Source organism: Arthrobacter nitrophenolicus, from assembly GCF_045833485.1.
Taxonomy (GTDB): domain Bacteria; phylum Actinomycetota; class Actinomycetes; order Actinomycetales; family Micrococcaceae; genus Arthrobacter; species Arthrobacter nitrophenolicus.
In genome coordinates this window covers 229,314-285,018 of record NZ_CP174504.1, presented here as the reverse complement: position 1 = coordinate 285,018, position 55,705 = coordinate 229,314, and the positions used below count along the sequence as shown (strand labels likewise).

Sequence of the window (55,705 nt, the reverse complement as noted above, 5' to 3'; positions counted from 1 at the left end):
GGGCAGTCCCGCCGCAGCCAGCAGGCTGCGGCCGATCTCACAGACCCCGTAGCCACGGAGCCTGTTGTCCAAGGAGGTAAACCATGAAACAAAGCCGTCACCCACGCCTGGGCAGGCGGACATTTGGCGGGCTGGCCGCAGGACTCGGCCTGGCAATGGCGCTGTCCGCATGCGGCGGTTCGTCAGACCCCCTGAGCGAGGCTCCGGAAACCACAGGCGGAGCATCCGGCGAAGCAACCTCCCTGGTGGTCGGCTCCGCTGACTTCCCGGAGAGCCAGATCATCGCCGAACTGTACGCGGGGGCACTGAACGCCGCCGGCGTTACCGCCACAACCAAGCCGAACATCGGCTCCCGCGAGGTCTACTTCAAGGCCGTCCAGGACGGTTCCGTTGACGTTGTCCCGGACTACACCGGCAACCTGCTGCTGCACGTCGACAAGGCAGCCACGGAGGAGTCGGCCGAGGACATCGCCAAGGCCCTTCCGGACAAGCTGCCGGACGGCCTGGCCGTGCTGGACGCGTCCAAGGCGGAAAACAAGGACGCCATGGTGGTCACCAAGGCAACGGCCGAGAAGTACCAGCTGAAGTCCATCGAGGACCTCGCAAAGGTCTGCAGCGAGATCACTGTCGGCGCCCCTGCCACCTTCGCCGAGCGTGCCTACGGGCTGCCCGGCCTGAAGGAGAACTACAACTGCGAGCCGAAGAAGCTGGAACCCTTCAGCGACGGCGGCGGGCCGCTGACCCTGAAGGCGCTGCTGGAGGACCAGGTCCAGGTGGCCGACATCTACACCACCACCCCGTCCATCGCCGACAACGACCTGGTGGTCCTGGAGGACCCGAAGAACAACTTCATCGCCCAGCAGGTCATCCCGCTGTACAACGAGGCCAAAATGACGGACAAGGCCAAGGAAGCGCTGAACAACGTGTCCAGCCAGCTGACCACCGAGGACCTGATCAACCTCAACCGTGCTGTCAGCGGCAGCCAGAAGCAGGGTGCCAAGGAAGCAGCCGAAGCCTGGCTGAAGGATAAGGGCATTCTCAAGTAGGGGCCTTTCACGCGCCCGCCGGGCCTTCCGCACTGTGATGACGACGGCGGCTGCCGGACTTTCCGAAGTCCGGCAGCCGCCGTCGTGCGTGTGGGCGAGGTCTCAACAGCCGTGCATCCTTCCTGTGGCATATTTGAGGGATGGCAGAATTCAGGCAGTCCACGAAGCTCAACAACGTCCTTTACGACATCCGTGGACCGATCCTGCAAGCCGCCCAGCAGATGGAAGCGGAGGGCCACCGGATCCTCAAGCTGAACATCGGCAACCCCGCACCGTTCGGCTTCGAGGCCCCCGACGCCATCCTGGTGGACATGATCCGCCACCTGCCCCACGCCCAGGGCTACAGCGACTCCCGCGGCATCTTCTCCGCACGGACGGCCGTCTCGCAGTACTACCAGACCCGCGGCATCCAGAACATCCACGTGGACGACATCTACCTGGGCAACGGCGTCAGCGAACTCATCACCATGTCCCTGATGGCGCTGCTGGACGACGGCGACGAAGTCCTCATCCCCACCCCGGACTACCCGCTCTGGACCGCCTCCGTCGCGCTGGCCAGCGGAAAACCCGTGCACTACCTCTGCGACGAGGAATCCGGCTGGCAGCCCGACCTGGAGGACCTGGAAGCCAAGATCACGCCCCGGACCAAGGGCATCGTGGTGATCAACCCGAACAACCCCACCGGCGCCGTGTACCCGGAGGAGACGCTCAAGCGCATCGTTGCCCTGGCAGAGAAGCACGGGCTGGTGATCTTCGCCGACGAGATCTACGAAAAGATCCTGTACGAGGACGCCGTCCACATCAACCTCGCCGGCCTCACCGGCGACCACGTCCTGTGCCTGACCTTCAGCGGGCTGTCCAAGGCGTACCGGGTGTGCGGCTACCGCGCGGGCTGGATGGCCATCTCCGGCCCCAAGAAGGACGCCGCCGACTACCTTGAAGGCATCAGCCTGCTGGCCAACATGCGGCTGTGCGCCAACGTCCCGGCGCAGCACGCCATCCAGACGGCGCTGGGCGGATACCAGAGCATCAACGACCTGATCCTGCCCGGCGGCCGCCTGCTGGAGCAGCGCAACAAGGCCTACGACATGCTGAACGCCATCCCCGGCGTGAGCACGCAGCAGGCACGCGGCGCCCTGTACCTCTTCCCGAAGCTTGACCCCGAGGTCTACCACATCCGGGACGACGAGAAGTTTGTCCTGGACCTCCTCAAGGAGCAGAAGATCCTGGTGTCCCACGGCCGCGCGTTCAACTGGGTGCGTCCGGACCATTTCCGCATGGTCACGCTCCCCAACGTCAAGGACATCGAGGAAGCTGTTGGCCGGATGGGGGACTTCCTGAGCAGGTACCAGGGGAACTAGCCTGTGCACACGGGCTTTGAGTCCCGTGGCACCTCGCGGAAAGGATCCCCCCATGGCCGGCGTCATTCGCTTCGATCAGCATCCTTCTGAAACCCTTCGGGTAGGGGACGGGTTTTCCCTCTCCGACGTCGATCCGGACTCCACTCCCGGCTACAGCGGCACCAAGGAGGACGGCCGGCTCCTGCTGGCAGACATGGACGACGAGCTCACCGAGTTGCAGGAAAAGCTGTTCGCCGAGTCCCGTTTCGGCGGCCGGAAGCGGATCCTGCTGATCCTCCAGGCCATGGACACCGCCGGCAAGGGCGGGATCGTCAAGCACGTCATGGCGGCCATGGATCCCCAGGGTGTCCAGTTCAAGGCCTTCAAGGCACCCACTGACGAGGAGAAGTCCTACGATTTCCTCTGGCGGATCGAGAAGGAAGTGCCGGCCGCCGGCATGGTGGGCGTCTTCGACCGGTCCCACTACGAGGACGTCCTGATCCACCGGGTGCACGGCTGGGCCAGCCCCGACGAGATCAAACGCCGCTACGCGGCGATCAGGGAATTCGAGGACCGGCTGACCGACTCCGGTACCAAGGTGGTGAAGGTGATGCTCCACATCAGCGGCAAGGAGCAGAAAGAGAGGCTGCTGGCCCGGCTGGACAACCCGGAAAAGCACTGGAAATACAACCGGGGGGACCTCGACGAACGCGCGTTCTGGGAGGACTACATGAACGCGTACCAGTCGGCCATCGAGGAGACAAGCACTCCGGACGCTCCCTGGCACGTGGTTCCGGCCAACAAGAAGTGGTACGCCCGGATCGCCGTGCAACAACTGCTCCTGGGCGCCCTGGAAGACCTGCACCTTGAGTGGCCCAAAGCCGAGTTCGACGTTCCCACCGAGCGGGAACTGATCCTCCGCTCCTGAGCGTGCCTGTTAGAGCGGCTGGTCGCGGGCAGCGGCCAGCCGCTTCCTTGCCCCTTCCAGCCATTCCTCGCATCGGGTGGCCAGGGCTTCGCCCCGCTCCCACAGCGCCAGCGACTCTTCGAGGCTGGCGCCTCCGGCCTCGAGCCGGCCCACGACGGCGATGAGCTGCTCGCGTGCCTCCTCGTAGCTCAGGCCCGCGATCCCGGCGTCTGTTGTCTGCTCACTCATGAGCGTCTCCTTCCTGAAGTTCGTCCGTGTCCGCAGCAGGGCTGCCCGTTCCGGTGGAGGTGGCGCCGAAGCGCCCTTCCGCCACCCGGATGGAAAGCGGTGAGCCTGCCGGTGCATCCGCCGGGCGGCGGACCACAGCGTGGCCGGCAACCGCAGTGGGCGCCGCCTGTCCACCTGAGAGTTCGACGACGGCGTACCCGCGGTCGAGTGTCTTCTGCGGCGACAATGCCCGCACCTGCGCCTTGAGGTGTTCCAGCTGGTCCGCAGCCCGGACCACGGTGGAGTTCACGGCCGCCGACGACCGCCTCAGCAGCCGCTCGATCTCCTCCGCCCTGACAGTGACCAGCCCTTCCGGAGACGCCAGGACGGGGCGGGAGCGCAACGAGACAAGCCTGTCCGCTTCCCGGTCCACCAGGCGGTCCATGCAGCGGCGCAGCTGTTCCCGCGCCTGCCGGACGCCGGCCAGTTCCTCGGACACCTCCGGGACAATCCGTTTGGCTGCATCCGTGGGGGTGGACGCCCGCAGGTCGGCGACGTCGTCCAGCAGCGGCCGGTCCGCCTCGTGCCCGATGGCACTCACCACCGGGGTGGCCGCCGCCGCCACGGCCCGGATCAGTTCCTCGCTGTTGAACGGGAGCAGGTCCTCGAGTGCGCCGCCGCCGCGGGCGATCACAATGACGTCCACCACGGGGTGGGCATCGAGTTCGCGGAGGGCCCGGACCACCTGCGACACCGCAGCGTTGCCCTGGACGGCCACTTCCCTGATTTCAAACTCCACCGCTGGCCACCGCAGCGCGGCGTTCCGCAGGACGTCCTTCTTGGCGTCCGAGTCCCGGCCGGTGATCAGGCCGATCCGGTGCGGCAGCAGGGGGAGCGGTTTCTTGCGTGAATCGGCGAAGAGCCCTTCAGCGGAGAGGGCCTGCCGGAGCCGTTCAATCCGCGCCAGCAAATCACCCAGGCCCACCGGCCGGATGTCGCGGACCAGCATATTGAGCCGGCCTGTCTTCATCCAGAATTCGGGTTTCAGCAGGGCCACCACGCGCGATCCGCGTTCAAGGGGCAGGTTCTGCCGCTCCAGTACCTTGGTCCAGACCGAGGCGGGCAGGGAAACTTCGGCATCAACATCCCGCAGCGTCAGGTAGGCGTTGCTTCCGCGCCGGTTCAGCTCGATGACCTGGCCTTCAACCCACGCGGACGGCGTCCTGTCGATGTGGGCCTTGAGCTTCTGCGAGAGCAACTGCAGCGGCCAGGGGTTGTCCGGGGTGGTTTCAGCGGCCGTCGCAGGCAGCGTGGAGGGTGCGGTGCCGGGAAGGGAAGCCTGGTCAGACATGCAAACGCCCTTGCGGGACTGGAGCTGCGGGCATGGGGTCCTTCGTCTGTTGTACGGCGGTCATTCAACCTTATCCATAAGCTGTAGCATGCGGGACTGACAGAATCCCGCCAGGATCCTTTGCCTAGGATGGGTCTACCGCCAACAACGACGAAGGACCTGCTGTGCGCACTTTTGTTTCCGCCGTGGCCACCGTGCTGGGTGTCCTGCTGGCAGCCGTGGCCGTCCCGGCCATCTGGCTCGACCGCAACCTCGTCCAGGAGGACGGTTTCGTGAAACTGGCGGCCCCGCTGGGAAAGAACCCGGAGTTCCAGCAGCAGCTCGCCACGGCGGCTGTAGGAACCATTGACACCAGCGCAGTCCCCGGGTTCCTCGAGGACCTTGTCCAGCCGGTGCTGGAGGACGCCGCCACGTCACTGGCCGGCCTGCCGGGGTATCCGGCGGCCTGGGAGGAGACCCTCCGCAAGAGCCACCGGCTGAGTTTCCCGCAGGCCCCAGCAGACCCGGGCGCCACCGGATCCGTGTCCTCCCTCACCCTGGACGTCGCGCCGCTGGTGGCACTGGGCGTTGAGGAGATCTCGCGCGCAACCAGGCTGCCGCTGGATCCGCCGGGGGAGACGCTGATCAACGTCGGCCAGCCCGAACAGCGGGAGTGGACGGAGCGGCTGGCGACCTATGCACCCATGGGCTACATGCTTGCTGCAGGCTCCGGCATCGCCTTCCTCCTGGCCCTTGTTGCGGCCCGCCGGCGCTGGACGGTACTGGTGGCCACCGGGCTCGGCGGGTTGGCCCTCGCCGGGCTGTGGGCCCTCGGTGCCCAGATAGGTTCGGCGCGGGCACTGGCCACGGACACCGGCAACGAGGTGGCGAACATGTTCCGGAACGAATTCGTGGCCGCGGCCACCGCCGACTTCACGGGCTGGACCGTTGCCGCAGCCATCGCCGGCGGCGTGCTGGTGGTGCTCGGCACTGTGGCCGGGATCGCATCGCGGAGGCGGCCGGGGGCAACCCGGTAGCATGGAGAAATGACCTCCTCTGTTTCCCTTTCGATGCCCACCGTCCCGCGTCGGCGCCGCTCCCCGGAGGAAGTAGCAGCTGCAGCCCCCGTCCTGGGAACCAAGAAGGTGCTGCTGGCTGCGCCCCGCGGTTACTGTGCCGGCGTGGACCGCGCGGTCATCGCCGTCGAAAAGGCCCTGGAACACTACGGCCCGCCGGTCTACGTGCGGAAGCAGATTGTGCATAACGTCCACGTGGTCAGCTCCCTGGAGGAGAAGGGCGCCATATTCGTGGATGAAACCGATGAGGTGCCCGAGGGCGCCCTGGTCATCTTCTCTGCGCACGGTGTTTCACCCGCGGTGGTCGAATCAGCCGAAGAGCGCGGGCTGCGCACCATCGATGCCACCTGCCCCCTGGTGACCAAGGTGCATAAGGAAGCCGTCCGGTTTGCCAAGGACGACTTCGACATCCTCCTGATCGGCCACGACGGCCACGAGGAAGTTGAAGGCACGGCGGGCGAAGCGCCCGAGCACATCCAGATCATCAATGGTCCGCACGAGGTGGACAAGATCACCGTGCGGGATCCGGAAAAAGTCATCTGGCTCTCGCAGACCACCCTCAGTGTCGACGAGACCATGGAAACGGTCCGGCTGCTGAAGGAACGGTTCCCCACGCTCCAGGACCCGCCCAGCGACGACATCTGCTACGCCACCACCAACCGGCAGGTAGCCATCAAGAAGATCTCGCCGCAGGCGGACCTGGTGATCGTGGTCGGCTCGGCCAACTCCTCCAACTCTGTCCGCCTCGTGGAGGTGGCCCTCGAATATGGTGCCAAGGCGTCCTACCGCGTGGATTTCGCCAACGAGGTGGACGAAGCCTGGTTCGAGGGTGTGGCCACCGTGGGCGTGACGTCCGGTGCTTCTGTTCCCGAAGTCCTGGTGCAGGATGTGCTGCGGCTGCTGGCCGAGTACGGCTACGGCACCGTGGAGGAAGTAGTCACCGCTGAAGAGGACCTCCTGTTCTCGCTGCCCAAGGAACTCCGCGCAACGCTCAAGCAGGCCGGCGATGTCAGCCGTGCGCTGGGCGGGCGCAGGCCGCGCAGCTGAAGCAACAGCGCTTCCACAAGCGGGGCGGGACCGCAGCATGCAGCTGCAGTGCCCGCCCCGCTTCTTTTTTCCCTGCCCCGGGCTGCTGGGCCCTTCCTAGGCCGCAGCCTCATCGTGCTGGAGCTCAGGAGCCGAAAGGGCGCGGGGTGTGGCGTCTACTGCCGGTGGCGCAGCCAGGCCCGATTCCTCCAGGGAGTTCAGCTTCCGTGCCGTAGGCAGCACCCGCGCCTCGAGCGTGCCCACCATCGCGTTGTAGCGGTCCACTGACGACTTCAGTGATGAGCCCAGCTTGCTGACGTTTTCGCCGAGTGTTCCCATCCGGTCGTAGAGCTGCCGGGCAAGGTCGAACAGTTCCCGGGCGCTGTCCGTCAGCACATCCTGCCGCCACGTGAAGGCCACTGACTTCAGGACAGCCAGCAAGGTGCTGGGGGAGGCCAGGACCACGTTGCGGGACAAGGCATGGTCCAGGAGTTCCGCGTCCGCCGAGAGGGCAGCTGCCAGGATGGATTCCGCCGGGATAAAGCAGATCACCAGTTCGGGTGAGTTGCCCGGGATGTCCCAGTACTTCTTGTTGCTGAGGGAGTCCACGTGCGCACGGAGGGCCTTCGCGTGGGCGGCCAGCAGCGCCTGCTGCGACCGGCCGTCCGCCTGGACAGTCCGCCCCTGCTGCCCGGGCCGGGAGTCCGCTGCGCCCAGCTGCTGGGCCTCCAGGTAGGACGACAGCGGAACCTTGGCGTCCACCACCAGCTGCTTTTCGCCCGGAAGCTGGACCACCAGGTCAGGGCGGACAGACGAATCACTGCCGGCGCTGTGAAGCTGCTCCACGAAGTCCACATGGCGGAGCATCCCCGAGGCCTCCACCACCCGCCGCAGCTGCACCTCGCCCCACTGTCCGCGGGCGCTGTTTGAGCGCAATGCGGACTCCAGCGCGTGCGTGGACCGGATCAGCTGCTCATCTGAGTGCCGGGCTTCCCGCAGCTGCTGCGCGAGCTGGCCGTACTGTTCCACCCTGTCACGCTCCAGCAGGGCCACCTGCTGCTGCACGGCCGAGAGCTTCTCCGCCACCGGCGCAAGTGCGCGCAGCACGCTGCCGTCCTGCGTCCGTGCCTCGCCAAGCTCCCGGTTCTGTGCCGCCAAAAGCCGCCGCTCGGCGTCGGCCGCTGCGAACTGCGCGCTGACCTCTGAAAGCCGGGACGAGACAGCGTCGAAGTCCGCCTCCAGGGCATGCGAGTTCTTCCGCAGCACAAAATAGGTGGCAGCTGCACCGGCAAGGGCGCCGAGCAGCAGCATGAACAAGGCCAGAATCAACGCAAAAACATCCATGCCCTCACTGTTGCATGGGGGTCGGACAATCGGGGGCAGTGACATCCACGGGTACAGGCGGGGGACGCCCTGCGGGTAGAATCAATGCTCGTGGCTCTTACTATTGGCATCGTCGGACTGCCCAACGTCGGCAAATCAACCCTCTTCAACGCGCTTACCCGCAACCAGGTCCTGGCCGCGAACTATCCGTTCGCCACCATTGAACCGAACGTCGGCGTCGTGAACCTGCCCGACCCCCGCCTCGACAAGCTGGCCGGGATCTTCGGCTCGCAGCGCATCCTGCCCGCAGCGGTCTCCTTCGTGGACATCGCCGGCATCGTCAAGGGCGCGTCCGAAGGCGAAGGGCTGGGGAACCAGTTCCTTGCCAACATCCGTGAAGCCGAAGCCATCGCCGAAGTGGTCCGCGTCTTCGACGATCCCGACGTCGTCCACGTCGACGGCAAGGTGGATCCGCGCTCGGACATGGAAACCATCAACACCGAGCTCATCCTCGCCGACCTGCAGACCATCGAGAAGGCCATCCCCCGGATCGAAAAAGAGGTCAAGATCAAGAAGCGCGAGGCCGCAGAGCTGGCAGCCATCAAGGCAGCGCAGGCGGTCCTTGAACGCGGCGACACCATCTACTCCTCGATCAAGAGCGACAAGCTGGAGATGGAACACCTCAAGGAGCTCGGCCTGCTGACGGCCAAGCCCTTCATCTACGTCTTCAACGCGGACGAGGCAATCCTGGGCAGCCCGGAAAAGCAGGAGGAACTCCGCGCCCTGGTTGCCCCCGCAGACTGCATCTTCCTGGACGCCAAACTTGAGGCCGACCTCGTGGAACTGGACGAGGAAGAAGCCCGCGAGATGCTGGAAATGAACGGCCAGGACGAGTCCGGCCTCGACCAGCTGGCGCGGGTCGGCTTCCACACCCTGGGCCTGCAGACCTACCTCACGGCAGGCCCCAAGGAAGCACGCGCCTGGACCATCAAGCAGGGGGACACCGCGCCACAGGCGGCGGGCGTCATCCATTCGGACTTCCAGCGCGGGTTCATCAAGGCCGAAGTGGTCTCTTTCGACGACCTCGTCGATGCGGGCTCCATGGCCGAAGCCAAGTCCCGCGGCAAGGTGCGGATCGAAGGCAAGGAATATGTCATGGCCGACGGCGATGTGGTGGAGTTCCGCTTCAACGTCTAACCGGTCCAGCGTCTGCCTGCGCGGACACCTTATCCTGACTATGTAGGGCGTGATCCTGGCAGCTCCAGGTCCCCTTTCCCCGAAGGGAAAACACAAGGAGGCGGCATGCCGGTCGGGCGTCTGATGCGTTATGTCACCGCGGCCCTTGCGGCTGTGGTGGTGCTTTCGGGTTGCTCCGGCGGCGGCACCGCGCCTGTGATCGTGGGGGAGGCGAAGCGGGGCGGGACTGCCACGGTCGCCGAAGTCAACGCGTTCTCATCCTTTAATCCGTACAGTGCCGACGGCAACACGGACATCAATTCCAAGATCGGCTACATCACCCACTCCGGGTTCTACTACCTGGACGACAAGGCGGCGGTGGTCCGCAATGACAAGTTCGGCCGGTTCGAGAAGGTGTCCGACGAGCCCCTTAAGGTGAAGTACACCGTCAACGAAGGGGTCAAATGGTCCGACGGCGAGGCCATCGACGCCGGTGACCTCCTCCTCAGCTGGGCGGCAGGATCGGGCTACTTCGACGACGCCGACCCCATGGCGGGAACCGGCACCAGATACTTTTCCACGGCATCGGACACCAGCGGGCTGGCGGGCACGGTCTTTCCCGAAGTGGGGGGAGACGGGCGTTCGATCACCCTTGAATACGCCACTCCGTACGCTGACTGGGAAGTAGCCTTCGACGTCGGCCTCCCGGCCCACGTCGTCGCGGCCAAGGGCGGGCTGAACGATGAAGAGGACCTGGTTGAACTGCTTCGCGACTCACCGCGCGGCGACCCAGAGAAGCCCGCGGTCAACACGGAGCTGAAGGCAGTCAGCGATTTCTGGAACTCGGGCTTCGATACGAAGGCCCTCCCGGACGACCCCGCCCTGTACCTTTCCAGCGGCCCGTACATCGTGGTTGACATCGTTCCCGAAGTCTCGATGAGGCTTGTCCGGAACCGGGATTACGTCTGGGGGTCCGAACCGTGGCTGGATGAAATCAACGTCCGGTTCACGGGGGCCCTTTCGGGGGCCGTCGACGCCCTGCGGAACGGGCAGGCGGACATCATTGCCCCCCAGCCCTCGGCCGGAACCGAGGACGTGTTCGCGGGCCTGGTGGAGCAGGGCAACACCCTCGAACGGTACAACCAGTCCGGCTATGACCACCTGGACCTCAACTTCTCCGGCCCGTTCGCCAGCCGGGATGTCCGCGAGGCATTCCTCAAGACCGTCCCGCGCCAGGCCATCGTCGACGCCGTGGTGGGGGATTTGCAGCCGGACGCAAAACCGCTGGACTCCCACGTCTTCCTGCCGGCACAGCCCAAGTATGCGGACACCGCCAGGAACAATGGCTCCGCGGAATTCGCCGAGGTGGATATCGAAGCTGCAAAAGAGCTCCTGGACGGGGAGACACCCACGGTCAGGATCCTCTACAACCGGGACAACCCCAACCGTGCCGAGGCCTTCGCCCTGATCCGGGACTCGGCGGCACTTGCGGGATTCCGGGTGCAGGACGGCGGGCAAAGCAGCGCCGACTGGGCCAGGTCACTGGGCGAGGAAGGCCACGACGCTGCGCTGCTGGGCTGGATTGGCAGCAGCGCCGGGGTGAGCCGCGTGCCGCAGATTTTCCGGACGGGCGCTGGCAGCAACTTCAACGGCTTCTCGGACACCGACGCGGACAAAGCCATGGAAGAGCTCGCACGGACCACGGACCTGGGAAAACAGGACGAGCTGCTCGCGGAAATCGACAAGCAGATCTGGGACAACGCCTACGGGCTCCCGCTCTACCAGACCATCGGCACCACCGCCTTCGGCCCGCGGATCACCGGCGTGAAATCAAGCTCCGGTCCCCTGGGCGTCTGGTGGAATGTGTGGGACTGGCGCCTGGCCTAACCCTTCGCTTCCAGCGCGACCTCCTTCCAGCCGCGCAGCCTTGTGAGCGCTCACGCATCCGATTAGCGGCGCGGGCTACTCGCGAGTAGCATGTGACTTGCACAACTTCCGTTCACCGGGTATCGCACTGGAGCATCTCGGTCACGGTTTGGCAACGGAGTACCAGTATTTGGACTCCGTGCGGTTAGGCTAATCGTCATATGTAGGCTGCGTCACAGTGTGAAAGCTGCGTCCGGCCTGCGGGGAAGCACAAGAATTCCCTCGATATCTCCCACAACTCATAGGAGGCGGAATGCGTTTCACGCGCACTTCCAAAGCACTGGGCATCGTGGCAATCGCCGCGCTTGCCCTGACCGGGTGCGGCGCTGGAGGCGGCACCACTGAAGGGGGCGGCGAATCAACCGGCGACCCCAACAAGGTCATCAGCGCCTACAGCAACGAACCACAGAACCCGTTGCTGCCGGCAAACACCAACGAAGTGTATGGCGGCCGCGTTGTCGAGCTGCTCTTCGAAGGCCTGCGGACCTACGACGCCGACGGCAAGCCGGTCAATGCCCTCGCGGAATCCATTGAATCCGATGACGCCCAGAACTGGACCATCAAGGTCAAGCAGGGCACGAAGTTCACCAACGGCGAGGAAATCACCGCCACGACGTTCGTGGACTCCTGGAACTACGCCGCCAACTCGAAGAACCTGCAGAACAACGGCTTCTTCTTCGAGTCCATCGAGGGCTACGAGGAAGTTTCCGCCGTCACCCAGGAAACCAGCGCGGACGGCAAGACCAAAACCACCCCGGCTCCCACCGCGGAGACCATGTCCGGGCTGGTGGCCAAGGACGACTCCACCATCACTGTGAAGCTGGCCCAGCCGGAGGCTGACTGGTCGTTGCGGCTTGGTTACTCGGCATTCTTCCCGCTTCCCTCTGCCGCCCTGGCCGACCCGAAGGCCTTCGGTGAAAACCCGGTGGGCAACGGTCCGTACAAGATGGAAAAGGAAGGCGCCTGGGTTCACGACCAGTCCATCTCGCTCGTGAAGAACCCTGACTACAGCGGTCCCCGCGAAGCCAAGAACGGCGGCGTCACCTTCAAGTTCTACACGGATCCGGGCCCGGCTTACACGGACCTGCAGTCCGACAACCTGGATGTCACCGACGTGCTTCCGTCCAACGCGCTGAAGACCTACGTCACCGACTTCCCGGACCGCAACGCCACCAAGCCGGTGGCAACCAACTCCACGCTGAACATCCCGCCGTACAACCCGAACTTCCAGGGTGAAGCCGGCAAGCTCCGCCGCCAGGCACTGTCCTACGCCATCAACCGCGAGGAAATTGCCAAGGTCATCTTCAACGGCACCCGTACCCCGGCCAAGGCCTTTGTTCCGCCGGTGATCGAAGGTTTTGAAGAAGGAATCAAGGGCAGCGAAGTTCTGAAGTTCGACGCCGCCAAGGCCAAGGACCTGTGGGCACAGGCGGAGAAGATCCAGCCGTACGACGATTCCAAGCCGCTCCAGATTGCCTCCAACACCGATGGCGGCAACAAGGAATGGATCGACGCTGTAGCCAACGGCTTCAAGAACAACCTGGGCATCCAGGCTGAAATCCAGCCCTTCGCGAAGTTCGCAGAGGTGCTGAACCTGCGCAAGTCCCAGCAGCTTCCGGGCCTGACCCGCGCCGGCTGGCAGGGCGACTACCCCTCGCTCTACAACTTCCTGGGACCCGTCTGGGCAACGAACGCCTCCTCCAACTACGAGAAGTACACGAACCCCGAGTTCGACAAGCTGCTCAAGGAGGGCCTCGCCGCCAAGACCACGGAAGAGGCAAACGCCAAGTTCAACCAGGCACAGGAGATCCTCTTTGAAGATCTTCCGGGCCTGCCGCTCTGGGACCAGGCACGGCCGATCGTATGGAGTAACAACGTTGTGAAGGCCGAGACAGGCTGGAACGGCGGCATCCGCTACTTCGATATCACGGCTAAGTAGTTCCAGAACTCACTTGCCGCCAGGCAGATGGGGGTCCGGTCACAGCCGGGCCCCCATTGGCTTGCACGGCAGGAAGGCACCCCATGAACCTGTTTACTTCCCTGCCGGAAGGCTGGTGATCCAGTGGTCCGCTTTATCCTGCGCCGACTGCTCCAGGTGATCCCGGTCTTCCTCGGCACCACGCTTCTCGTTTACTACATGGTGTTCGCACTGCCCGGCGACCCCATCGCGGCGCTCTTCGGCGACCGCCAGCCGCCGCAGGCAGTCATTGATACCCTGCGCAGCCAGTACCACCTGGACGAACCGTTCTGGGTCCAGTACGGCCTCTTCCTGAAGAACCTCTTCACGTTCAACCTGGGCAACGACTTCACCGGCCAGCCCATCGCGGCAAGTCTCGCCAGGGTCTTCCCTGTGACGGCGATGCTCGCCATCGAGGCCCTGGCGATCCAGGCGATCTTCGGCGTAGCCTTTGGCGTTTTCGCAGGCCTGCGCCGCGGCGGCTGGTTTGATTCCACGGTCCTTGTGGCGTCCCTGGTGGTCATTGCAGTTCCCACCTTCGTGCTGGGCTTCGTCTTCCAGTTGGTATTCGGCGTCCAGTTGGGCTGGGCCAAACCAACAGTCGGGGCGAATGCGGACTGGGGCAGCCTGCTGCTGCCCGCCGTCGTCCTGGGCCTCGTGTCCTTTGCGTACGTCCTCCGCCTGACCCGCGCCTCCGTCAGCGAAAACATGAACGCGGACTATGTCCGGACCGCGACCGCCAAAGGCCTTTCCCGGCCGCGGGTGGTCATGGCCCACATCCTGCGCAACTCGCTGATCCCTGTCGTCACCTACCTCGGCGCCAACCTCGGCGGCCTGATGGGCGGCGCCATTGTCACCGAAGGCATCTTCAACGTTCCGGGCGTCGGCAACAAGCTGTACCAGGCAGTCCTGCGCAGTGAAGGGCCCACCATCGTCTCCATTGTCAGCGTGCTGGTGCTGGTGTTCGTGGTGGCCAACCTGCTCGTCGACCTCCTGTACGCCTGGCTTGACCCGAGGATCCGCTATGACCAGTAACAACAGCCACTTCGTGGCTCCCATCGATGAAACGCCGCTGCTGGCAACGGACGCCGTCAAGACTGACCAGGCACCGCTCAGCCTATGGTCGGATGCGTGGCGCAAGCTCCGCCGTCGTCCGCTCTTCATCATTTCGGCGCTGCTCATTTTGGCACTGACCGTGGTGGCCCTGTTCCCCGGCCTGTTCACTTCAGTGCCGCCAAACGAGGGCTGCGAGCTGGCCAACTCGGAAGGCGGTCCCACTGCCGGGCACCCGTTCGGATTTACCTTCCAGGGCTGCGACGTCTACTCGCGCGTCATCCACGGAACCCAGGCATCGCTGTCCGTTGGCATCCTCTCGGTGCTGTGCGTGCTGGTCATCGGGGTCACCATCGGTGCGCTGGCCGGCTACTACGGCGGCTGGCTGGATTCTGTCCTTGCCCGCCTGGGTGACATCTTCTTTGCGTTGCCCCTGATTCTGGGCGCGCTGGTGATCACCCAGCTGCCCTTCTTCCGCGAGAACAAGAGCGTCTGGACGGTGGTGTTCGTCATCTCCCTCCTGGCGTGGCCGCAGATGGCCCGCATCACCCGGGGCGCCGTCATCGAGGTGCGCAACGCCGACTTCGTCACGGCCGCCCAGGCCTTGGGGGTCTCCAAGTTCGGGGCGCTGGTGCGGCACGTGCTGCCCAACGCACTCGCTCCCATCATCGTGCTGGCAACGCTTGAGCTGGGTGTCTTTATCGTGGCCGAGGCAACCCTGTCCTTCCTGGGCATCGGCCTGCCGCAGAGCATCATGTCCTGGGGTAATGACATCGCCGGGGCGCAGGCGTCCATCCGGACCAGCCCGGAGATCATGCTGTATCCGGCTGCGGCCCTGTCCATCACGGTACTCAGCTTCATCATGCTCGGTGACGCCGTCCGTGACGCCCTCGATCCCAAGAGCCGCCAGCGATGAGAGATAAAGAGATGACAACTCCAGACGTCCGCATCGAAGAAGCCGGGACCACGGGCACCAGGCCGCTGCTGGAAATCCGCGACCTCGCCATCACGTTCAAGACCAGCGGCGGTGAAGTCCAGGCTGTCCGCGACGCGCACCTGACCATCATGCCGGGCGAGACGGTGGCAATCGTGGGGGAGTCCGGCTCCGGCAAGTCGACCACCGCGCTGGCGGCGATTGGACTGCTGCCCAACAACGGGCGGGTCTCCGGCGGCCAGATCCTGCTCGACGGCGAGGACATTGCCCATGCCAGCGAGCAGCGCATGATCGAGTTGCGCGGCAACACCATCGGCATGGTTCCGCAGGACCCCATGTCCAACCTGAACCCCGTATGGAAGATCGGCTACCAGGTCCGCGAGACGCTCCGTGCGAACGGACGGCCCAGCGGACCTGATGACATCGCCAAGGTGCTGGCCGAGGCCGGCCTGCCGGACGCCAAGCGGCGTGCGAACCAGTACCCGCACGAGTTCTCCGGCGGCATGCGGCAGCGCGCCCTGATTGCCATCGGACTCTCGTGCCAGCCGCGCCTGCTGATCGCCGACGAGCCGACGTCCGCCCTGGACGTCACCGTGCAGCGCCAGATCCTGGACCACCTTGAAACCATGACCAGCGAACTGGGCACCTCGGTGCTGCTCATCACCCATGACCTGGGGTTGGCAGCCGAACGGGCCGACAAGGTCGTGGTGATGTACCAGGGCCGGGTGGTGGAGGCAGGTCCGTCGCTGGAGCTGCTGCGCAACCCGCGGCACCCCTACACCAAGAGGCTGGTGGAGTCCGCTCCGTCGCTGGCCAGCCGCCGCATCCAGGCGGCCAAGGAACAGGGCGTGGAGACGGCGGACCTGCTGGCTCCGGCTGCAGAACCGGCGGCTGCGGACAACGTTCTGGAGATCCAGGACCTGCGGAAGGTCTATAAGCTCCGGCAGGGGCTGGGGAAGTCAACGGACTTCGCGGCCGTTGACGGCGTCAGCTTCAACGTCCAGCGCGGAACCACGACGGCGATCGTGGGGGAGTCCGGGTCGGGGAAGTCCACGGTGGCGAAGATGGTGTTGCAGCTGGAAAAGCCCACGGACGGCCGGATCCTGTTCGACGGCGTGGACACCTCGAAGCTTAAGGCAGCAGAGCTGTTCAAGTTCCGTCGCCGGGTTCAGCCGATCTTCCAGGACCCCTATGGCTCCCTGGACCCGATGTACAACATCTTCCGCACCATCGAGGAGCCGTTGCGGGTCCACAAGATTGGCAACAGTGCGAGCCGGGAGAAGAAGGTCCGGGAGCTGCTGGACCAGGTGGCACTGCCACAGTCCGCCATGCAGCGGTACCCGAACGAGCTCTCTGGCGGGCAGCGGCAGCGTGTTGCCATTGCCCGTGCCCTGGCGCTGGACCCCGAAGTCATCATCTGTGACGAAGCGGTGTCCGCCCTGGACGTGCTGGTCCAGGCGCAGGTCCTGAACCTGCTGGCGGACCTGCAGTCGAACCTGGGGCTGACCTACCTGTTCATCACCCATGACCTCGCCGTGGTCCGCCAGATCGCGGACCACGTGTGCGTCATGGAAAAGGGACGCCTGGTGGAAACCGGCTCCACAGATGAGGTCTTCGAATCGCCGCGGGAGGACTACACCAAGGCCCTCCTCAATGCCATCCCGGGCGCGAAGCTGATGCTGCCGCCTGAAGTGGCGTAGCCGCGGCATCACCTACAACGGTTGGAGCCGGTGCCTTCCAGGCGCCGGCTCCAGCCGTTTTGCATGCCTTGAGCTGTCAGTCCTGTGATTCGCCTGGGGCTCCGGCGGCCAGTACTGCGCCCGTATCCGGGGCCTGCGTCCTTTCGAGCCCCAGGTCGCGCAGCCGCTGCTCCAGCAGGGAGCCCAGCGCCCTGCGCCCGGACGGGTTCATGTGGACGGCGTCCGCGAGGTCCTTGGCCAGGCCGTACCGGGTCAGCCAGTCGCCCACCGACACAAACGGCAGCCCGCGCTCTGCCGCCACCGACCCCAGCAGGGTGTCCACGTCCGTGCGGCGCCCTCCGCCGTCGTCCTTGCTGCGCGCCAGCGTACCGATCATTGCCATCCGGGTGCCGGGATAGCGGGCCTGCAGTTCCCCGATCAGGCTTTCCGCATTGGTGGTGATCTGCCGGTCGGTGGCGCCGCTGGCGGCGTCATTGCCGCCACCTTGGATGACGATCAGGGCAGGTGTCCCGGAAGGAAGCAGCCAGTCACCGTCGCGGAGGGCCTCAATGTAGTTGCCGGTGCTGCCGTTGGCGGAGACGAACCCGGTGCCGCCGCGTCCGCAGAAGTAGACCTTGTACCCGGCTGCCGTCAGAGCCTGGCGGGGCCATCCGTCGAGGGGTTCCGACTGGGAGTCGCCGATCAGGAGTGCCGTCCGGCTGATGTCCGGGACCACCGCCTCGAGCCGGCCGTTGGCAGGATTCCGGACCCTGGAGCCCGTAGCCGGTGCTTCGGCGGCTGCCGCGTGGCCTGGGGCGGCCGCGGCCTGGACGGCAGGCGCTGCCGGGGAAGGGGCCGGCAAGGTGCATCCCGCTAAGGAAACCAAGGCGCACAGTGCAACGACGGCGGCGGCTCCGAAGGTGCCAAGGCTGCCGCCTGCCAAGGCTCTATTCATATGAAGTCTCCGGGCCTGCTCAGTGCGTCGTTGCGTGGTGTCAGAGTAATCATGTGGCATGCCGGAACGGTTGGCCAGTGATTTTGCTCACTTTTTTCCGGCGTGGCGGAGATGCGGCTGCAGGGCAAGCCATCGGAACCCCTGATTTTTAGGCCAATAAATGCCAGTGCCGGTAAGATGGGGGAAGGCGCCCTGTGCAAAGGGCCTGATCCGTCGTGCGTTCCGGTTAGGAATTGGCGCGATACAACAGCTGACTCCACTGAATCGAGCCATTACGCATGTCTGAAACCACCACCAACACCGCGGTAGCCACTGCATCGCGCAGTGACCTGCGCAACGTCGCGATCGTGGCCCACGTTGACCACGGCAAGACCACCCTGGTCGACGCCATGCTCAAGCAGACCAACTCCTTCGCCGAGCACAACCACCTCGAAGACCGCGTGATGGACTCCGGTGACCTTGAGCGCGAAAAGGGCATCACCATCCTGGCTAAGAACACCACGGTGGCCTACAACGGTCCGTCCTCCAACGGCGAGACCATCACCATCAACGTGATCGACACCCCGGGCCACGCCGACTTCGGCGGCGAGGTGGAGCGCGGCCTGTCCATGGTTGACGGCGTGGTGCTGCTGGTGGACTCCTCGGAAGGACCCCTGCCGCAGACCCGCTTCGTGCTGCGCAAGGCACTGGCCGCGCACCTGCCGGTCATCCTGCTGGTCAACAAGACCGACCGGCCCGACGCCCGCATCGACGAAGTGGTCCACGAGTCCATGGACCTGCTCCTGGGCCTCGCCTCCGACCTCGCCGACGAGGTGCCGGACCTGGACCTGGACAAGGTCCTCGAAGTGCCGGTCGTCTACGCCGCCGCAAAGGTTGGCCGGGCTTCCTTGGAGCAGCCCGCCAACGGCTCCGCTCCGGACAACGAGGACCTGGAACCGCTGTTCAAGGCCATCATTGAGCACATTCCTGCACCCACGTACAACCCTGAAGGTGTGCTGCAGGCGCACGTCACCAATCTGGACGCCTCCCCGTTCCTGGGCCGCCTCGCCCTGCTCCGCATTTACAACGGAACGCTCCGCAAGGGCCAGCAGGTTGCCTGGGCCCGCCAGAACGGCGAGCTGAAGACCGTGAAGATCACGGAACTCCTGGCCACCAAGGCCCTGGAGCGCGTTCCTGCCGAATCCGCAGGCCCCGGTGAGATCGTCGCCGTCGCCGGCATCGAGGACATCACCATCGGTGAGACCCTGACCGACGTCGAAAACCCGCAGCCGCTGCCGCTGATCACCGTCGACGATCCCGCGATCTCCATGACCATCGGTATCAACACCTCGCCGCTCGCCGGCAAGGTCAAGGGCGCCAAGGTGACTGCCCGCCAGGTGAAGGACCGCCTGGACAAGGAGCTGATCGGTAACGTCTCCATCAAGGTGCTCCCCACCGAGCGTCCGGATGCCTGGGAAGTGCAGGGCCGTGGTGAGCTCGCCCTCGCCATCCTGGTGGAGCAGATGCGCCGTGAAGGTTTCGAGCTGACTGTCGGCAAGCCGCAGGTTGTCACCAAGACCATCGACGGCAAGATCCACGAGCCGATGGAACACATGACCATCGACGTGCCGGAAGAGTACCTCGGCGCGGTGACGCAGCTGATGGCAGCCCGGAAGGGCCGCATGACCAACATGGCCAACCACGGCACCGGCTGGTGCCGCATGGAGTTCATCGTTCCGGCCCGTGGCCTGATCGGTTTCCGCACCAAGTTCCTCACCGATACCCGCGGTGCCGGAATTGCGGCTTCCATTTCCGAAGGCTACGAGCCGTGGGCCGGCCCCATCGAGTACCGCACCAACGGTTCCATGGTTGCCGACCGCGCAGGTGTTGTGACCCCGTTCGCCATGATCAACCTGCAGGAACGCGGCTCGTTCTTCGTCAAGCCCACCTCCGAGGTGTACGAGGGCATGATTGTTGGCGAGAACTCCCGCGCCGATGACATGGACGTGAACATCACCAAGGAAAAGAAGCTCACCAACATGCGTGCCGCTTCTTCCGATACCTTCGAGAACCTGACGCCGCCGCGCGAGCTCACCCTCGAAGAGTCGCTGGAATTCGCCCGCGAGGACGAGTGCGTGGAGGTGACCCCGGAAGCCATCCGCATCCGCAAGGTCATCCTGGACACCAACGAGCGTGCCAAGGCAAACCGCGCCCGCGCCAAGGCGTAGCAAGACCGCAGTTCCCGAAGAAAGCCACCGGCAACTTGCCGGTGGCTTTCTTCATACCGCTGTGCGGAGTGAAACGGGCCCTTGGGCCGCAGCGGAAGTCCCGGCGCATCGAGCTTCGCCGGCCCTGCGCCCTGCCGCTTTCCACATAGGCGTGGCTCCCGCTGCGTCCGGGAGGCCGGAACCGGCAGCATGCACCCATGAGAACTGTTACCGATGTCTTGGCGGCGATGGGCGGAGTGGGCAGCACCAGCAACCTCAGGCAAGCCGGTGTCCCGCGCGGGAGCATTGAAGCGGGCGTGCTGGATGCTTCCGTTCAGAGGATCGCGCGCGGTGTTTACGCGCTGCCCGATGCCGACCCGCTGCTCGTCCATGCCGCCCGCCATCACGCCGTGCCGGCGTGCGTCACCGCTGCTGCGGCGGCGGGTTTGTGGGTGGTCAGCACGCCCGACGTGCCGCATCTTGCCGCGCGGCACGGACGTAGGATCCCCGGCTGCGTGGTTCATCGGGGCAGTGTTCCGCCTACGTACCTGGACGTTGTGTGCCAGGCGCTGCGCTGCCTGCCGCCGCTGGACGGACTGGTCGTTGCAGAATCCGCCGTCAAGAAGGGGCTGATTCAGCTGCCGGTCCTGCGGGAACGCTTCCCGGCCCTGCGGGAAAAGTCAATCCTCAGCCTGGTGGCCAGAATCAGGCCCCAATCCGGCTCCATTATCGAGACGATGGCCCGCTATCTGTTGGAAGAGGCGGGCCTGACGGTCGAGATGCAGGTAAAGATTCCCGGTATGGGCCACCTGGACCTCCTGGTTGATGGCCTCCTGGGGATCGAAACCGACGGCTTTGACCACCACAGCAGCCGGTCTGCATACCGCGAGGACAGGAGGCGGTGGAACGTCACTGTCGTCCGCGGCGTCCCCACGCTGCGTGTGACCTTTGAGATGCTTGCCGGCAAGCCGCAGGAGTTCGTGCTGATGGTGCAGCGGGCACTTGCCACCTACCGCAGTGCGCAGTGACAGCGGGCATCGGCGCGCAGTGGACGTCCCGGCGCAGTGAGAGATACCCTAGCCGCGCGGCCGGCGGCGTTCGGGCGCCGGGGGAACCTGCTTGGCCGCCACCACAAGGCCAAGGGGAATTACGACGTCGGCCTGCCGGGTTCGGATGGTGCAGGCACCGGCGTCGCAGGAGACCAGGTGGCCCAGGGCGTCCGTGAGGCCGTCCTCGAACCGGTAGCGGACCACCACCCGTGTTCCGGGTTTGGCTGCGGCAAGGAACCCTGCGGGGGTAGGCGGCTGACTCACCAGTTCATACTAGGGGTGCCGGCTAGGTTCGCGGGAACGGGCTGGGAGATAATAGGCTCAGATGTCAAGAGTCCGGCCGCAGCTGCCGGATGCAAGAACCGGCGGGTCGCCGGAACCAACGTGGAGAGGCCAGGGACGTGACGTACGTAATCGCGCAGCCGTGTGTGGATGTCAAGGACAAGGCATGTATCGAAGAATGCCCCGTCGACTGCATCTATGAAGGTGAGCGTTCGCTGTACATCCATCCGGACGAATGCGTCGACTGCGGCGCCTGCGAGCCCGTATGCCCGGTTGAGGCGATCTACTACGAGGATGACACTCCGGACGAGTGGGCAGACTACTACAAGGCCAACGTCGAGTTCTTCGACGACCTCGGTTCACCGGGTGGTGCCGCCAAGATCGGCAACACCGGCAAGGACCACCCGATGATCGCCGCCCTGCCGCCGCAGAACCAAGACCACTGACGCCCGCGGGAAGATGACTGCAGCAGTGAATTCGTTCGGCCTTGACCTGCCCGATTACCCGTGGGAGGCCATGGCGCCGTACCTCGCGAAGGCCTCGGAGCATCCTGGCGGAGTGGTGAACCTGTCCATCGGGACACCGGTGGATCCCACCCCGGCACTGATCCAGGATGCGCTGAAGGCCGCTGCTGACGCACCGGGATACCCCACCGTGCACGGCACACCCGCACTCCGCGAGGCCATCGCGGGCTGGTTCGAGCGCCGACGGGGAGTGGCCGGGCTGGACCCCCGCAACATCATGCCCACGGTCGGTTCCAAGGAACTGGTCGCGTGGCTGCCGCTGCTGCTGGGCCTGAAGCCGGGGGACGTCGTCGTACGCCCCAAGGTGGCGTATCCGACGTACGATATCGGCGCAACGCTGGCAGGGGCCACCTCTGTTGCGACGGACAACCTGGACGAGCTCGACGACGCCACGCGCTCCCGGGTGCGCCTGATCTGGGTCAATTCCCCAGGAAACCCCACCGGCAGCGTCCGCGACGCCGACTCCCTGAAAGCCCTCGTTGTGCAGGCCCGGGAACTGGGTGCGGTGGTGGCGTCCGATGAATGCTACGCCGAACTGGGCTGGGGAACCTGGGACGTCCAGCGCGGCGGCCAGCGCGTCCCCAGTATCCTGGATCCGCGGGTTGCCGGCGGATCGCACCAGGGCCTGCTCGCCGTTTATTCGCTCAGCAAGCAGTCCAACCTCGCAGGCTACCGCGCCGCCTTCGTGGCCGGCGATCAGGACCTGATGCCCAACCTCGTCAACAGCCGCAAGCACGCCGGCATGATCGTTCCCTATCCCGTGCAGGAGGCCATGCGCGTGGCGCTGGGAGACGACACGCACGTCGAGGCGCAGAAGGACCTTTACCGCGGACGCCGGGAGCGACTGGTTCCTGCGCTCCTGGACTTCGGCCTGGAGATCAAGGATTCCGACGCCGGCCTGTACCTCTGGTCCACGGCGGGGGAGAACACCTGGGACACCGTGGCCCGGCTGGCGGAGCGCGGCATCGTGGTGGGCCCCGGGGTCTTCTACGGCGAGGCCGGCAACGGCTATGTCCGGGTTGCCCTGACGGGAACCGACGAGCGGATCGACGCTGCGGTGGACCGCCTCCGCTAAGCCGGAGGCGCACGCACCCCCGTAACAATCGTGTGACTCGCGCCACATCGCGGGCATTTCAGGGGGAATCAGGCTGTCTCGAATTAGTGACACCCGCCAAGGGGCGGTACTTTTTAACTGATCAATGGTGGCTTTCTACAAGAAGGCAGCCCGGGTGTTGGAACCTGTGTCCTCAGGGTCAGTGCGCGGCTCACCTGATATTGGATCAAGCTTTCGACAGAGGCCCAGACGCCTCATGAAGGGGACTCCATGACTGAGACCAACAACGCTGCGACCCTGCTGCACGCAGGTGGGGAGCTCAAGCTCCCGCGCATCCCGGTTATTGAAGGAAACGAAGGCTACGACGTTTCCAAGCTGCTGAAGCAGACGGGCGCAGTCACCTTTGACCCCGGCTTCATGAACACCGCGGCAACCACCTCGGCCATCACCTACATCGATGGCGATGCGGGCATCCTGCGCTACCGCGGGTACCCCATCGAGCAGCTGGCACAGCACTCCAGCTTCCTTGAGGTGTCCTACCTGCTGATCTACGGCAACCTGCCTACGCCCACGGAACTGGATGAGTTCGACCAGAAGATCCGGCGCCATACCCTGCTCCACGAGGAGCTGAAGGGCTTCTTCGGCGGCTTCCCCCGCGATGCGCACCCGATGCCCGTCCTGTCCTCCGCAGTGTCCGCGCTGTCCACGTTCTACCAGGACTCGCTGGACCCGTTCAACGCCGAGCAGGTGGAAGTTTCCACCATCCGGCTCATGGCCAAGCTGCCGGTCATCGCCGCCTATGCGCACAAGAAGTCCATCGGCCAGCCCATGCTGTACCCGGACAACTCCCACAACCTCGTGGAGAACTTCCTGCGCCTGAGCTTCGGCCTGCCGGCCGAGCACTACGAAGTCGATCCGATCGTGGCCAAGGCCCTGGACCTGCTGCTCATCCTGCACGCGGACCACGAGCAGAACTGCTCCACCTCCACCGTGCGCCTGGTGGGCTCCTCCAACGCCAACCTCTTCGCCTCTGTCTCCGCAGGCATCAACGCCCTCTTCGGCCCGGCCCACGGCGGCGCCAACGAAGCTGTGCTGAAAATGCTCCGGCAGATCCAGGCCGAGGGCCTCAAGCCCGAGGACTACATGGAGAAGGTCAAGAACAAGGAGGACGGCGTCCGCCTCATGGGCTTCGGGCACCGTGTCTACAAGAACTACGATCCGCGTGCCAAGATCGTCAAGGCCACCGCGCACGAGATCCTCGAGAAGCTCGGCGGCAACGACGAACTGCTGGACATCGCCCTCCGCCTGGAAGAGAAGGCGCTCAACGATGACTACTTCATCCAGCGCAAGCTCTACCCGAACGTGGACTTCTACACCGGCCTGATCTACAAGGCCATGGGCTTCCCGGAGAAGATGTTCACCGTGCTGTTCGCAATCGGACGCCTCCCCGGCTGGATCGCCCAGTGGCGTGAAATGATCAGCGACCCCAACACGAAGATCGGCCGTCCGCGCCAGCTCTACATCGGCGAACCGGCCCGGGACTACCCGGCACGCTAACGCACCCGGCCAGGTCCGGATAGTACGACGGCGGCCGCCCACCTTTCCAAGGTGGGCGGCCGTTTGCGTGGTGCCATCGGTGATCGGGCTTGTCGAGATGCAGGGTGTCGACAGGCTCAACCACCGGTCCGATCAGTTGTTGTAGCCGTTGGGGTTGTTTTTTTGCCAGCGCCAGTGGTCTTCGCACATTTCGTCGATGGTTTTGGTGGTGGACCAGCTGAGGTCGGCGAGGGCGGAGGTGGCGTCTGCCCAGAAGGCGGGCAGGTCTCCGGCGCGGCGGGCGGTGATTTCGTAGGGGATGGGTTTGCCGACTGCTTTTTCGAAGGAGTGCAGGACTTCCAGGACGGAGGAGCCTTTGCCGGAGCCGAGGTTCCAGCGGAAGACGCCGGCGCGGGCTGTGACGTGGTCCAGGGCTGCGACGTGGCCTTGGGCGAGGTCGACGACGTGGATGTAGTCGCGCAGGCAGGTCCCGTCGGGGGTGTCGTAGTCGCCGCCGAAGACCAGAAGTTTTTCGCGTCGGCCGACGGCGACCTGGGCGATGAACGGGACGAGGTTGTTGGGGATGCCCTGGGGGTCTTCGCCGATCCGGCCGGAGGGGTGGGCGCCGACGGGGTTGAAGTAGCGCAGCAGTGCTATGTGCCAGCGGGGGTCTGCGGCGCCGAGGTCGGAGAGGATGTCTTCGATTTGTTCTTTGGTGCGGCCGTAGGGGTTGTTGGCGCCGATTTCCATTTTTTCGACGTAGGGGATGGGGTTGTGTTCGCCGTAGACGGTGGCGGAGGAGCTGAAGACGATGGAGCGGACGTCGTGCCGGTCCATGACGCGGATCAGGTTCAGGGTGCCGACCAGGTTGTTGTAGTAGTACTTCAGCGGTTCCTGGACTGATTCGCCGACGGCTTTGAGGCCGGCGAAGTGGATGACGGCGTCGATGGCGCTGGCGGCGAAGACGCGTTCGACGGCGGTTTCGTCCACCAGGTCCACGTGGTGGAACTCGGTGGCCTTGCCGCTGAGTTCGGCCACCCGGCGCAGGGACTCTTCGCTGGAGTTGGCCAGGTTGTCGAGGACCACCACGTCATGGCCGGCTTCCTGCAGGGAAAGAACAGTGTGGGAACCGATGTAACCGGTGCCCCCGGTAACCAGAATCTTCATGCCTCCACGCTATCCCACGGGGCACGCTGCCACCGTCGCGTTCCGGATGCCGGGCAGGCCACGCGCGGCCGTGATGGAAGCACAAGTGTGCTAAATAAGAGGGGTGCCTAAAATTGTTGACGCCCATGCCCGCCGCCAGGAAGTAGTGGAAGCGGTCCTGCGCATCATCGCAGTGGACGGGCTGGAACGGGCGTCGCTGCGCGAAGTCGCGGACGAGGCCGGCCTGGCAGTCGGCTCCGTCCGGCACTACTTCGCGAACAGTGACGAACTGCTGGCCTACTCCTTCGCCACGGTGGTGGACCGCATCGTGGCGCGGCTGCGGGACGGCATGCACCACCTCGCGGCTGCGGCGCATGGCAGCAGCGGGCAGCGTGCGGCGGTACTGGCCCTGCTGGGTGGTGCCCTGCCCCTGGACGAGGCGCGGGCACTCGACGTTTGTGCCTGGCTGGCCTTCCGCAACGCCGCCAGGATCCGGCCCTTCCTCGCGCCGGTCGCGGACCGGAGCCACCGGGAAGTGGCCGCCATCATTGGCCAAGTGGTGGCCACCCTGGTGCCGGCGGAGGAAGCGGAGGACAACGTGGTGCTGGAAGCCGAACGGCTGCTGGCCACCCTCGACGGGCTGTGCCTGCACGCCCTGCTCCACCCCGGGTGGATCACCTCGGAGATGGTCGACGGCGTTTTGGAGCGGCACCTTAACGGGTTGGGAGCCCGGGGGCGTTAACGTGGGCAGGGAGCGGGAATAGACTGATAGCCGGGGGAGGGCGCAGAACCGGATCACCAGACCCGGCAGAGGCGCGTCAGGGAAGGGATTAGGGATGCATCAGGCAACGGGTACAGGCTGGCAGATCACCACGGACACGTCCGGGCCTATGATGATCGCCCTGTACGTCCGCGACACCGCTGGACTGAACGGCGCCGGCCACCCGGCACTGTCCCATGCCTCACCCAAGATTCGCCCCGCCGACCACACACACCTTACGGCCGACGTCGGCGGCCTCAGCGCGCTCAAGACAGAGTGGGAGGCGTGGTGGGAGCAGCTCCTCAAGGCCCACCCCCAGACCTCGCCCGAACTCACGCCACCCGACTTCGCTGCGTTCGGCAACTCACCGGCACTCCAGCGCGTCCTGCAGGCCCACTTCGGCGCAGCCCTCACCTGGGCCCGTGAACGGCGGAGCGAATACGCGGAGCTGGAGGCGGAGCGGGTTGCCAGCGGAACCAACCAGCTGCTGGAGGACATGGTGGATGACCGGCTCCTGGAGGTGGGCCGGGATTCGCGTGATTTCACGCTGACCATCATTGAACTGCCGCTCAACGAGGACCGCGCGTGGTACCTGGAACCGGACAAGATCATCATGAGCCGTAAACTCATGAGCCAGCCGGATCTCTTCCGCAGCTACGTGCAGCCCGTCGTCGAAATCCTCGTCTAGCCGGTGCGGCCGGAGTTTAGCCAGCCCAGGGCCGAAGCTCAGGCGTCCTGCGCCGCCACCGTAATCCGGACCTGGCCTTCCGGGGCCGCAGATTCCTGCCAACCGTTGCGTTCGGTACGGTCCCAGCTGCGGCCTGCCACCTCCACCTGGGTCACGTCCAGGCCCTTGGCGTTGGCCACCGCCCAGTGCGCCACAGACCAGGCCTGGCTGCCGCTGGCTTCCACCACCACGGTCTGCCCCTCAACCGTGCTGCCCAAACCGTAGGCGCGGTCAAGTTCGGCCGAGACAGCGGTAGCGTCACCGGCTGATTCGCTGGAACGCAGCGTGCAGTGCACCGCCTCCGGTGCCTGGCCGGACAGGCCCGAGGCGAAGAACCTGCCCATGTCCTCGTGCTGGGCGTAGGCAGTGGGGTACGCGGAGCGCTGGACCTGCTGCGCGGCGTCGGTGATCTCCATGGTTTCGTAGCCCGGAATCCGGACCAGCGCGTCATAGAAGGCGTTGACGGCGTAGTAGGGGTCCATGACCTGTTCCTCGGTGCCCCAGCCCTGCGACGGCCGCTGCTGGAAGAGTCCCCGCGAGTCCGGCCCGGCCTGGTCGCCGTGGCCGATGTTCCGCAGCTTGGACTCCTGCATGGCGGTAGCCAGGGCGATACTGGCCGCCCGCGGCGGCAGCCCCCGCTGGACCGCGACGGCGGTAATCAGGGAGGCGTTTACGGCCTGGTCGGGAGCCAGTTCGGCCGTCCGTTCACCGACCACGGCGGTGCAGCGCTCCGAGACAAGGGTCTCGGAGCGCTGCACGAAGAACACTCCTGCATAGATGCCGCCTGCTACCAGGGCGAGGGCCAGCAGGAGTACCGCGAGGCGGTGCAGGCCGCGTCTGCGTGCCACCGGGAATCAGTTGGCGTGCAGTGCGTCGTTCAGTTCCACGGTCTGGCCCTTACGGGGAAGAACCTCCACGGCACCGGTGGTGGAGTTGCGGCGGAACAGCAGGTTGGGGACCCCGGAGAGTTCCGCGGCCTTCACGATCTTGGTGGTGTCCTCGCCCACCTCGTCCTTGGGGCCCGGTACCCGGACACGGGTGCCTGCCGTCACGTACAGTCCGGCCTCCACCACGGAGTCGTCGCCAATGCTGATTCCGACGCCGGAGTTGGCGCCCAGCAGCACACGCTCGCCAATGGTGATCTTTTCCTTGCCGCCGCCCGAGAGGGTGCCCATGATGGAGGCGCCGCCGCCCACATCGCTGCCGTCACCGGTGACGACGCCAGCCGAAATGCGGCCTTCCACCATGGAGGTGCCGAGGGTTCCGGCGTTAAAGTTCACGAAGCCCTCGTGCATGACCGTGGTGCCGGCGGCGAGGTGTGCGCCGAGGCGGACGCGGTCGGCGTCGGCGATGCGGACACCGGCGGGGACCACGTAGTCCACCATCCGCGGGAACTTGTCGATGCCGTAGACGGTGACGGGGCCGCGGCGGCGCAGCCGGGCGCGGGTCAGTTCGAAGCCTTCGACGGCGGCGGGGCCGAAGTTGGTCCAGACGACGTTGGGCAGCTTGCCGAAGATGCCGTCCAGGTTGATCGTGTTGGGCCGGACCAGGCGGTGCGAGAGCAGGTGGAGCCGGAGGTAGGCGTCGGCGGTGTCGGCGGGAGCCTCGTCGAGGTTGACCTGGACGAAGACCACCTTCTGCTCCGTGCCGCGGTCCTCGTCGGTGCCGTTTTCCGCGATCTGCGTCAGGGCCTCGTCGGCGTTCTCCACTGAACGCAGGTTTTCGGCGGCAACACCGAGGGCCGGTGCAGGGAACCAGACGTCCAGCACCGTTGCCTCGCCGTTGGCGGTGGCGACGGTGGCCACGCCGAAGCCATAGGCGGAGCGTTCGTCGGTGGAGGAGTTCAAGGTTTCGGGCACGGCAGAAGAAGCGGTCTCAGTCATGTGCTCCAGTCTATCGAGGGCCGGGCGCCGGGTTCGAACTAGACTGGCTTCGTGACTGCCGAAACCGCTCCGGACCCCACTACCGCCCTCTCCACCCAGGACCCCAGCCGGCACGCCGCGCCGGCCCGGCTGGATCTCCGGCAGGACGTGGCGCTGCTGACTGCGGCCATCATGGACATAGACAGCGTCTCCGGAAACGAGAAAGAACTCGCGGACGCTGTCGAAGCGGCCCTCCTGCAGATTCCCCAGCTCACCGTTGTCCGCGACGGTGATGCCATCATCGCCCGCACCGAGCTGGGGCATTCCGAACGGGTTATCCTGGCCGGGCACCTGGACACCGTCCCGCTGCCGCTCGCCGAGGACGCGAAGGGCACCGTGCCTTCCAGCTGGGAGTCCGGCATCCCGGGGGAGGGGGTCCTCTACGGCCGCGGCGCCACCGACATGAAGGGCGGGGTGGCGGTGCAGCTTGCCCTGGCGGCAACAATGTTCGACGGCGGCGCCCAGCCCGGGCGGGACGTCACCTTTGTCTTCTACGACAACGAGGAAGTGGAAGCGGTGAAGAGCGGCCTCGGCCGCCTGGTCCGCAACCACGGAGAGCTGCTGCACGGCGACTTCGCCATCCTCCTGGAACCCACGGACGGCACCGTGGAGGGTGGCTGCAACGGCACCAGCCGCTTCGAAGCGACAACCGTGGGGGAAGCGGCACACTCGGCCCGGGCCTGGATGGGCAGCAACGCCATCCATGCCGCGGCGCCCATCCTCGCCCGGTTGGCAACCTACGAGCCACAGACCATCACGGTCGACGGCCTTGACTACCGCGAAAGCCTCAACGCCGTGCGGATCAACGGCGGAACCGCCGGCAACGTCATTCCGGACCGCTGCGTGGTGGAGATCAACTACCGGTTTGCCCCGGACAAGACGCCCGACCAGGCGGAAGCGGTGGTGCGCGGACTGCTGGACGGCTTCAATGTGGTCCGTACCGACGCCGCGGCAGGCGCCCGGCCGGGCCTCCAGCACCCGGCCGCCGCATCCTTCATTGCCGCCGTGGGAGGCGAGCCCAAGCCGAAATACGGCTGGACCGACGTCGCACGCTTCAGTGAGCTGGGCGTCCCGGCCGTGAACTTCGGTCCCGGGGACGCGCTGCTGGCGCACAAGGACAACGAACATGTCCACGCCGACGCCATCCGCAAATGCCTCGCGGCCCTGCAGGACTGGCTGGCGGGGACAAACGGACGATAAAACTCTCTGGATTAACTGGGAATGGCCCGGACCTGCCGGTCCGGGCCATTCCGTTTGGAACTGTTAGGGAACCGGGGCCTCGGCCTTTTCGGGTTCAGCCTTGGCCACACCTCCGGCGGCCTTCTTGGAACCGCGGCGCTCGATCCAGACGGCAAGCCGGGAGACGAGGATGTTGATGGCGATGTAGATCGCCGCCGCCACGAAGAAGATCGGGAACAGGAACTGCGTGCCCAGGAAGTCCGCCATGACCTGGACGGCACGCAGCAGCTCGCCGTAGGCCACGATGTAGCCGAGCGAGGTGTCCTTCAGGAGCACCACCATCTGTGCCACCAGGGACGGCATCATCCGGCGGATGGCCTGCGGAAGCTCAATGAGCATGCGCGACTTGAAGCTGGTCAGGCCGATAGCCAGGCCCGCTTCCCGCTGCCCGCGGGGCAGGGACTGCACGCCGGCGCGGATGATTTCGGCAAAGACCGCTGCGTTGTACAGCACCAGTCCGGTGACCACCGCGATGAACGGTGACGTGCCGAAGCCCAGCAGGACAAACAGCATCATCAGGACCACGGGCATGCCGCGGAGGAACTCCAGCACCACCCGGGTGGGGATCCGGATGATGGCCGCATCCGAAATCCTCAGCAGGCACAGCAGCAGGCCCAGGGGGAAGGCGATGACGGCCGCCAGGGCTGCCGCACTGAGTGTTGCGCCCAGGCCGTTGGCCAGGAGCGTCCAGACGTCGGCGCGGGTGAAGATCTGCCAGCGCCGGCCTTCGAAGATGCCCTGCTGGGCCAGGGTCATGATGATCCACGCAAGCAGGCCAAGGATCAGCAGCGAGCCCACGATGGAACCGATCAGGGAAACACGGCGGGCCTTGGGACCCGGAACGTCGTAAAGGACGGAGCTCATCGGGCGATCGCCACCTTTCGTTCCACCGTGCTGGCCAGGATGCCCAGCGGAACGGTGAGGAGCAGATAGAAGAATGCAGTGCCCAGCAGGACGGCGATCACGGCGTCACCGTTGGCGTTGGCCAGCTGGCGTCCGTAGCCGAACAGCTCGAGGACGAAGAACGCGCCGGCCACCGAGGAGTTCTTGACCAGGGCGATCAGGATGTTGATCAGCGGCGGGACCACCGTCCTCAGCGCCTGCGGAAGGATGATCAGGTTCAGGACCTGGCCGAACTTCATCCCGATGCTGCGGGCGGCCTCGGCCTGCCCCACCGGGACGCTGTTGACACCTGAGCGGACAGCTTCGGCGATGAACGCTGCGGTGTAGGTACTGAGGGCAATGATTGCTGCGACTTCGAACTGTTCGAACTTGACCCCGAGCCGGGGGAGGACGATCGCTGCGAAGAAGAAGGCGATGGTCAGCGGAGTGTTGCGGAGTACCTCCACGTAAACCGTGCTGAAGCCGCGGAGCGCAGCCACCGGGGAAACCCTGGCTGCCGCGAGCAGGGTGCCGAGCACCAGCGCGATGACCCCGGAAACGGCGGAAAGAAAAAGTGTGCGGAGAAAACCGTTCCAATACAGGGGGAGGTTTTCAAGAATGACGTCCATTGGATCCTTCGGCTGTGGGCGTGGACGGGGAAGCGGACGTTGCCGGGGCCGTCAGGCGGCCCCGGCAACGTGCGGCTGGTTTAGTAGCGGTCAATCTCGGGCAGGTCGGGAGCCGTCTTGATGACTGAACCTGCGGTTGCTTCCCAGGCCTTCTCGTAGGAGCCGTTCTCCTCGAACTTCTCCAGCTGGTCGTTGATCCAGTTGCGGAACTCGGTGTCACCCTTCTTCAGGCCGATGCCGTACGGTTCCTTGGTGAAGGTCTCGTCGGAAGCGAGCTTGAAGGCGTCCGGCTCCTTGTCCACGAAACCGGCCAGGATCACGTTGTCCGTGGTGATGGCTTCCACCTGCTTGTTGCGCAGCGGTTCAAGGCAGGCCGAGTAGGTAGCCGCCGGAACGAGTTCAGCTCCGTACTTGTCCACGATGGTGGCAGCGGGGGTGGAACCGGTCACCGAGCAGACCTTCTTGCCCTTGACGTCTTCGGGGGTCTTGATGGTGTCGTTGTCCTTGTTGACCATCAGGGCCTGGCCGGCTTCGTAGTACGGGCCGGCGAAGTCGACAACCTGCTTGCGCTTGTCGTTGATGGTGTAGGTAGCGATCACCAGGTCAACCTTGCCCTGCTCGATGAACGGTTCGCGGTTGGCGGATACGGTCTCGGACCATTCAATCTTGTCCGCGGCGATGCCCAGCTCAGCGGCGATAAGCTTTCCGATTTCGACGTCGAAACCAACAGGCTTGCCGTCAAGGCCCACCTGGCCGAACAGCGGCTGGTCGAACTTGGTGCCGATCTTGATGGTGCCGGCCGATGACAACTTCTCCATGGTGGTGCCTGCCGCGAACGTGGGCTTTTCCGCCACAGTGGGATCATCCGTGGTCCCGGTGCCGCCGCCACAGGCGCTCAGGGACAGGGCGAGGGCAGCGGTAGCCGCCACGAAGAATGACTTCCGCCTGGTAAATGCCTTCATGACATTCCTTTCATTGATGGCCGTGGGTCACGGCCTGGGTGCGAACTTGAGTGTGGTGGGTTCGGGTGTTGGGTGGCGCGGGTTTCAGTGCGTGAGGAGCTTGGAAAGGAAATCCTTGGCCCGGTCGCTCTTGGGGTTGGTAAAGAACTCCTCCGGGGTGTCGTCCTCGACGATCTGGCCGTCGGCCATGAAGACAACGCGGTCCGCGGCTTTGCGGGCGAAGCCCATCTCATGGGTGACGACGATCATGGTCATGCCCTCCTTGGCGAGCTGGATCATGACGTCCAGGACCTCATTGATCATCTCGGGGTCCAGCGCCGACGTGGGCTCGTCGAAGAGCATCACCTTGGGTTTCATGGCCAGGGCACGGGCGATGGCAACACGCTGCTGCTGGCCGCCCGAAAGCTGTGCCGGAAGCTTGGGCGCCTGGTGCCCAACGCCCACGCGTTCCAGGAGCGCCATGGCGTCCTTGTCCGCGCTGCCCTTGGGAACACCCTTGACCTTGATGGGACCAAGCGTGACGTTCTCAAGGATGGTCTTGTGGGCAAAGAGGTTGAACGACTGGAAAACCATTCCGACGTCGGCACGGAGCTGGGCGAGTTCCTTGCCCTCCTCGGGAAGCACCTTCCCATCAATGCTGATGGTTCCGCTTTCGATGGTTTCCAGGCGGTTGATGGCGCGGCACAGCGTGGACTTACCGGAGCCGGACGGCCCGATGACCACAACCACCTCGCCCTTGCGGACCTGAAGATTAATGTCCTTCAAAACGTGCAGCTGGCCGTAATGCTTATTGACGGCCTGCAGGGAAACGAGGGTATCGCCGGGCACAAGAGTAGTCATAGGAAGAATCTAGCGAACTGCGGGTGGTTATGACGGGAATCACCCCAGGTTCCTGCGGATCGTGATTCAAGAGATACCTGCCACGGGAGGTTAGCCTAGGGGAATGAGCATCAATGCAGATCCGGCCAAGAACTCCCAGCCGCGCCGTAAGGGGCCCCTCGAGCTGCGCCGCAAGCAGGCAGCGGTGGAAATGTCGGACCAGCATCTGCTTGATACCAAGGGGCCCGGGCAGTTCGTCCACACGGATCCGTGGCGGGTCCTGCGAATCCAAAGCGAGTTCGTGGAGGGGTTCGGTGCGCTTGCGGACATCGGAAAAGCGGTCAGTGTCTTCGGTTCGGCACGCACCAAGCCGGGCAGCGCCTACTACGAGATGGGCGTCGAGGTCGGCCGGAAGCTGGCGGAGGCCGGCGTCGCGGTCATCACGGGCGGGGGACCCGGGTCCATGGAGGCCGCGAACCGCGGAACGGTTGAAGGCAACGGCGTTTCCGTGGGGCTGGGCATTGAGCTGCCGTTCGAGCAGGGCCTGAACCAGTGGGTGGACCTGGGCATCAACTTCCGGTACTTCTTTGCCCGCAAGACCATGTTCGTCAAGTACGCCCAGGGGTTCATCGTGCTCCCCGGCGGCCTGGGAACCCTCGACGAACTGTTCGAGGCCATGGTGCTGGTGCAGACCCGGAAGGTGACGTCCTTCCCCATCGTCCTGCTCGGCGTCGAATTCTGGGGGCCCATGATCGACTGGATCCGGGGAACCCTGGTGGCCGAAGGAATGGTGTCCGAAAAGGACCTGGACCTGATACAGCTGGTGGACGATCCCGGCGAGGCTGTGAACCGCGTCCTGCAGGCGGGCATTACGCCGTCCCTTAACGGCGAGCAGCGGCCGGAGTAGCTTTCCAGGCAGTCCAGGACGGCGGGCCGGGTCTGGCACGATGGAACAGTGAGCTTCTTTCTGGTTTTCCTTGCCATTGTGCTGGTTGGGGCAGTTGCCTGGGCCAGCCTGGGGCGCCGTGCCAGGGGTGCCGGTGACCGGCCGTTGCCGGTGCTGCTGGACGGCGGGTTCGAACAGCCCCCGGCCAATCTTCCCCCGGTGCTTCTGCCTGCCGGTGCCGCCCCCGAGGACGTGGACCGCGTCCGCTTCTCGCTGGGCCTCCGGGGCTACAGGATGGACCAGGTGGACCAGGTCCTCGACGAACTCCGCGACCAGCTGGCAGCCAGGGAGCAGGAGGTGGAAGAGCTGCGCGCCCGGTTGCAGGCCTATGAGAAGCAGCCTGCCGCCGGCGGCGGGGGATTAGATGGGGGATCGGACGGCGGCGGGTCCGCCGGAACGCCTGACGGCGGGAAGGCCACCTCAAGCGAGGACGGCCGGTGAGTACCGTGGCCCGGCGCAGGACGGGCATCGCTTCTTCCGCCCAGGCGCTGGCGGACCGCGCCGGAGCAGCGATGCGCAGCTGGCCGTGGTGGGCCCAGGTCTCGGCCATCTACATCAGTGCCAGGCTGGTCAGCGCATGCATCTTCATGGCGGCCGCACTCCACCAGGGGCCCAACCCCTGGTTCCCGGCGAAGCCGGACTACTGGAACTTCATCAACATCTGGGACGCCCGCTGGTACGGCGAGGTGATCGCCAACGGCTATCCGTCGGTCCTGCCCACAGACGCCGCCGGCACCGTGCAGGAGAACGCCTGGGCTTTCTACCCCCTGTTTCCCGCGCTCGCAGGAGGGCTGGGACGCCTTACGGGACTGGGCCCCGCGGCCTCACTCACCATCATCGCCATGCTGGCCGGCTGGGGCGCTGCACTGCTGGTCTACACCCTGTTCCGCCACAAGGCACCCCATGCTGCTGCGCTGTGGGGGGTCGCCTTCTTCGCCACGTTCCCGGTATCGGCAGTGCTGCAGGTGCCGTACGCGGAGCCGCTGTCCCTGCTGCTCCTGGCGGGCGCCTTGCTGCTGGTGGTGCGCCGGCAGTACCTGTGGGCTGTTCCGGTGGTGGTGCTGCTCTGCCTGTCCCGTCCCGTGGGCGTACCCTTCGCGCTCATGCTCGGGCTCGTCCTCGTCTTCCGGTTCCTGCAGCGGTTCCCCCTGTCCGGGAGTCTCCGCGGAGCGGGCCCACGCGTAGATGCAGGGGAAGCACACTCCATCCGGGACCTTATCGCGCTGGCTGTGCTGACCGCTGTTACTGGGGTCTCTGCCCTGGCCTGGCCCGCAGCGGCCTGGGCCGCGACGGGCGACTTCCAGGCCTACACCAAGACTGAAACGGCCTGGCGGGGACACGACCTGGTGCCGTTCAAGCCGTGGTTCGATGCCGGCGTCGACCTTTTCGGTCCCGTGCTGGGGCTCCTTGCGCCGTTTGTTTTCGTTGCCCTGTTCGGGCTGATGCTGTTCCTTCCGCCCGTGGTGCGCCTCGGCGTCGAACTCCGGCTGTGGTGCGCCTGCTACATGGGCTACCTCGTGGCATTCCTGCATCCGCAAACCAGTACCTTCCGCATGCTGCTCCCGCTGTTTCCGCTCGCGCTCGGGGCCGTGCTGCTGTCCAGGTCAAGGGCCTATCGGGGAACGGTGGTCACCATGTTCCTGCTGCTCCAGATCGTGTGGATCGTGTGGCTTTGGGCTTGGGCGCAATTGCCGGGCGGCGGAGATTACCCGCCCTAGTTCCGGAAACTCCCCCCGCAGGTCAGCGCGGGAATATAGGCACACCGAAAATCTCCATCGATTAGCTACGTGCGGGTAATTCCGCGATAATGGTAAGTAAGCAAGGACAAAAAGCATTCAGAATACGCGCAGCCTTGGCGGTAAAAGCAGCCCGCCATAGCGGCTTGATCGACATGCGGACACAGCCCGCCCGGGCTGATCAGTCCTGGGACAAAATGGAGGGGAATTCCTCATGGCGGCGATGAAACCACGCACCGGCGACGGCCCAATGGAAGTCACCAAGGAGGGCCGCAGCCTGATCATGCGCGTCCCGCTCGAGGGCGGCGGGCGCCTTGTGGTCGAACTGAACGCTGCCGAAGCGGCAAACCTCAAGGAATGCCTGGTAGGCGTTACCGAATAATCGTGCCGGACAGGGTCCGCAGCTTGCAGCTGCGGACCCTGTCCTTTCTATTGCGCCTGTTCCGGACGCTATTTCTTGACGGCCACCAGCAGGCCGTCTCCGGTGGGAAGCATTGCCGACGCCAGCCGTTCGTCGTCGCGGATGGCTTTCCCCACCTGGCGGAGCACCACCGTGGTTGCCTCGCGTCCCGCAGGGTTGGCCACTTTGTCCTTGTCCAGGGCATCGTTGATGATCAGCAGCCCGGACCGCTTCAGGAGCCGGATGGCCTGCTCCACATAACCGGGCAGGCCCGGCTTGTCCGCATCGATGAACACCAGGTCGTACGCTGCGTCCGTCAGCCGCGGCAGCACATCACCGGCGCGGCCGGAGATGGTCCGGGTGCGGTTGGCGGGGCTGCCGGCCTCGGCGAAAGCCTCACGGGCAGCCTTGAGGTGTTCGACGTCGACATCGATAGTGGTCAGGACCGCCTGCTGACCAAGCCCGCGGAGGAGGCATACGCCGGACACCCCGGCGCCGGTGCCGATTTCGACGGCGGTCTGCGCCTTCGAGGCCGCGGCGAGGACGGTGAGGACAGCCCCGACGCCCGGCCCGATGGGCGTGACCCCCAGTTCGAAGGAGCGCTCCCTGGCCCGAAGCATGACCTCATCCTCAGCGGGCAGATCTTCTGCATAGGACCAGCTGATGGACTTGTCGGCGCTCATGAATATTCGCTTTCTGGGCGGAAGGGGGAGTGTCTCCTACAGCCTACTGTGTTCCGGCGAAACGGCAGCGGAGGCGGGCTGTTGCGCCCACGGCTGAAATGTCCGGCAGTCAGGAAATTCCCAGCCAAGTTTGAAATGATAATTATCCGCTCATCCAAAAGGTGATCGGCGCCGAATCAGAGATGTCAACAGTATCCGGGCGTTAGCATTCCACGAGGGGAGTGGACGATGTCATCTTCAGTTGTGGCACCTGTCCCTGCAACAAATAATCCCGACGCCGATTGGGTCCGTCCTACCTGGGAAGAGGTAGTCACCAACCACTCGGCCAAAGTGTACCGGCTGGCCTACCGCCTGACAGGCAACAAGTTCGACGCCGAAGACCTCACCCAGGAGGTGTTCGTCCGGGTGTTCCGGTCGCTGGACAACTTCAAGCCCGGAACGCTCGACGGCTGGCTCCACCGCATCACCACCAACCTGTTCCTGGACCAGGCGCGGCGCAAGACCCGCATCCGGTTCGATGCGCTGGCCGAGGACGCGGAGTCACGCCTGCCGGGGCGCGAGCCGGGGCCGGAGCAGAGCTTTGAGCTGAACAACCTGGACCTGGACGTCCAGGCTGCGCTGGAAGAACTGCCGCCGGACTTCCGGGCCGCCGTTGTCCTGTGCGACCTGGAGGGACTGTCCTACGACGAGGTGGCGGAGGCGCTGGGCGTGAAGCTGGGCACCGTCCGGTCCCGCATCCACCGCGGCCGCACCATGCTCCGGGAGAAGCTCGCCCACCGGGACCCGCGTCCGCAGCAGACGCGGCGCAAGCTTTCCATGCCGCGCATAGCAGGCATCCTCTGATCGGCGCATGAGGTCCCGTTTCCCCCTCGGCGGCAGGCACCAGAGAACCCCCGGCCATCTTTCGGCGTGCCATGAATGTGCATCGGCCGTGCGCCGTGAACGCCAGTACCTGGAGCGACTGAGGCAGGCGCCCATCCCCCCGGCCAGCGACGACCTGACCGCGCGCCTGCTCGCACGCACGTCGGTACTGGCAGCAGAGCCACTGCCAGTGGCCACGCACGCTCCGGCGCCGCGGACTGCAGTCCGGATGCTGGCAGTCACGGCCGGAAGCACTGTTGCGGCCGCCGGCGTCCTGGCCGTAGGCGCCTTCGCTGCCGCCGGTGACCCGGAACCCACGGCCGGCGCAGCCACCTCGGCGGCGCTGTCACAGGTCTCCTCGCAGACTCCCGCGGACGGCCGGGCGCTGACGGAGGAACAGCTCGGCAGGCTGCGGGCCGAGGGCTGGGCGTGCCCGGAGCTGGAAGCAATGGGCTTCCATCTCGAGTCCGCCAGGGCAGTGGTCGTCGACGGCCAGCCCGCTGTGTCCCTGCGGCTCACCGACGGCTCGCATTACGCCACGGTCACCGAGCAGCACGCCACCGGCGCCCAGGGCCAGGCCGTCTCCGGCCAGCACGGGAGCCCGCTGCAACTGGGCGGGACCTCGCCGTGGACGGCCACCTACAGGACACCTGCCCGCACTTTCACCTACGAGTCCAACCTCCCCGCAGACCAGGCGGATGACGCCGTGCCGATCCTGCAGCAGCTGGGCAACCAGTCCACTGCCGGGGTGCCGGCCGCCGCCGGCCAGGAACCGGACGGGTCCGGACACGGGGAGTCCCTCGGCGCACGGATGCAGCGCGGGATCAACAACATCGTTGCCCTTCTTACCCGGTGATACAGGTATGGTCCGTACCCGCGGGACGGAAATCGTCACCGGCAGCCCGGAGAGGGTAATCTTCCTAAAGTGTTTGGAATCAACGGCCCGGAGTTCTTTCTTCTGCTGCTCATCGGCATCCTGGTGATCGGCCCCCAAAGGCTGCCCGAATACACCCAGAAACTGGCGAACCTGGTCAAGGAAGTCCGCCGCATGGCGTCCGGCGCCCGCGAGCAGATCAAGGAAGAAGTGGGCATCGACATCGATGATGTCGACTGGAAGAAGTACGATCCCCGCCAGTACGATCCCCGGCGCATCATCAAGGAAGCGCTTCTCGACGACGATTCCAAACCCGTCAGTGCGGGAGCACCCGCCGCAGTGGCCGCCGTCTCCGGAGCGGCAGCCGTTGCCGCCGTGGATGCGGCTCCGGCACGGCCGCAGCGCGTGGTGCAGTCCCTCCCGCCAGGCGAAGCCGCGCCGTACGATACCGAAGCCACCTAGGAATCCCGCGCTTCACCATCCGCGGCCTCGGACCGGCCCGATTATCAGCGCGGCTGGAGCCCCAGTTTCATGCCCGCCAGGCCCCGCGGCACCGCAGCCAGCCGGCCGGCGATCCCTGACAAGGCAGCAGCCGCAGGCGTTCCCGGCTGGCCAATCACGATCGGAACTCCCGTGTCGCCCCCTTCACGGAGCTGGATGTCCAGGGGAATCTGTCCCAGCAGCGGCACCTCCGCGCCCACGGTGGCCGTCAGCCTTTCGGCGAGGACCGCGCCGCCGCCGCTTCCGAACAATTCCATCCGGCCGCCGTCGGGCATCTCCAGGTAGGACATGTTCTCGATGACGCCTGCCACCTTCTGCCCCGTCTGGGTGGCGATGGCGCCGGCGCGTTCGGCGACGTCCGCTGCCGCGGCCTGGGGAGTGGTCACCACCAGGATCTCGGCCTTGGGCAGCAGCTGGGCCACCGAAATGGCGATGTCCCCGGTGCCGGGCGGAAGGTCGAGGAACAAGGCATCCAGGTCGCCGAAGTAGACGTCCGTAAGGAACTGCTCCAGGGCGCGGTGCAGCATGGGCCCGCGCCAGGCCACGGGCTGGTTGCCCGTGACGAACATGCCGATGGAGATCACCTTCACGCCGTAGGCGACGGGCGGCAGGATCATGTCGTCCACGCGGGTGGGTGACTGGGTGATTCCCATCAGGGCAGGAACGGAAAAGCCATAGACATCCGCGTCCACGATGCCCACCCGCAGGCCCTGGGCGGCCATGGCGCACGCAAGGTTCACGGTGACGGAAGACTTCCCCACGCCGCCCTTTCCGCTGGCCACGGCGAAGACCTTGGTGAGGGATTCGGGCTGGTTGAACGGGATGCCACGCTGGCCGCCGGCGCCGCGGAGCTTTTCCTTGAGGGCGTCCCGCTGCGCCTGGTCCATGACTTTCAGGTCCACGTCGACGGCGGTGACGCCCGGTACAGCCCCCAGCGCCTTTTCGGAGTCGGCGGTGATGGTGTCCCTCAGCGGGCAGCCGGCAATGGTGAGCAGAACGGTCAGGCTGACCCTGCCGTCGTCGGAGACCGTTACCGAGTCCACCATTCCCAGTTCCGTGATGGGACGCCTCAGCTCGGGGTCGATGACGGTGGAAAGCGCAGCCGTGACTGCATCGGCCAACCCGGAGTTGGCGGTACGTTCATTCATTAACGGTCCTGGTTGGAGTGGCCGGGCTTAATCCGGGGGATCTGCTGCGTTCGAGGATTGCGCTGCCGGTCGCGCTGCTCGCGCAGCTTGTCCTTGACCTTGTCCTTGGGGGACTCGTGGCTGCCCGGGCCCGTCTGGTCATGGCTGCGCAGTTCCTCCTGCGCCTCCAAGATGTCTTCGAGCAGTGACCGCAGCTCGGCCCGGACGTAGTCGCGGGTGGCCACCTCACGCAGTGCGATCCGCAGCGACGCCAGTTCCCGGGTGAGGTACTCAGTGTCGGACAGGTTGCGTTCGGCACGCTGACGGTCCTGCTGCAGCGACACCCGGTCCCGGTCGTCCTGCCGGTTCTGGGCCAGCAGCAGCAGGGGCGCAGCGTACGAGGCCTGCAGCGACAGCATCAGGGTCAGCAGGGTGAACCCGAGGTCCTTGGAATCGAACTGCCACTCCAGCGGAGCCCACGTGTTCCAGGCGAGCCAGACGACGACGAACACCGTCATGTAGACCAGGAACTGCGGCGTTCCCATGAAGCGGGCGAAACCTTCGGTGGCATGGCCGAAAGCGTCCGGATCCGGGGAGAACTTGGGCAGGATCCGCTGGCGTCCGCTCAGCGGCGTGTCCAGGCTGCCGCCCTTCGCCGTACCCCGGCCGGGGACCCTCTGGTTCGGGTTCTTTGGAGCGCTGCTGTCAGCCAATGCGTCCACCGAGCTTTCTTATCGGGGCTTCGCCATCATGGGCGCGCCAATCATCCGGCAACAGATGATCAAGGACGTCATCAACAGTCACCGCCCCCACAAGGCGGCCGGTGTGGTTGACCACCGGGAGGGAGTTCAGGTTGTACGTTGCGAGGGTCCGGGCCACCTCGCTGATGTGTGCCTGGTCGGACAAAGGCTCCAGGTTCTTGTCCACCAGGTTTCCCAGGGGCTCGTACGGGGGAAAGCGGAGCAGCTGCTGGATGTGCACCACGCCCAGGAAACGTCCCGTGGGGGTTTCCAGCGGCGGCCGGGCAATGAAGATGGAGGAGGCCAGGGCCGGGGACAGTTCCTCCCGGCGGACATGCGCCAGCGCCTCTGCCACGGTGGCCTCCGGCGGCAGGATGACCGGCACCGGCGTCATCAGGCCGCCCGCGGTGTCCTCGTCATATTCCAGCAGGCGCCGGACGTCCTCGGCGCCCTCCGGCTCCATCAGCTGCAGGAGCTCCTCCGCCTGCGCGGAGGGAAGCTCGCCGAGGAGGTCTGCGGCGTCATCCGGATCCATCTCTTCCAGCACGTCGGCGGCGCGCTGGACGTCCAGGGCGGAGAGGATCTCCACCTGGTCGTCCTCCGGGAGTTCCTGCAGGACGTCGGCCAGTCGCTCGTCCTGGAGCTCGCTGGCCACCTCGAAGCGGCGTTTGTCGCTCATTTCCTGGAGGGCCTCGGCGAAGTCTGCGGGCTTGAGGTCCTCGTGGTTTGCCACGAACTGGGTGGCGGCCTGCGGCTCCGTGCGCGGGCCCTGCGAGGCGTCTGCCCAGTCAATGATCAGGGTCTCGTTGCGGCGCAGCCGGCTGAGGGGGGACAGCGAATGTCCGCGCCGGACGAACAGCTTGCTGACGAACCAGTCGCCGGAACGGCCCTGGTCCATGGCGATGTCTTCGATGGTGGCGTCGCCGCTGCCGTCACGGAGGGTAACGCGGCGGTCGAACATCTCGGCCACCACCAGCGTTTCCGCACCGCGCTGCTCAAAGCGCCGCAGGTTCACCAGGCCGGTACAGATAATCTGGCCTTGGTCGATAGAGGTGATGCGCGTCATCGGAACGAACACACGCTTCTTTCCCGGCACCTCCACCACGATGCCCACCACATGCGGGGCGCCCTGGGTTCCGCGGGACAGCACAACAACATCGCGCAGCCGGCCCAGCCGGTCACCCAGCGGGTCGAAGACGTCGAGTCCCAGCAGGCGCGCAACGAAGACGCGGGTAGGTGTTGTGCTCACTCCTACAGGCTACCGAGTCTGCTCTCTTTTAGCTGAATTCCCAGGCAGCATGCATGCTGATGGGCAAGAATGGGGGTATGGCAAACATTTTTGGTGCTCCCAAGGCAGGTGGCCCCAACGGCATGGACGAAGCCAGGGCCGTTCCCACCGGCGACACCGTCGGCTCCTACAACTCTTACCTGGATGCCCAGAAGGCGGTGGACTACCTCGCGGACCAGCAGTTCCCGGTTCAGATGGTATCCATCGTGGGCAACGAACTGAAGATGGTGGAGCGGGTGACGGGGCGCCTGAGCTACCCCCGGGTGGCTCTTTCGGGAGCGTTGAGCGGCATGTGGTTCGGCCTGTTCGTCGGTGTGCTGCTGTCCTTCTTCGCACCGTCGCCGGGGTACTTCTCCATCCTTACCTCCGTGCTCATGGGCGCTGCGTTCTTCATGCTGTTTGGCATCGTCACCTACGCCATGCAGCGCGGCAAGCGGGACTTCACCTCCACCAGCCAGGTGGTTGCCACCAGCTACGACGTCATCGTGTCGCCGGAAGCCGCCCATGAGGCCCGCCGGCTGCTGCAGCAGCTCCCGATGACCCGTTCCGATGCGGCCGCCGGCAGCGGACCCTACACGCAGCGTGACTACTACAACCAGCCGTACCAGCCGGACCAGCACCACCAGCAGCCGGGGCAGGGACCTGCACGCCCGTCCGGCTGGCAGGACCCGTACGGCCAGTCCACGGGGTCTTCCGCACAGGACGGCGGCCACCCAGGCGGCCAGCAGCAGGGCGGCCAGGATTACGACGGCGGCCCGCGCCAGGAGCAGGCACCCGCGCCCGCGCGTTCGGTCCGTTACCCGGACCTGCCGGATGGCCGGCCGCAGTACGGCGTCCGGCTGCCCCAGGCTCCCGCCGCCGGGCCTGCCCAGCCCGGCGCTGCTCCCGTTTCGGGACACCCCGAGGAAACGGCCCAGGGCGAGAACCTGCCGGGTACCGAGGGCGGCCATGGCCCTGAAGGACCGCAGCGGCCGGCGGATCCGCGCCAGTAGGCGCGTCCCGTTCGCAACAAAGCGGGGCCACCCGGGGACTGATCCAGTCCCCGGGTGGCCCCGCTTTTGTATATCGGTACTACTGTGCGCTGTCAGCTTCGCGGTAGATCCCGGCCATCCAGTCCTCCACGTCCGCCGGCTTGCGGGGCAGGGCGGCGCTGAGGTTGACCGGTCCGTCGGCCGTCATCAGGATGTCGTCCTCGATCCGGATACCGATGCCGCGGTATTCCTCCGGGATCGCCAGGTCCTCGGCCTTGAAGTACAGGCCGGGTTCGATAGTGAACAGCATGCCTTCGGTGAGGATGCCGTCCAGGTAGAGTTCCCGCTTGGCCTGGGCACAGTCATGGACGTCCAGACCGAGGTGGTGGCTGGTGCCGTGGGGCATCCACCGCCGGTGCTGCTGGCCGTCGGTGCTGATGGCCTCTTCCACGCTGACAGGCAGAAGGCCCCACTCGGCGAGCCGTTCGGCCAGCACGGTAGTGGCGGCAGTGTGGATGTCGCGGAACTTGGCGCCGGGCCGGGCCGCGGCGAACCCTGCATCCGCGGCGTCCAGCACTGCCTGGTAGACCTTCCGCTGCACGTCGCTGAAGACCCCGCTGGCCGGCAGGGTGCGCGTGATGTCAGCGGTGTACAGGGAGTCCACCTCCACGCCGGCGTCCAGCAGCAGCAGTTCGCCCGCGTGGATCTTCCCGGTATTGCGGGTCCAGTGCAGCACGGTGGCATTGTTGCCGGAGGCCGCGATGGTGTCGTAGCCCAGTTCGTTGCCCACCTCTCGTGCCCGTGCGAAGAAGGCCCCCTCCACTACCCGTTCACCCCGGGCATGGGTCAGGGCGCGGGGCAGTGACTTCACCACTTCCTCGAAGCCTTCAATGGTGGCAGCCACGGCAGTCTTCATCTGTTCAATCTCCCACTCGTCCTTGAGCAGGCGCAGCTCGGAGAGGGCCTCACTGAGCTTTTCGTCCAGGGCGTCGAACACGCCCAGGTCAAGGTTTTCCGGGTCCCTGGCGGTGTTGTACCGGGCGGTGTCCACAAGTGCGTCGATGTTTTCATCCACTTTGCGCACCAGCCGGATGGAGATGCCGCCGATTTCCGGGGCACCAACATCCTTGGTGACGGCTGTTTCCAGCTGGTCGATGTGGGCCGTCGCCAGGCCCAGACGTGCCTCAAACTCGGCCAGCGTGGGCCGGGCGCCGATCCAGAATTCCCCGGACCGCGCGTCGGCGTAGAACTGCTCCGTATCCCGGCCGGCCAGCGGACGGAAGTAGAGCGTGGCACGGTGGTGCCCGCCGTCGTCGCCCTTACCCTCCCCGACGGGATCAAGTATCAGGACCGCGTCCGGCTCGTGGTCCAGGCCCAGGCCGGTCAGGTGGGCGAAACCGGAGAACGGCCGGAACCGGTAGTCGCAGTCGTTGGAGCGGACCTTCAATGGCCCCGCGGGGATCACCAGGCGTTCGCCCTTGAACTTGGCGGAGATGGCTTTGCGCCGGGTTGCGGCGTAGGCAGCAACGGCGTCACGGTCCGGCAGCTCCTCGCTGGACGGTGCCCAGTTGCTGGCCATGAAGGCCTTGAAGGCGTCGGAACTGGGCCGCTGCGAGCGGTTGTTGACACGCTCTTCCAGCGGCTGGGAAGCAGAGTTCAGGGTGTTTTCGGCATCGTTCACGGCACCATCGTCTCACCAGCTCCGCGGCGATGCGAACGGGCTTCCGCCGGGGGCGGGGCCGGTCAACTAGTCTGGACAGGTGAGGATTGACCTGCATGCCCACTCCAATGTCTCCGACGGCACGGAGAAACCCGCCGACGTGATGGCCTCCGCCGCCCGCGCCGGGCTGGACGTGGTGGCACTGACCGACCATGACTCCACGGACGGCTGGGCGGAAGCATCCGCTGCAGCCGTTGAGCACGGAGTGGCCCTGGTGCCCGGGATGGAGGTGTCCTGCCGGACCTCGGAAGGCATCAGCGTGCACCTCCTGAGCTACCTGCACGACCCCGCGCACGAGGGCCTGCTGGAGGAGATCACCAAGGCCAAGGACGCCCGCCTCACGCGTGCAGAGCGGATGGTCACGCTCCTCGCCGAGGACTATCCGCTCACCTGGGACGACGTCATCCACCATGTGGCGCCCGGCGCGACCCTCGGCCGTCCCCACATCGCCGACGCGCTGGTGGCCGCCGGTGTGGTGGAGGACCGCTCCGAAGCCTTCGCCACCATCCTCACCTCACGCTCGCGCTACTTTATCCAGCACTACGCACCCGACCCCGCCACCGCCGTCGAGCTCGTCCGCGCCGCCGGCGGCGTGCCTGTCTTTGCCCATCCGGTGGCGACCGCGCGGGGCAGGACGGTGGGGGAGCGCACCTACCGGGAAATGATCGACGCCGGCCTGGCTGGCCTGGAGATCGACCACCGGGACAACCCGGAGGAAGGGCGGGCCTTCCTCCGGCGGCTCGCCGCGAAGCACGACCTGCTGGTAACGGGTTCCTCCGACTACCACGGCACCGGCAAACCCAACCTGCTGGGCGAGAACCTCACGTCCCGGGAAGCCTTGGCCAGGATCGAGGAACTGGGCACGGGGACCGCCGTTGTGCGGGGAAGCTCCGCGCACCTTGACTAATGGTCCCGCCTGAGTAGTCTTTCGCTTGCCGGGGTGGCTTTCGGTGCCAAAAAAGGTCTCGTCACCATGCAATATTTCGTACGGTAGACGGAGAAGAATCATGTTCAGGAAATCACTTGCCGCGGCTGGTCTGGCCGTCGTTTTCATGTTTGTCCCCACCGCAGCCAATGCGCTGGACTGTGCCAACGTCAGCCGGTCGGCCTACACGGGCAGCGACTACGTGTTCATACCCGGCCCCGACATCCACGTCCATGTGCAGGGCAACTGGGCTTACGTGCTGGAAGCTGGTGCCTGGGTGTTCCTGCCCCCGGGAACCGTCCCGGAAGGCGCAGGCGACGACGGCAATTTCCAGAACGGCGAGGGCTATGCCCTGTTGGTCAACGCCATCTGCGAATCCAGCGGAGCCGTCCTGGACAACCGCCAGGGGGACCACGGAATCCAGCTGCTGGAAACCTGCTAGCGGAACCGCAGGCGCAATAAGCCGCAGCAGGTGTCCTTAACGGCCCCCTACAAGGACACCTGCGCGGCAGGGTGGGGTGGGAACGACGCGAGGGTGGCGTGTGCGCCCAGCCGCCTTGCCATGATGTCCACCGCGGGCTGGTTCTGGTCCACGCAGACGAATTTGCGGCCCAGCTTGGCCGCCACCGCGCCGAGGGTGCCGGAGCCGGCGAAGAAGTCCAGGCACCAGTCGCCTGGCCTGCTTGACGCGGCGACGACGCGCCGGACCAGTCCCTCCGGCTTCTGCGTGGGGTAGCCGGTTTTTTCCTTGCCGGTGGGGGAGACGATGGTGTGCCACCAGACGTCCGTGGGCAGCTTGCCGAGTTCCCGCTTGGCGGGAGTGACCAGGCCGGGGGCCATGTAGGGTTCCCTGTCCACTTCGGCGCTGTCGAAGTGGTACTTGGCGGGGTTCTTGACGTAAACGAGGATATTGTCGTGCTTGGTGGGCCAGCGGTTCTTGGCGCGGGCGCCGTAGTCGTAGGCCCAGATGATCTCGTTCAGGAAGCATTCCCGGCCGAAGATGGCATCGAGCATCACCTTGGCGTAGTGGACCTCTCGGTAGTCCAGGTGCAGGTACAGCGTCCCGTCCTCCGCCAGCAGGCGCCACGCCTCGACGAGCCGCGGTTCCAGGAAGGACCAGTAGTCGCTGAACGCGTCATCGTAGCGGTGCAGGGCACCTTTGATGGTGTCGTAGGAGCGACCCTTGAAGCCGACGCGGTCGCCGCTGCCCTCGGCATTGGCCACCATCCTGGTTTCCTGGCGCCGCTGTGGCCTGCCTGTATTGAAGGGCGGATCCACATAAATCAGTGTGAAGGCGCCGTCCGGCAGCGTGGGGAGGTACTCCGCGTTGTCCGCGTGCACCACCAGGCTGCCGCCGTCCGGCGCCCAAACAGTGTCAGTCATCGGGGCAGTTAGCCCTCGGCGCCCGGCTGTGTGCCCTTGTCAGTGCCGGCAACCACTTCGCCGTTGCGGCGCCGGGTGCGGGTACGGGTGCGGCGCGCACGCGTGGGCTGCTCGCCGTCGTTCTGTCCGGCCTCGCCGGCAGGCGCAGATGCGGCCGCCGGGCCTGACGTACGACGGCGGCGCTCACCGGAGCGGCCTGCGGACTCGCCGCCGCGGCCATCTTCGCGGCTGCCGGAATCCCGGCGTCCACGGCCGGCGCGTTCACGGCCGTCCCCGCGGCCGCCGCGGCTGCTGTTCTTCTTCCCGGTTTCGCCCAGGTCTTCGAGGATCTCGGCGTCCACACCGGCCAGGGTGCGCTTGTCCCGCGGGAGGCGGCCCTTGGTGCCCTCGGGAATGTCCAGGTCCGTGAAGAGGTGGGGCGAGGAGGAGTAGGTTTCCACCGGCTCGGGAACGTTGAGGCCCAGGGCCTTGTTGATCAGGGCCCAGCGGGGAACGTCGTCCCAGTCCACGAAGGTGACGGCCGTCCCCTTGTTGCCGGCGCGGCCGGTGCGGCCCACCCGGTGCAGGTAGATCTTTTCGTCTTCGACGCACTGGTAGTTGATGACGTGCGTGACGTCCTCCACGTCGATGCCGCGGGCCGCGACGTCGGTGGCCACCAGGACGTCCACCTTGTTGTTGCGGAAGGCGCGCAGGGCCTGCTCCCGGGCACCCTGGCCCAGGTCGCCGTGGATGGCGGCGGCGGCGAACCCGCGGTCCACCAGTTCCTCTGCCACCTTCGCGGCGGTGCGCTTGGTCTTGGTGAAGATGATGGTGCGGCCGCGGCCCCTGGCCTGCAGGATGCGGGCCACCACCTCGGTCTTGTCCATGCTGTGCGCACGGTAGATGAGCTGCCGGATGTCGCGCTTGGTCAGGCCCTCGTCGTCCGGGTCTGCGGCGCGGATGTGGGTGGGCTGGGTCATGTAGCGCCGTGCCATGGCGATGACCGGGCCGGGCATGGTGGCGGAGAACAGCAGCGTCTGCCGGACAGCGGGGGTGGCCGCGATCAGGGTCTCGACGTCGGGCAGGAACCCGAGGTCCAGCATTTCGTCGGCCTCGTCCAGGACCACGATCTTGACGTTCTTGAGGCTCAGGTGCTTCTGCTTGTACAGGTCGATGAGGCGCCCGGGGGTGCCCACCACAACCTCCACGCCCTGCTTCAGCGCTTCCACCTGCGGCTCGTAGGCGCGGCCGCCGTAGATGGTGGCGATGCGGGCGTTGCGTTTGCGGGATGCGGTCTGCAGGTCATTGGCCACCTGCACTGCCAGTTCGCGGGTGGGGACGATCACCAGGGCCTGCGGTGCGCCCGGTACGGCGAGCTTCGCGTAGCCTGGGTCGTCCTGGCCGATGACGCGCTGCAGGGCGGGAATGCCGAAGCCGAGGGTCTTGCCGGTGCCGGTCTTGGCCTGTCCGATGATGTCGTGGCCGGACAATGCCACCGGCAGGGTCATGGCCTGGATGGGGAAGGGGTGCGTGATGCCGGCGTCGGCCAGCGATTCCACGATGTCCTCGCGGACGTTGTAGTCGGCGAAGGACTTTTCCGCGATTTCGTGCGGCTTCTCGTCCGAGATGATGGTCTCTTCCGGCTCAATGGTCTCGGTGCCGGTCTCGTCCGTCAGAAGCTGGTGGGTATGCAATTCACTCACAGGGAGTTTCCTTATTCATTTGGGCATTGGCGCTGCCTGCTCAACGGGCCGGCCGGCAGGCCGGTCCGGAGCACGCTCGGGCGCACAAGCAATTCCAGTGGAAGCCGATCGCGGGCTATCTAAATGCTGGCACTGGTGACCAGCGGGCAAATCTCAAGATCGCGTAGGGGCGGGCTTGTTGGTTTCAAATCAAGGAAATCAACGACCGGGCATCCATTTCTACTTCTCCAGTCTAGCCGTACAAGGCCGCAATACCGGCTTTTGCACCCCCGGAGGCGGGTATGCGGGCCCGCAGCGGACCTCAGCCGACCAGTTCGAAGTGGACCTCACGGGTTGCGATGTTGGACGAAAGCAGGCGGACGCGGACCTTGGTGCCGGACTCCAGGTCGCCTGCGCAGCGGGCCGTGACGGCAGGTTCAGCCACCTGGATGATGCCGGAACCGCCATTGCCGTTGCCGTTCTTGCCGTTTCCGTTCCTGCCGATTCCGTTCCTGCCGTTGTTGCCATTGCCGTTGTCTTTTTGCGGCTTCGACCCGGAGATCACGATGGCATCAAACTCCTGGCCAATGTGGTTGACCAGCAGCGCGGCCTCCACGGTGTCCAGCGCCATCCGCTCCATCCGGGACGCCAGCTGGTCCGATCCCGCCATGATCTCGGGAAGCGACGGAAGGGCCTCACGCGCCCAGCCGGGAACGTTGCCGCCATTGCTGAGGGCCTCGCAGATCACCAGCACGAAGCGGTCCACCAGCCGCCGCAGGGGAGCGGTGGTGTGCGCGTAGGCCGCACCGATGGCGGCCTGGATGGCGGCCTCCGGGACGCTGCCGTCAAAAGCTGTATAGGAGGCGCCGCGGAACAGCATCCCCGCCGAGTGCATGATGGCGAGCTGCCGCGGTTCGGTCGGGTCCAGGCTGCGCAAGTACTCGCCATAGCTGACCTCGCCGTCCCACGGCTTTCCCAGCGCCTCGGTCTGGAGTTTGAAGTGGTTCAGGGAGCGTTCGTCCGGCGCGGGCATGGTCCGGAGGATGCCCACTTGCCCGTCCAGCATGATCTGCGCAGCGGCCATGCCCGTCATCAGCGAGATCTGCGCGTTCCAGTCCTCCACGGGCAGCTGCGGCGCGGCAGCGATGCGGTAGCCACCGTCGGGGAGCTGGACGATCTCCTGCTCCGGCATGTTCAGGCTGGCGCCGTCACGGGCACGTTCCAGCTCCACGCGCTTGAGCCCAACCTCTTTCAGCAGCTGCAGGACTGGGGATGCGCCGCCTGCGTCCAGTTGGGCCTGCGCGCCTCTGTAGCTCAGCTTGGCGCGGCTGCGCATCCGTGCCCGCCTGACGGAGGCCGAGGTGACATCGGCGTTGCCGTCCAGGCGGAAGTCCCAGACGAAGGCCGGGCACTCCTGGCCGGGCAGCAGGCTCCCTGCCCCTTCGCTGATGACCTCCGGATGCAGCGGAATCCGGCCGTCGGGGGCATAGAAGGTCTGCCCGCGGCGGCGCGTTTCCTGGTCCAGCGGTCCGCCCGGCTTCACGAACGCCGGAACGTCGGCGATGGCGTACAGCACGTGGTAGCCGCCGCCGTCGGCCTCTATGAACAACGCCTGGTCCAAATCCGTAGACGATGCCGGATCGATGGTGACGAAATCGACGCCGGTCAGGTCATGGGACGGAAGCTCCAGCGCAGCCACGGCCGCCTCGGCGTCACGGACCGCATGCTCGGGGTACGGCCCGGGAAGCTCGAGCTCGCTCCGCAGCGCGCCCAGGGCCTCTTCCAGCGCATTGTTGTGCTCGTGGACGTTGGGAGCCAGCCGATGGTGTGACACGAAAATCAGCCTAGCCCGAAGACCGCCGATTATGCAGGCCATCGGCGGGATGGACGGCAGGGCCGTGTTGCCCCGCGGACAGTTCAGGACCCGCCAGTTCAGGACCCGCCAGTTCAGGAGCCGGCAGCATCCAGAGCGGCCAGGAGTGAGGCCGCCGCTGCGGCGGGGTCCGCCGCTTCGGTGATGGCCCGCACCACCACAATCCTCCGGGCTCCCGCTGCCACCACCTCGCTGACGTTGGAGTGGTCGATGCCGCCGATGGCGAACCACGGCACCTCGTTAGCGGCTTTGGCGGTGGCTGCCGCAGCGTATTTCACCAGGTCGGGTCCCACGGCGGCCCGACCCGGTTTGGTGGGGGTGGCCCAGACCGGCCCCACGCAGAAGTAGTCCAGCCCGGCAGGTCCGGCCGTGGCAACGAGGGCCGCATCCACCTGGTCCGGAGTGTGGCTGGAGAGTCCAATGGCGGCGTTGCCGTTCAGCAAGGTGCGGGCCGCGGGCAGGGGGAGGTCCTTTTGGCCGATGTGGAACACCGGAGCGCCGGACAACACGGCGATGTCGGCGCGGTCGTTCACTGCCCACAGCCTGCCATGGCGCTGCGCGGCTTCCTTCAGGACGGCCAGCAGTTCCAGTTCCTCGGCAGCCTCGATGGCCTTGTCGCGGAGCTGGATGATATCCACTCCGCCGGCGAACGCGGCATCCACGAACTCCGCGAAGTCGCCGCGGTCACGGCGGGCGTCAGTACAGAGGTAGAGGCGGGCAGTCTTGAGCCCGGCGGTTCCCCCGGCGGTGGTGAAGGCATCGGTTGCGGAGGCGCCGGCAGCGGCAGGGGAGTGGGACACATTCATGGCTGCAAGCCTAGTTCCTCTACACTTGCCTCGTACTGCGGGAGCCTGCGGCAGCTGTCATAAAGCGCCGGGCTGAGAGGGCGTCAGAGCCGACCGCTTGACCTGATCCGGGTAATGCCGGCGTAGGGAAGGAGACACATGGGCACCCCCAACACGGCACCCCCGCAACCCACCAACGGCACCGCCAGGGCCGACGTCGCGGTCATTGGCGGCGGAGTTGTGGGCCACGTGATCGCCTGGGAGGCACTGCGCTCGGGCCGCAGCGTCGCGCTGATCGATGACGCACCCGGCAGCGGCGCCAGCTGGGCCGCCGCAGGGATGCTGGCGCCGGTGAGCGAGCTGCACTACCAGGAAGAGGACCTCCTCGACCTGATGCTCGCATCCTCGGCCCGGTGGCCCGGTTTTATCGCCGACCTGGCCGCTGCGTCCGGCGAAAGGACCGGATACCTGACGACGCCGACCCTCGCCGTGGGTGCCGACGCCGCCGACCGCCGGGCCTTGATGGATTTGCGCGCGGTCCAGCAGGCCAACGGCCTGGCTGTTGAGCCTTTGACCGTCCGCGAGGCGCGGCGGCGGGAACCGTTGCTGAGCCCCGCCATCGCCTGCGCACTTGACACCCCCGCCGACCACCAGGTGGATCCCAGGCGCCTGGTGTCCTGCCTTCGCAACGCCCTGGCGGGGGAAACTGCCCGCAGCGGCCGCGCAGCTGCGGGTGCAGTGGATGGGTATGCCGTGCCGGACAGGGCCGTTGGACTGCTGTGGGCTGATGGCACTGTTGCGGGAGTCCGGCTTGCCGGCGGCGGTACAGTCCTGGCCGGAGAAACCGTGGTGGCCAACGGACTGGATGCCGCTGCGCTGGCGGACCTGCCTGAGGGCCTGCACCTGCCGCTGCGGCCGGTGCACGGGGACATCCTCCGGCTCGCCGTACCGCAGCACCTCCAGCCGCTGGTCACGGCCACCGTACGCGGACTGGTCCGCGGTGTACCCGTGTACATCGTCCCCCGGGAGGACGGGACGGTGGTGATCGGAGCCACCCAGCGTGAGGATGCCCCCGCCAGGGGCGTTGCAGCCCCACAAGCTGCCCGGTCCGCTGCCGGAACGGTATCCGCCGGCGGTGTCCACCAGCTCCTCCGGGACGCGCAGGTCCTGGTCCCCGCCGTCGCCGAGCTGGAATTGCTGGAGTGTACGGCGCGGGCCCGGCCGGCGACCCCGGACAACGCCCCGCTCCTGGGCAGGGTGCCCGCCGCTCCAGGCTCCATCCCGGGCGGGCACATCGCGGGCCTGGTCATCGCCACCGGATTCTTCCGGCACGGCGTCCTCCTGTCACCCGCAGCCGGTGCCATCTGCCGGGACCTGATGGACGGCACAACGGACCCCCGCTGGGAGCCGTTCAACCCTGGCCGCTTCTCCGGCCGCGAATCCTCCGCTGCAAGCGTCAACATCAAGGAGACAGCATGAACATCACCCTGAACGGAAACCACCATACGGTGGCTGAGGGGGCGTCCATCACCACGCTCGTCAGCCAGGTCACCGGCCGCACCGTGGGGGCTGACGGCCAGGCCAACGACGGGAACAGGCTGGGCGTCGCCGTGGCGCACAACGCACAGGTGGTTCCCCGGAGCCAATGGTTCTCAACGGCGCTCGCCGACGGTGACGACGTCGAGCTTGTCACGGCAGTGCAGGGAGGCTGACACCATGACGGAATCCACCACCCTGACCTCCACGGCTGCACCCGGCCTGGATGATGTCCTGGTCATCGACGGCGTCCCCCTGGCGTCCCGGCTCATCATGGGAACCGGCGGCGCCCCGAGCCTGGACGGGCTTGGCGCGGCGCTCCTCGCCTCCGGCACGTCCCTGACCACCGTGGCGATGCGGCGCTACTCCACTGCGGAAACGGGCTCGCTGTTTCAGCTCCTGGTGGACCACGGCATCCGGGTCCTGCCGAACACCGCCGGATGCTTCACCGCCCGGGACGCCGTCCTCACCGCCGAACTCGCCCGCGAAGCGCTGGAAACGGACTGGGTGAAGCTCGAAGTCATTGCCGACGAACACACGCTCCTTCCCGACGCCGTCGAGCTGGTGGAGGCCACCGAACAGCTGGTCAACCGCGGCTTCAAGGTGTTTGCGTACACCAACGACGACCCCGTCCTGGCGCTGCGGCTGGAGAACCTCGGCGCCACCGCCGTGATGCCGCTGGGGGCTCCCATCGGCACGGGGCTGGGAATCCTGAACCCGCACAACATTGAGCTCATCGTCTCCCGCGCCTCGGTCCCGGTGGTCCTGGATGCCGGGATCGGTACGGCCTCCGACGCTGCCCTTGCCATGGAGCTCGGCTGCGATGCCGTGCTGCTGGCCACGGCGGTGACCCGCGCACAGAACCCGGCCCTGATGGGGGAGGCATTCAAACACGCCGTCATCGCCGGTAGGCTGGCGAAAGCGGCGGGCCGCATTCCCCGCCGCGAACACGCGCTGGCATCGTCGGCAATGGAAGGCCGGGCCGAGTTCCTCTAGCCCGGCACACGCCGGTTGATGCCCCTGGACCAAGGAGTAGCAGTGGCCGGCAAAGATGCCCTTCCCCGGGAACAGATCGACCAGGCCCTGGCAGGGCTGCCCGGCTGGCGGTACCACGACGGCGGCCTGGTCACCGTCTTCAAGACGCCGACGGCGGCTGCCGCACTCGAGCTGATTGCCGCCGTCGGACGCCTTGCTGAGGAACAGAACCACCACCCGGACCTGGACTGGCGCTACAACCGCGTCTTCATCCGCTACTCGTCGCACGACGCAGGCGGGCAGGTGACAGAACGGGACCTCGCCGCCGCGGCAGGAGCGAGCGAGGCTGCGGCCGCCGTCGGGGCGAATGCGGAACCCTCGCGCTACCCGTCCGGAAACTAGTCATCCGTTAAGCGAAGGTGGCCGCCGCCCCGGAGGGCGGCGGCCACGCGCGTTTGCGGGTTGTTCCTCTGCTAGCGGCGAAGGATGGCAGTGAGGCGCTGCGTGTCCTGGCGGGCCCGGCTGCGGCCCAGGTAAAGGACGGCGGCCACGGCGGCCGCAGTTCCCAGCACGATGGGCAGTACCCACGGAAGCCACGTCAGGCCCGGGCGGTACCCAAAGCCTGCCGCCATCAGGATGATCCAGGTCAGGGCCCCGGCAACGACGGCAACGCCGGCGGGCAGGGCGGCGCCGTACTTGGCATGCCGCCTGTCATTCGCCCAGACGATGAAGCCTGCGGCAACCGCTGCGAGCACAACGATGGTCAGGGAAAGCATGGATCTCCTAGGAACGTTCGCGGTGCCGGGGCTAGAACTGGCCGAACCCTACGCGGCGGACCTCTTCGGCGCCGATTTCCACATAGCCGAGGGCATTTCCGGGAACAATGATCAGGCGTCCCTTGTCGTCGGTCAGCCGCAGCTCGCTGCCGGCATTGATGGCTTCGCCCACAACCTTGGCCACCGTCTCGGCGTCCTGGGTCGATTCCAGCACAATTTCACGGCCAACGTTCTGAACGCCGATCTTAATTTCCACAGGGGCCTCCCAGCC

The 55,705-nt window shown here is 66.1% G+C and carries 57 protein-coding genes and 1 riboswitch (1 of these 58 running past the window's edge); of the genes, 34 read left to right on the top strand and 23 right to left on the bottom strand.

Annotated features, from left to right (window positions below):
• The 4 genes from ACJJV6_RS01290 to ACJJV6_RS01275 all read left to right on the top strand — a co-directional run.
• Positions 1-87 carry the end of an ABC transporter permease gene (locus ACJJV6_RS01290; RefSeq protein ID WP_009356989.1) on the top strand. The gene continues 657 nt to the left of window position 1, outside the view, so 87 of the gene's 744 nt are visible here — the last part of the coding sequence; the start codon falls outside the window, past its left edge; it ends in the stop codon at positions 85-87.
• Entirely contained in the window at positions 84-1,046 is a 963-nt protein-coding gene (locus tag ACJJV6_RS01285; RefSeq protein ID WP_009356988.1) for an ABC transporter substrate-binding protein, read from the top strand. The genes ACJJV6_RS01290 and ACJJV6_RS01285 overlap by 4 nt, the downstream gene beginning before the upstream one ends.
• A 140-nt stretch (positions 1,047-1,186) precedes the next feature.
• Positions 1,187-2,407, top strand: a complete 1,221-nt coding sequence (locus ACJJV6_RS01280) for a pyridoxal phosphate-dependent aminotransferase (protein WP_354175244.1) — start codon at positions 1,187-1,189, stop codon at positions 2,405-2,407.
• Between the two features lie 52 nt (positions 2,408-2,459).
• Entirely contained in the window at positions 2,460-3,314 is an 855-nt protein-coding gene (locus tag ACJJV6_RS01275; protein ID WP_009356987.1) for a polyphosphate kinase 2 family protein, read from the top strand.
• A 9-nt stretch (positions 3,315-3,323) separates the two neighbouring features.
• Here the strand turns inward: ACJJV6_RS01275 and ACJJV6_RS01270 are convergent, their stop codons facing one another.
• Positions 3,324-3,542, bottom strand: coding sequence for an exodeoxyribonuclease VII small subunit (locus ACJJV6_RS01270; RefSeq protein WP_133345965.1), 219 nt, complete (start codon positions 3,540-3,542; stop codon positions 3,324-3,326).
• Positions 3,535-4,872 (bottom strand): exodeoxyribonuclease VII large subunit, encoded by a 1,338-nt coding sequence (xseA, locus tag ACJJV6_RS01265; protein ID WP_407709741.1) that lies wholly within the window; start codon positions 4,870-4,872, stop codon positions 3,535-3,537. The genes ACJJV6_RS01270 and xseA overlap by 8 nt, the downstream gene beginning before the upstream one ends.
• A gap of 164 nt (positions 4,873-5,036) precedes the next feature.
• Here xseA and ACJJV6_RS01260 point away from each other — a divergent pair, with 164 nt between their 5' ends.
• Complete coding sequence (locus ACJJV6_RS01260; protein WP_407709740.1) at positions 5,037-5,888, top strand: hypothetical protein; 852 nt, start codon at positions 5,037-5,039, stop codon at positions 5,886-5,888.
• Positions 5,889-5,897: 9 nt separating this feature from the next.
• Positions 5,898-6,974 (top strand): 4-hydroxy-3-methylbut-2-enyl diphosphate reductase, encoded by a 1,077-nt coding sequence (locus ACJJV6_RS01255; RefSeq protein ID WP_407709739.1) that lies wholly within the window; start codon positions 5,898-5,900, stop codon positions 6,972-6,974.
• Between the two features lie 96 nt (positions 6,975-7,070).
• On the opposite strand, the gene ACJJV6_RS01250 is transcribed toward ACJJV6_RS01255, so the two are convergent.
• On the bottom strand, positions 7,071-8,297 hold the full coding sequence (locus ACJJV6_RS01250; protein WP_407709738.1) for a DNA recombination protein RmuC: 1,227 nt from the start codon (positions 8,295-8,297) through the stop codon (positions 7,071-7,073).
• Between the two features lie 90 nt (positions 8,298-8,387).
• Between ACJJV6_RS01250 and ychF the strand changes: the two genes are divergently transcribed.
• From ychF to ACJJV6_RS01220, 6 genes are all read left to right on the top strand, one after another.
• On the top strand, positions 8,388-9,473 hold the full coding sequence (gene ychF, locus ACJJV6_RS01245; protein WP_009356983.1) for a redox-regulated ATPase YchF: 1,086 nt from the start codon (positions 8,388-8,390) through the stop codon (positions 9,471-9,473).
• 105 nt (positions 9,474-9,578) lie between these two features.
• A complete protein-coding gene (locus ACJJV6_RS01240; protein WP_407709737.1) occupies positions 9,579-11,339 on the top strand; it encodes an ABC transporter family substrate-binding protein in 1,761 nt (586 codons plus the stop codon).
• Positions 11,340-11,631: 292 nt separating this feature from the next.
• Positions 11,632-13,317 carry an ABC transporter substrate-binding protein gene (locus ACJJV6_RS01235; protein WP_407709736.1) on the top strand — a complete coding sequence of 562 codons (1,686 nt, stop codon included), beginning with the start codon at positions 11,632-11,634 and terminating at the stop codon, positions 13,315-13,317.
• 123 nt (positions 13,318-13,440) lie between these two features.
• Positions 13,441-14,370: an ABC transporter permease gene (locus ACJJV6_RS01230; protein WP_354175254.1), complete on the top strand. Its 930-nt coding sequence runs from the start codon at positions 13,441-13,443 to the stop codon at positions 14,368-14,370.
• A complete protein-coding gene (locus tag ACJJV6_RS01225) occupies positions 14,360-15,304 on the top strand; it encodes an ABC transporter permease (RefSeq protein ID WP_009356979.1) in 945 nt (314 codons plus the stop codon). The genes ACJJV6_RS01230 and ACJJV6_RS01225 overlap by 11 nt, the downstream gene beginning before the upstream one ends.
• 11 nt (positions 15,305-15,315) lie before the next feature.
• Complete coding sequence (locus tag ACJJV6_RS01220; RefSeq protein WP_009356978.1) at positions 15,316-17,022, top strand: ABC transporter ATP-binding protein; 1,707 nt, start codon at positions 15,316-15,318, stop codon at positions 17,020-17,022.
• A 76-nt stretch (positions 17,023-17,098) separates the two neighbouring features.
• On the opposite strand, the gene ACJJV6_RS01215 is transcribed toward ACJJV6_RS01220, so the two are convergent.
• On the bottom strand, positions 17,099-17,863 hold the full coding sequence (locus tag ACJJV6_RS01215; RefSeq protein WP_338058377.1) for an SGNH/GDSL hydrolase family protein: 765 nt from the start codon (positions 17,861-17,863) through the stop codon (positions 17,099-17,101).
• Between the two features lie 371 nt (positions 17,864-18,234).
• Here ACJJV6_RS01215 and typA point away from each other — a divergent pair, with 371 nt between their 5' ends.
• Both typA and ACJJV6_RS01205 read left to right on the top strand, forming a co-directional pair.
• Positions 18,235-20,163 carry a translational GTPase TypA gene (typA, locus tag ACJJV6_RS01210; RefSeq protein WP_009356976.1) on the top strand — a complete coding sequence of 643 codons (1,929 nt, stop codon included), beginning with the start codon at positions 18,235-18,237 and terminating at the stop codon, positions 20,161-20,163.
• Positions 20,164-20,360: 197 nt separating this feature from the next.
• Positions 20,361-21,170 (top strand): hypothetical protein, encoded by an 810-nt coding sequence (locus ACJJV6_RS01205; protein WP_354175258.1) that lies wholly within the window; start codon positions 20,361-20,363, stop codon positions 21,168-21,170.
• Positions 21,171-21,218: 48 nt separating this feature from the next.
• Here the strand turns inward: ACJJV6_RS01205 and ACJJV6_RS01200 are convergent, their stop codons facing one another.
• Entirely contained in the window at positions 21,219-21,455 is a 237-nt protein-coding gene (locus ACJJV6_RS01200; RefSeq protein ID WP_354175260.1) for a hypothetical protein, read from the bottom strand.
• Positions 21,456-21,592: 137 nt separating this feature from the next.
• Here ACJJV6_RS01200 and fdxA point away from each other — a divergent pair, with 137 nt between their 5' ends.
• The 3 genes from fdxA (at position 21,593) to ACJJV6_RS01185 (ending at position 24,608) form a co-directional block, all read left to right on the top strand.
• Positions 21,593-21,919: a ferredoxin gene (gene fdxA, locus ACJJV6_RS01195; protein WP_009356972.1), complete on the top strand. Its 327-nt coding sequence runs from the start codon at positions 21,593-21,595 to the stop codon at positions 21,917-21,919.
• 13 nt (positions 21,920-21,932) lie between these two features.
• Positions 21,933-23,072, top strand: coding sequence for a succinyldiaminopimelate transaminase (gene dapC, locus ACJJV6_RS01190; RefSeq protein WP_407709735.1), 1,140 nt, complete (start codon positions 21,933-21,935; stop codon positions 23,070-23,072).
• A gap of 249 nt (positions 23,073-23,321) precedes the next feature.
• Positions 23,322-24,608, top strand: a complete 1,287-nt coding sequence (locus ACJJV6_RS01185) for a citrate synthase (protein WP_009356970.1) — start codon at positions 23,322-23,324, stop codon at positions 24,606-24,608.
• 132 nt (positions 24,609-24,740) lie between these two features.
• On the opposite strand, the gene galE is transcribed toward ACJJV6_RS01185, so the two are convergent.
• Positions 24,741-25,754 (bottom strand): UDP-glucose 4-epimerase GalE, encoded by a 1,014-nt coding sequence (galE, locus tag ACJJV6_RS01180; protein ID WP_354175264.1) that lies wholly within the window; start codon positions 25,752-25,754, stop codon positions 24,741-24,743.
• Positions 25,755-25,857: 103 nt separating this feature from the next.
• Here galE and ACJJV6_RS01175 point away from each other — a divergent pair, with 103 nt between their 5' ends.
• Together ACJJV6_RS01175 and ACJJV6_RS01170 are read left to right on the top strand one after the other, a co-directional pair.
• Entirely contained in the window at positions 25,858-26,475 is a 618-nt protein-coding gene (locus tag ACJJV6_RS01175) for a TetR/AcrR family transcriptional regulator (RefSeq protein ID WP_035752580.1), read from the top strand.
• Positions 26,476-26,569: 94 nt separating this feature from the next.
• Positions 26,570-27,181 carry a hypothetical protein gene (locus ACJJV6_RS01170; RefSeq protein ID WP_407709734.1) on the top strand — a complete coding sequence of 204 codons (612 nt, stop codon included), beginning with the start codon at positions 26,570-26,572 and terminating at the stop codon, positions 27,179-27,181.
• A gap of 38 nt (positions 27,182-27,219) precedes the next feature.
• Here ACJJV6_RS01170 and ACJJV6_RS01165 read toward each other — a convergent pair whose 3' ends face one another.
• Both ACJJV6_RS01165 and dapD read right to left on the bottom strand, forming a co-directional pair.
• The gene (locus ACJJV6_RS01165; RefSeq protein ID WP_407709733.1) at positions 27,220-28,068 is read right to left on the bottom strand and encodes a hypothetical protein; all 849 of its coding nucleotides are present in this window, start codon (positions 28,066-28,068) and stop codon (positions 27,220-27,222) included.
• A 6-nt stretch (positions 28,069-28,074) separates the two neighbouring features.
• Entirely contained in the window at positions 28,075-29,103 is a 1,029-nt protein-coding gene (dapD, locus tag ACJJV6_RS01160; protein ID WP_354175268.1) for a 2,3,4,5-tetrahydropyridine-2,6-dicarboxylate N-succinyltransferase, read from the bottom strand.
• A 51-nt stretch (positions 29,104-29,154) separates the two neighbouring features.
• On the opposite strand from dapD, the gene dapE reads away from it, so the two are divergent.
• The gene (gene dapE, locus ACJJV6_RS01155; RefSeq protein WP_407709732.1) at positions 29,155-30,342 is read left to right on the top strand and encodes a succinyl-diaminopimelate desuccinylase; all 1,188 of its coding nucleotides are present in this window, start codon (positions 29,155-29,157) and stop codon (positions 30,340-30,342) included.
• A gap of 63 nt (positions 30,343-30,405) precedes the next feature.
• On the opposite strand, the gene ACJJV6_RS01150 is transcribed toward dapE, so the two are convergent.
• The 4 genes from ACJJV6_RS01150 to ACJJV6_RS01135 all read right to left on the bottom strand — a co-directional run bounded on the left by ACJJV6_RS01150 (position 30,406) and on the right by ACJJV6_RS01135 (position 33,694).
• Positions 30,406-31,245, bottom strand: a complete 840-nt coding sequence (locus tag ACJJV6_RS01150; RefSeq protein ID WP_133346000.1) for an amino acid ABC transporter permease — start codon at positions 31,243-31,245, stop codon at positions 30,406-30,408.
• A complete protein-coding gene (locus ACJJV6_RS01145; protein ID WP_009357725.1) occupies positions 31,242-31,892 on the bottom strand; it encodes an amino acid ABC transporter permease in 651 nt (216 codons plus the stop codon). Before ACJJV6_RS01145 ends, ACJJV6_RS01150 begins: the two co-directional genes overlap by 4 nt.
• A gap of 80 nt (positions 31,893-31,972) precedes the next feature.
• Positions 31,973-32,854 (bottom strand): glutamate ABC transporter substrate-binding protein, encoded by an 882-nt coding sequence (locus ACJJV6_RS01140; protein WP_407709731.1) that lies wholly within the window; start codon positions 32,852-32,854, stop codon positions 31,973-31,975.
• 84 nt (positions 32,855-32,938) lie between these two features.
• Entirely contained in the window at positions 32,939-33,694 is a 756-nt protein-coding gene (locus tag ACJJV6_RS01135; RefSeq protein ID WP_407709730.1) for an amino acid ABC transporter ATP-binding protein, read from the bottom strand.
• A 103-nt stretch (positions 33,695-33,797) separates the two neighbouring features.
• On the opposite strand from ACJJV6_RS01135, the gene ACJJV6_RS01130 reads away from it, so the two are divergent.
• The 4 genes from ACJJV6_RS01130 (at position 33,798) to ACJJV6_RS01115 (ending at position 36,737) form a co-directional block, all read left to right on the top strand.
• Positions 33,798-34,580, top strand: coding sequence for a TIGR00730 family Rossman fold protein (locus ACJJV6_RS01130; protein WP_133346004.1), 783 nt, complete (start codon positions 33,798-33,800; stop codon positions 34,578-34,580).
• Between the two features lie 48 nt (positions 34,581-34,628).
• Positions 34,629-35,060, top strand: coding sequence for a DivIVA domain-containing protein (locus ACJJV6_RS01125; RefSeq protein WP_407709729.1), 432 nt, complete (start codon positions 34,629-34,631; stop codon positions 35,058-35,060).
• Positions 35,057-36,337 (top strand): hypothetical protein, encoded by a 1,281-nt coding sequence (locus ACJJV6_RS01120; RefSeq protein WP_407709728.1) that lies wholly within the window; start codon positions 35,057-35,059, stop codon positions 36,335-36,337. The genes ACJJV6_RS01125 and ACJJV6_RS01120 overlap by 4 nt, the downstream gene beginning before the upstream one ends.
• Positions 36,338-36,569: 232 nt before the next feature.
• A complete protein-coding gene (locus tag ACJJV6_RS01115; RefSeq protein WP_009357720.1) occupies positions 36,570-36,737 on the top strand; it encodes a DUF3117 domain-containing protein in 168 nt (55 codons plus the stop codon).
• A 68-nt stretch (positions 36,738-36,805) separates the two neighbouring features.
• On the opposite strand, the gene ACJJV6_RS01110 is transcribed toward ACJJV6_RS01115, so the two are convergent.
• The gene (locus ACJJV6_RS01110; RefSeq protein ID WP_009357719.1) at positions 36,806-37,438 is read right to left on the bottom strand and encodes an O-methyltransferase; all 633 of its coding nucleotides are present in this window, start codon (positions 37,436-37,438) and stop codon (positions 36,806-36,808) included.
• Between the two features lie 228 nt (positions 37,439-37,666).
• Between ACJJV6_RS01110 and sigE the strand changes: the two genes are divergently transcribed.
• From sigE to ACJJV6_RS01095, 3 genes are all read left to right on the top strand, one after another.
• Entirely contained in the window at positions 37,667-38,281 is a 615-nt protein-coding gene (sigE, locus tag ACJJV6_RS01105; RefSeq protein WP_035752576.1) for an RNA polymerase sigma factor SigE, read from the top strand.
• Positions 38,282-38,369: 88 nt separating this feature from the next.
• Positions 38,370-39,155, top strand: coding sequence for an anti-sigma factor (locus tag ACJJV6_RS01100; protein WP_407709727.1), 786 nt, complete (start codon positions 38,370-38,372; stop codon positions 39,153-39,155).
• Positions 39,156-39,224: 69 nt separating this feature from the next.
• On the top strand, positions 39,225-39,635 hold the full coding sequence (locus ACJJV6_RS01095) for a twin arginine-targeting protein translocase TatB (protein ID WP_009357716.1): 411 nt from the start codon (positions 39,225-39,227) through the stop codon (positions 39,633-39,635).
• A gap of 44 nt (positions 39,636-39,679) precedes the next feature.
• Here ACJJV6_RS01095 and ACJJV6_RS01090 read toward each other — a convergent pair whose 3' ends face one another.
• The 3 genes from ACJJV6_RS01090 to ACJJV6_RS01080 are packed head-to-tail and all read right to left on the bottom strand — an operon-like array spanning position 39,680 to position 42,790.
• The gene (locus ACJJV6_RS01090; protein ID WP_009357715.1) at positions 39,680-40,822 is read right to left on the bottom strand and encodes an Mrp/NBP35 family ATP-binding protein; all 1,143 of its coding nucleotides are present in this window, start codon (positions 40,820-40,822) and stop codon (positions 39,680-39,682) included.
• Positions 40,822-41,523: a DUF1003 domain-containing protein gene (locus ACJJV6_RS01085; protein ID WP_009357714.1), complete on the bottom strand. Its 702-nt coding sequence runs from the start codon at positions 41,521-41,523 to the stop codon at positions 40,822-40,824. The genes ACJJV6_RS01090 and ACJJV6_RS01085 overlap by 1 nt, the downstream gene beginning before the upstream one ends.
• Positions 41,507-42,790, bottom strand: a complete 1,284-nt coding sequence (locus tag ACJJV6_RS01080; RefSeq protein WP_009357713.1) for a magnesium transporter MgtE N-terminal domain-containing protein — start codon at positions 42,788-42,790, stop codon at positions 41,507-41,509. The genes ACJJV6_RS01085 and ACJJV6_RS01080 overlap by 17 nt, the downstream gene beginning before the upstream one ends.
• 77 nt (positions 42,791-42,867) lie before the next feature.
• Here ACJJV6_RS01080 and ACJJV6_RS01075 point away from each other — a divergent pair, with 77 nt between their 5' ends.
• Entirely contained in the window at positions 42,868-43,821 is a 954-nt protein-coding gene (locus ACJJV6_RS01075) for a general stress protein (RefSeq protein ID WP_009357712.1), read from the top strand.
• A gap of 79 nt (positions 43,822-43,900) precedes the next feature.
• On the opposite strand, the gene ACJJV6_RS01070 is transcribed toward ACJJV6_RS01075, so the two are convergent.
• Positions 43,901-45,481 carry an aminopeptidase P family protein gene (locus ACJJV6_RS01070; RefSeq protein WP_354175276.1) on the bottom strand — a complete coding sequence of 527 codons (1,581 nt, stop codon included), beginning with the start codon at positions 45,479-45,481 and terminating at the stop codon, positions 43,901-43,903.
• 79 nt (positions 45,482-45,560) lie between these two features.
• Here ACJJV6_RS01070 and ACJJV6_RS01065 point away from each other — a divergent pair, with 79 nt between their 5' ends.
• Both ACJJV6_RS01065 and ACJJV6_RS01060 read left to right on the top strand, forming a co-directional pair.
• Positions 45,561-46,427 (top strand): PHP domain-containing protein, encoded by an 867-nt coding sequence (locus ACJJV6_RS01065; protein WP_009357711.1) that lies wholly within the window; start codon positions 45,561-45,563, stop codon positions 46,425-46,427.
• Between the two features lie 100 nt (positions 46,428-46,527).
• A complete protein-coding gene (locus tag ACJJV6_RS01060) occupies positions 46,528-46,887 on the top strand; it encodes a hypothetical protein (RefSeq protein WP_009357710.1) in 360 nt (119 codons plus the stop codon).
• A gap of 47 nt (positions 46,888-46,934) precedes the next feature.
• Here ACJJV6_RS01060 and ACJJV6_RS01055 read toward each other — a convergent pair whose 3' ends face one another.
• From ACJJV6_RS01055 to thiE, 4 genes are all read right to left on the bottom strand, one after another.
• Positions 46,935-47,828, bottom strand: a complete 894-nt coding sequence (locus ACJJV6_RS01055) for a site-specific DNA-methyltransferase (RefSeq protein WP_009357709.1) — start codon at positions 47,826-47,828, stop codon at positions 46,935-46,937.
• An 8-nt stretch (positions 47,829-47,836) separates the two neighbouring features.
• A complete protein-coding gene (locus tag ACJJV6_RS01050; RefSeq protein WP_407709726.1) occupies positions 47,837-49,510 on the bottom strand; it encodes a DEAD/DEAH box helicase in 1,674 nt (557 codons plus the stop codon).
• A 301-nt stretch (positions 49,511-49,811) separates the two neighbouring features.
• Entirely contained in the window at positions 49,812-51,323 is a 1,512-nt protein-coding gene (locus tag ACJJV6_RS01045) for an RNB domain-containing ribonuclease (protein ID WP_407709725.1), read from the bottom strand.
• Positions 51,324-51,436: 113 nt separating this feature from the next.
• Positions 51,437-52,168, bottom strand: coding sequence for a thiamine phosphate synthase (gene thiE, locus ACJJV6_RS01040; RefSeq protein ID WP_407709724.1), 732 nt, complete (start codon positions 52,166-52,168; stop codon positions 51,437-51,439).
• Between the two features lie 27 nt (positions 52,169-52,195).
• Positions 52,196-52,314: riboswitch (TPP riboswitch) on the top strand.
• On the opposite strand from thiE, the gene thiO reads away from it, so the two are divergent.
• From thiO to ACJJV6_RS01020, 4 genes are all read left to right on the top strand, one after another.
• Positions 52,307-53,626 carry a glycine oxidase ThiO gene (thiO, locus tag ACJJV6_RS01035; protein ID WP_407709723.1) on the top strand — a complete coding sequence of 440 codons (1,320 nt, stop codon included), beginning with the start codon at positions 52,307-52,309 and terminating at the stop codon, positions 53,624-53,626. Its footprint overlaps the riboswitch before it by 8 nt.
• Entirely contained in the window at positions 53,623-53,859 is a 237-nt protein-coding gene (gene thiS, locus ACJJV6_RS01030) for a sulfur carrier protein ThiS (RefSeq protein ID WP_009357704.1), read from the top strand. The genes thiO and thiS overlap by 4 nt, the downstream gene beginning before the upstream one ends.
• Before the next feature lie 4 nt (positions 53,860-53,863).
• Positions 53,864-54,679: a thiazole synthase gene (locus ACJJV6_RS01025; RefSeq protein WP_133346037.1), complete on the top strand. Its 816-nt coding sequence runs from the start codon at positions 53,864-53,866 to the stop codon at positions 54,677-54,679.
• A gap of 42 nt (positions 54,680-54,721) precedes the next feature.
• Entirely contained in the window at positions 54,722-55,060 is a 339-nt protein-coding gene (locus ACJJV6_RS01020; RefSeq protein WP_009357703.1) for a 4a-hydroxytetrahydrobiopterin dehydratase, read from the top strand.
• A gap of 71 nt (positions 55,061-55,131) precedes the next feature.
• Here the strand turns inward: ACJJV6_RS01020 and ACJJV6_RS01015 are convergent, their stop codons facing one another.
• Complete coding sequence (locus tag ACJJV6_RS01015; protein ID WP_407709722.1) at positions 55,132-55,434, bottom strand: hypothetical protein; 303 nt, start codon at positions 55,432-55,434, stop codon at positions 55,132-55,134.
• Between the two features lie 31 nt (positions 55,435-55,465).
• Positions 55,466-55,690 carry a DUF3107 domain-containing protein gene (locus ACJJV6_RS01010; protein ID WP_009357701.1) on the bottom strand — a complete coding sequence of 75 codons (225 nt, stop codon included), beginning with the start codon at positions 55,688-55,690 and terminating at the stop codon, positions 55,466-55,468.
• Positions 55,691-55,705: the final 15 nt, after the last annotated feature.

What these genes read in the sequence shown, in the direction of transcription:
- ACJJV6_RS01145 (WP_009357725.1), bottom strand. Translation starts at nt 31,892, where the DNA reads ATGGACGTCATTCTTGAAAACCTCCCCCTGTATTGGAACGGTTTTCTC.
- ACJJV6_RS01060 (WP_009357710.1), top strand. Translation starts at nt 46,528, where the DNA reads ATGTTCAGGAAATCACTTGCCGCGGCTGGTCTGGCCGTCGTTTTCATG.
- ACJJV6_RS01115 (WP_009357720.1), top strand. Translation starts at nt 36,570, where the DNA reads ATGGCGGCGATGAAACCACGCACCGGCGACGGCCCAATGGAAGTCACC.
- ACJJV6_RS01280 (WP_354175244.1), top strand. Translation starts at nt 1,187, where the DNA reads ATGGCAGAATTCAGGCAGTCCACGAAGCTCAACAACGTCCTTTACGAC.
- thiS (WP_009357704.1), top strand. Translation starts at nt 53,623, where the DNA reads ATGAACATCACCCTGAACGGAAACCACCATACGGTGGCTGAGGGGGCG.
- ACJJV6_RS01150 (WP_133346000.1), bottom strand. Translation starts at nt 31,245, where the DNA reads ATGAGCTCCGTCCTTTACGACGTTCCGGGTCCCAAGGCCCGCCGTGTT.
- ACJJV6_RS01170 (WP_407709734.1), top strand. Translation starts at nt 26,570, where the DNA reads ATGCATCAGGCAACGGGTACAGGCTGGCAGATCACCACGGACACGTCC.
- galE (WP_354175264.1), bottom strand. Translation starts at nt 25,754, where the DNA reads ATGAAGATTCTGGTTACCGGGGGCACCGGTTACATCGGTTCCCACACT.
- dapD (WP_354175268.1), bottom strand. Translation starts at nt 29,103, where the DNA reads ATGACTGAGACCGCTTCTTCTGCCGTGCCCGAAACCTTGAACTCCTCC.
- ACJJV6_RS01075 (WP_009357712.1), top strand. Translation starts at nt 42,868, where the DNA reads ATGGCAAACATTTTTGGTGCTCCCAAGGCAGGTGGCCCCAACGGCATG.
- ACJJV6_RS01275 (WP_009356987.1), top strand. Translation starts at nt 2,460, where the DNA reads ATGGCCGGCGTCATTCGCTTCGATCAGCATCCTTCTGAAACCCTTCGG.
- typA (WP_009356976.1), top strand. Translation starts at nt 18,235, where the DNA reads ATGTCTGAAACCACCACCAACACCGCGGTAGCCACTGCATCGCGCAGT.
- ACJJV6_RS01025 (WP_133346037.1), top strand. Translation starts at nt 53,864, where the DNA reads ATGACGGAATCCACCACCCTGACCTCCACGGCTGCACCCGGCCTGGAT.
- ACJJV6_RS01250 (WP_407709738.1), bottom strand. Translation starts at nt 8,297, where the DNA reads ATGGATGTTTTTGCGTTGATTCTGGCCTTGTTCATGCTGCTGCTCGGC.
- dapC (WP_407709735.1), top strand. Translation starts at nt 21,933, where the DNA reads ATGACTGCAGCAGTGAATTCGTTCGGCCTTGACCTGCCCGATTACCCG.
- ACJJV6_RS01240 (WP_407709737.1), top strand. Translation starts at nt 9,579, where the DNA reads ATGCCGGTCGGGCGTCTGATGCGTTATGTCACCGCGGCCCTTGCGGCT.
- ACJJV6_RS01110 (WP_009357719.1), bottom strand. Translation starts at nt 37,438, where the DNA reads ATGAGCGCCGACAAGTCCATCAGCTGGTCCTATGCAGAAGATCTGCCC.
- ACJJV6_RS01140 (WP_407709731.1), bottom strand. Translation starts at nt 32,854, where the DNA reads ATGAAGGCATTTACCAGGCGGAAGTCATTCTTCGTGGCGGCTACCGCT.
- ACJJV6_RS01270 (WP_133345965.1), bottom strand. Translation starts at nt 3,542, where the DNA reads ATGAGTGAGCAGACAACAGACGCCGGGATCGCGGGCCTGAGCTACGAG.
- sigE (WP_035752576.1), top strand. Translation starts at nt 37,667, where the DNA reads ATGTCATCTTCAGTTGTGGCACCTGTCCCTGCAACAAATAATCCCGAC.
- ACJJV6_RS01055 (WP_009357709.1), bottom strand. Translation starts at nt 47,828, where the DNA reads ATGACTGACACTGTTTGGGCGCCGGACGGCGGCAGCCTGGTGGTGCAC.
- ACJJV6_RS01130 (WP_133346004.1), top strand. Translation starts at nt 33,798, where the DNA reads ATGAGCATCAATGCAGATCCGGCCAAGAACTCCCAGCCGCGCCGTAAG.
- ACJJV6_RS01015 (WP_407709722.1), bottom strand. Translation starts at nt 55,434, where the DNA reads ATGCTTTCCCTGACCATCGTTGTGCTCGCAGCGGTTGCCGCAGGCTTC.
- ACJJV6_RS01135 (WP_407709730.1), bottom strand. Translation starts at nt 33,694, where the DNA reads ATGACTACTCTTGTGCCCGGCGATACCCTCGTTTCCCTGCAGGCCGTC.
- ACJJV6_RS01235 (WP_407709736.1), top strand. Translation starts at nt 11,632, where the DNA reads ATGCGTTTCACGCGCACTTCCAAAGCACTGGGCATCGTGGCAATCGCC.
- ACJJV6_RS01185 (WP_009356970.1), top strand. Translation starts at nt 23,322, where the DNA reads ATGACTGAGACCAACAACGCTGCGACCCTGCTGCACGCAGGTGGGGAG.
- xseA (WP_407709741.1), bottom strand. Translation starts at nt 4,872, where the DNA reads ATGTCTGACCAGGCTTCCCTTCCCGGCACCGCACCCTCCACGCTGCCT.
- ACJJV6_RS01205 (WP_354175258.1), top strand. Translation starts at nt 20,361, where the DNA reads ATGAGAACTGTTACCGATGTCTTGGCGGCGATGGGCGGAGTGGGCAGC.
- ACJJV6_RS01090 (WP_009357715.1), bottom strand. Translation starts at nt 40,822, where the DNA reads ATGAATGAACGTACCGCCAACTCCGGGTTGGCCGATGCAGTCACGGCT.
- thiE (WP_407709724.1), bottom strand. Translation starts at nt 52,168, where the DNA reads ATGAATGTGTCCCACTCCCCTGCCGCTGCCGGCGCCTCCGCAACCGAT.
- thiO (WP_407709723.1), top strand. Translation starts at nt 52,307, where the DNA reads ATGGGCACCCCCAACACGGCACCCCCGCAACCCACCAACGGCACCGCC.
- ACJJV6_RS01225 (WP_009356979.1), top strand. Translation starts at nt 14,360, where the DNA reads ATGACCAGTAACAACAGCCACTTCGTGGCTCCCATCGATGAAACGCCG.
- ACJJV6_RS01255 (WP_407709739.1), top strand. Translation starts at nt 5,898, where the DNA reads ATGACCTCCTCTGTTTCCCTTTCGATGCCCACCGTCCCGCGTCGGCGC.
- ACJJV6_RS01220 (WP_009356978.1), top strand. Translation starts at nt 15,316, where the DNA reads ATGACAACTCCAGACGTCCGCATCGAAGAAGCCGGGACCACGGGCACC.
- ACJJV6_RS01285 (WP_009356988.1), top strand. Translation starts at nt 84, where the DNA reads ATGAAACAAAGCCGTCACCCACGCCTGGGCAGGCGGACATTTGGCGGG.